General features: G+C 38.1%; 57 protein-coding genes (2 of these 57 cut by a window edge). 33 read left to right on the top strand and 24 right to left on the bottom strand.

Annotation, left to right across the window (positions count from 1 at the left end; genetic code table 11):
- Positions 1-910 carry the 5' portion of a hypothetical protein gene (locus V6C71_04825; protein ID HEY9767819.1) on the bottom strand. Its footprint begins 17 nt before the window's first position, so 910 of the gene's 927 nt are visible here — the first part of the coding sequence; the start codon lies at positions 908-910; the stop codon falls past the left edge of the window.
- 1,240 nt (positions 911-2,150) lie between these two features.
- Here V6C71_04825 and V6C71_04820 point away from each other — a divergent pair.
- From V6C71_04820 to V6C71_04810, 3 genes are all read left to right on the top strand, one after another.
- Positions 2,151-2,504, top strand: coding sequence for a hypothetical protein (locus V6C71_04820; protein ID HEY9767818.1), 354 nt, complete (start codon positions 2,151-2,153; stop codon positions 2,502-2,504).
- Between the two features lie 63 nt (positions 2,505-2,567).
- The gene (locus tag V6C71_04815) at positions 2,568-4,079 is read left to right on the top strand and encodes an AAA family ATPase (GenBank protein HEY9767817.1); all 1,512 of its coding nucleotides are present in this window, start codon (positions 2,568-2,570) and stop codon (positions 4,077-4,079) included.
- A 149-nt stretch (positions 4,080-4,228) separates the two neighbouring features.
- Positions 4,229-4,579, top strand: a complete 351-nt coding sequence (locus V6C71_04810) for a DUF1257 domain-containing protein (protein HEY9767816.1) — start codon at positions 4,229-4,231, stop codon at positions 4,577-4,579.
- A 92-nt stretch (positions 4,580-4,671) separates the two neighbouring features.
- On the opposite strand, the gene V6C71_04805 is transcribed toward V6C71_04810, so the two are convergent.
- On the bottom strand, positions 4,672-5,028 hold the full coding sequence (locus tag V6C71_04805; GenBank protein ID HEY9767815.1) for a phage holin family protein: 357 nt from the start codon (positions 5,026-5,028) through the stop codon (positions 4,672-4,674).
- 439 nt (positions 5,029-5,467) lie between these two features.
- On the opposite strand from V6C71_04805, the gene V6C71_04800 reads away from it, so the two are divergent.
- Complete coding sequence (locus V6C71_04800) at positions 5,468-6,910, top strand: cytochrome ubiquinol oxidase subunit I (GenBank protein HEY9767814.1); 1,443 nt, start codon at positions 5,468-5,470, stop codon at positions 6,908-6,910.
- Between the two features lie 96 nt (positions 6,911-7,006).
- Positions 7,007-8,014 carry a cytochrome d ubiquinol oxidase subunit II gene (gene cydB, locus V6C71_04795; GenBank protein ID HEY9767813.1) on the top strand — a complete coding sequence of 336 codons (1,008 nt, stop codon included), beginning with the start codon at positions 7,007-7,009 and terminating at the stop codon, positions 8,012-8,014.
- A 142-nt stretch (positions 8,015-8,156) separates the two neighbouring features.
- Here the strand turns inward: cydB and V6C71_04790 are convergent, their stop codons facing one another.
- The 4 genes from V6C71_04790 to V6C71_04775 all read right to left on the bottom strand — a co-directional run bounded on the left by V6C71_04790 (position 8,157) and on the right by V6C71_04775 (position 10,507).
- Positions 8,157-8,600 carry a hypothetical protein gene (locus V6C71_04790; GenBank protein HEY9767812.1) on the bottom strand — a complete coding sequence of 148 codons (444 nt, stop codon included), beginning with the start codon at positions 8,598-8,600 and terminating at the stop codon, positions 8,157-8,159.
- A gap of 184 nt (positions 8,601-8,784) precedes the next feature.
- Entirely contained in the window at positions 8,785-9,102 is a 318-nt protein-coding gene (locus V6C71_04785; GenBank protein HEY9767811.1) for a hypothetical protein, read from the bottom strand.
- Positions 9,103-9,492: 390 nt separating this feature from the next.
- Positions 9,493-10,050, bottom strand: coding sequence for a 5-formyltetrahydrofolate cyclo-ligase (locus V6C71_04780; protein HEY9767810.1), 558 nt, complete (start codon positions 10,048-10,050; stop codon positions 9,493-9,495).
- Between the two features lie 19 nt (positions 10,051-10,069).
- Positions 10,070-10,507: a GNAT family N-acetyltransferase gene (locus V6C71_04775; protein ID HEY9767809.1), complete on the bottom strand. Its 438-nt coding sequence runs from the start codon at positions 10,505-10,507 to the stop codon at positions 10,070-10,072.
- A 297-nt stretch (positions 10,508-10,804) separates the two neighbouring features.
- Here V6C71_04775 and V6C71_04770 point away from each other — a divergent pair, with 297 nt between their 5' ends.
- The 6 genes from V6C71_04770 to V6C71_04745 all read left to right on the top strand — a co-directional run bounded on the left by V6C71_04770 (position 10,805) and on the right by V6C71_04745 (position 17,316).
- Positions 10,805-12,280 (top strand): nicotinate phosphoribosyltransferase, encoded by a 1,476-nt coding sequence (locus V6C71_04770; protein ID HEY9767808.1) that lies wholly within the window; start codon positions 10,805-10,807, stop codon positions 12,278-12,280.
- A gap of 3 nt (positions 12,281-12,283) precedes the next feature.
- Positions 12,284-12,889 (top strand): nicotinate-nucleotide adenylyltransferase, encoded by a 606-nt coding sequence (locus V6C71_04765; protein ID HEY9767807.1) that lies wholly within the window; start codon positions 12,284-12,286, stop codon positions 12,887-12,889.
- Positions 12,886-13,632 carry an NUDIX domain-containing protein gene (locus tag V6C71_04760; GenBank protein ID HEY9767806.1) on the top strand — a complete coding sequence of 249 codons (747 nt, stop codon included), beginning with the start codon at positions 12,886-12,888 and terminating at the stop codon, positions 13,630-13,632. Before V6C71_04765 ends, V6C71_04760 begins: the two co-directional genes overlap by 4 nt.
- A gap of 274 nt (positions 13,633-13,906) precedes the next feature.
- Complete coding sequence (locus V6C71_04755; GenBank protein ID HEY9767805.1) at positions 13,907-15,646, top strand: NAD+ synthase; 1,740 nt, start codon at positions 13,907-13,909, stop codon at positions 15,644-15,646.
- Positions 15,621-16,508 carry a sugar ABC transporter permease gene (locus tag V6C71_04750; protein ID HEY9767804.1) on the top strand — a complete coding sequence of 296 codons (888 nt, stop codon included), beginning with the start codon at positions 15,621-15,623 and terminating at the stop codon, positions 16,506-16,508. The genes V6C71_04755 and V6C71_04750 overlap by 26 nt, the downstream gene beginning before the upstream one ends.
- Before the next feature lie 121 nt (positions 16,509-16,629).
- On the top strand, positions 16,630-17,316 hold the full coding sequence (locus tag V6C71_04745; protein ID HEY9767803.1) for a Bax inhibitor-1 family protein: 687 nt from the start codon (positions 16,630-16,632) through the stop codon (positions 17,314-17,316).
- A 341-nt stretch (positions 17,317-17,657) separates the two neighbouring features.
- On the opposite strand, the gene V6C71_04740 is transcribed toward V6C71_04745, so the two are convergent.
- A complete protein-coding gene (locus V6C71_04740; GenBank protein ID HEY9767802.1) occupies positions 17,658-17,945 on the bottom strand; it encodes a hypothetical protein in 288 nt (95 codons plus the stop codon).
- Positions 17,946-18,106: 161 nt separating this feature from the next.
- Here V6C71_04740 and V6C71_04735 point away from each other — a divergent pair, with 161 nt between their 5' ends.
- Positions 18,107-18,754 carry a hypothetical protein gene (locus tag V6C71_04735; GenBank protein HEY9767801.1) on the top strand — a complete coding sequence of 216 codons (648 nt, stop codon included), beginning with the start codon at positions 18,107-18,109 and terminating at the stop codon, positions 18,752-18,754.
- 72 nt (positions 18,755-18,826) lie between these two features.
- On the opposite strand, the gene V6C71_04730 is transcribed toward V6C71_04735, so the two are convergent.
- Both V6C71_04730 and panB read right to left on the bottom strand, forming a co-directional pair.
- Positions 18,827-19,738, bottom strand: a complete 912-nt coding sequence (locus V6C71_04730; GenBank protein ID HEY9767800.1) for a rhodanese-related sulfurtransferase — start codon at positions 19,736-19,738, stop codon at positions 18,827-18,829.
- A 29-nt stretch (positions 19,739-19,767) separates the two neighbouring features.
- A complete protein-coding gene (gene panB, locus V6C71_04725) occupies positions 19,768-20,541 on the bottom strand; it encodes a 3-methyl-2-oxobutanoate hydroxymethyltransferase (protein HEY9767799.1) in 774 nt (257 codons plus the stop codon).
- Between the two features lie 81 nt (positions 20,542-20,622).
- Here panB and V6C71_04720 point away from each other — a divergent pair, with 81 nt between their 5' ends.
- Complete coding sequence (locus V6C71_04720) at positions 20,623-21,687, top strand: ABC transporter ATP-binding protein (protein HEY9767798.1); 1,065 nt, start codon at positions 20,623-20,625, stop codon at positions 21,685-21,687.
- Between the two features lie 84 nt (positions 21,688-21,771).
- Here the strand turns inward: V6C71_04720 and V6C71_04715 are convergent, their stop codons facing one another.
- Positions 21,772-23,319 carry a B12-binding domain-containing radical SAM protein gene (locus tag V6C71_04715; GenBank protein HEY9767797.1) on the bottom strand — a complete coding sequence of 516 codons (1,548 nt, stop codon included), beginning with the start codon at positions 23,317-23,319 and terminating at the stop codon, positions 21,772-21,774.
- Positions 23,320-24,059: 740 nt separating this feature from the next.
- On the opposite strand from V6C71_04715, the gene V6C71_04710 reads away from it, so the two are divergent.
- A complete protein-coding gene (locus tag V6C71_04710) occupies positions 24,060-24,323 on the top strand; it encodes a DUF1830 domain-containing protein (protein ID HEY9767796.1) in 264 nt (87 codons plus the stop codon).
- Between the two features lie 572 nt (positions 24,324-24,895).
- On the opposite strand, the gene V6C71_04705 is transcribed toward V6C71_04710, so the two are convergent.
- Complete coding sequence (locus V6C71_04705) at positions 24,896-26,449, bottom strand: hydantoinase B/oxoprolinase family protein (GenBank protein HEY9767795.1); 1,554 nt, start codon at positions 26,447-26,449, stop codon at positions 24,896-24,898.
- Between the two features lie 346 nt (positions 26,450-26,795).
- Between V6C71_04705 and V6C71_04700 the strand changes: the two genes are divergently transcribed.
- Positions 26,796-27,887: a class I SAM-dependent methyltransferase gene (locus tag V6C71_04700; protein ID HEY9767794.1), complete on the top strand. Its 1,092-nt coding sequence runs from the start codon at positions 26,796-26,798 to the stop codon at positions 27,885-27,887.
- 178 nt (positions 27,888-28,065) lie between these two features.
- Positions 28,066-28,452 (top strand): hypothetical protein, encoded by a 387-nt coding sequence (locus V6C71_04695; protein ID HEY9767793.1) that lies wholly within the window; start codon positions 28,066-28,068, stop codon positions 28,450-28,452.
- 10 nt (positions 28,453-28,462) lie between these two features.
- Here V6C71_04695 and V6C71_04690 read toward each other — a convergent pair whose 3' ends face one another.
- Positions 28,463-28,909, bottom strand: coding sequence for a hypothetical protein (locus tag V6C71_04690; GenBank protein HEY9767792.1), 447 nt, complete (start codon positions 28,907-28,909; stop codon positions 28,463-28,465).
- A gap of 982 nt (positions 28,910-29,891) precedes the next feature.
- On the opposite strand from V6C71_04690, the gene V6C71_04685 reads away from it, so the two are divergent.
- The 6 genes from V6C71_04685 to V6C71_04660 all read left to right on the top strand — a co-directional run bounded on the left by V6C71_04685 (position 29,892) and on the right by V6C71_04660 (position 38,921).
- Positions 29,892-32,084: a polysaccharide biosynthesis tyrosine autokinase gene (locus V6C71_04685; protein ID HEY9767791.1), complete on the top strand. Its 2,193-nt coding sequence runs from the start codon at positions 29,892-29,894 to the stop codon at positions 32,082-32,084.
- A gap of 68 nt (positions 32,085-32,152) precedes the next feature.
- Positions 32,153-33,838 carry an alkaline phosphatase family protein gene (locus V6C71_04680; GenBank protein ID HEY9767790.1) on the top strand — a complete coding sequence of 562 codons (1,686 nt, stop codon included), beginning with the start codon at positions 32,153-32,155 and terminating at the stop codon, positions 33,836-33,838.
- A 224-nt stretch (positions 33,839-34,062) separates the two neighbouring features.
- A complete protein-coding gene (locus tag V6C71_04675; GenBank protein HEY9767789.1) occupies positions 34,063-34,587 on the top strand; it encodes a hypothetical protein in 525 nt (174 codons plus the stop codon).
- Positions 34,588-34,627: 40 nt separating this feature from the next.
- The gene (locus tag V6C71_04670; GenBank protein ID HEY9767788.1) at positions 34,628-35,920 is read left to right on the top strand and encodes an oligosaccharide flippase family protein; all 1,293 of its coding nucleotides are present in this window, start codon (positions 34,628-34,630) and stop codon (positions 35,918-35,920) included.
- A 235-nt stretch (positions 35,921-36,155) separates the two neighbouring features.
- Positions 36,156-37,739 carry an MBOAT family protein gene (locus V6C71_04665; protein HEY9767787.1) on the top strand — a complete coding sequence of 528 codons (1,584 nt, stop codon included), beginning with the start codon at positions 36,156-36,158 and terminating at the stop codon, positions 37,737-37,739.
- A gap of 39 nt (positions 37,740-37,778) precedes the next feature.
- Entirely contained in the window at positions 37,779-38,921 is a 1,143-nt protein-coding gene (locus V6C71_04660) for a hypothetical protein (GenBank protein ID HEY9767786.1), read from the top strand.
- A 70-nt stretch (positions 38,922-38,991) separates the two neighbouring features.
- On the opposite strand, the gene V6C71_04655 is transcribed toward V6C71_04660, so the two are convergent.
- The 3 genes from V6C71_04655 to V6C71_04645 are packed head-to-tail and all read right to left on the bottom strand — an operon-like array spanning position 38,992 to position 40,015.
- Positions 38,992-39,363, bottom strand: a complete 372-nt coding sequence (locus V6C71_04655; protein ID HEY9767785.1) for a ferredoxin — start codon at positions 39,361-39,363, stop codon at positions 38,992-38,994.
- A complete protein-coding gene (locus tag V6C71_04650; GenBank protein HEY9767784.1) occupies positions 39,363-39,749 on the bottom strand; it encodes a DUF1257 domain-containing protein in 387 nt (128 codons plus the stop codon). Before V6C71_04650 ends, V6C71_04655 begins: the two co-directional genes overlap by 1 nt.
- A gap of 56 nt (positions 39,750-39,805) precedes the next feature.
- Positions 39,806-40,015, bottom strand: a complete 210-nt coding sequence (locus V6C71_04645; GenBank protein HEY9767783.1) for a DUF2997 domain-containing protein — start codon at positions 40,013-40,015, stop codon at positions 39,806-39,808.
- A 344-nt stretch (positions 40,016-40,359) separates the two neighbouring features.
- Between V6C71_04645 and V6C71_04640 the strand changes: the two genes are divergently transcribed.
- Positions 40,360-41,361 carry a saccharopine dehydrogenase-like oxidoreductase gene (locus tag V6C71_04640; protein HEY9767782.1) on the top strand — a complete coding sequence of 334 codons (1,002 nt, stop codon included), beginning with the start codon at positions 40,360-40,362 and terminating at the stop codon, positions 41,359-41,361.
- Positions 41,362-41,505: 144 nt separating this feature from the next.
- On the opposite strand, the gene V6C71_04635 is transcribed toward V6C71_04640, so the two are convergent.
- The 5 genes from V6C71_04635 to V6C71_04615 form a co-directional block, all read right to left on the bottom strand.
- On the bottom strand, positions 41,506-41,763 hold the full coding sequence (locus tag V6C71_04635; GenBank protein ID HEY9767781.1) for a hypothetical protein: 258 nt from the start codon (positions 41,761-41,763) through the stop codon (positions 41,506-41,508).
- Positions 41,764-42,091: 328 nt separating this feature from the next.
- Complete coding sequence (locus V6C71_04630; protein ID HEY9767780.1) at positions 42,092-42,484, bottom strand: DUF4345 family protein; 393 nt, start codon at positions 42,482-42,484, stop codon at positions 42,092-42,094.
- A 202-nt stretch (positions 42,485-42,686) separates the two neighbouring features.
- Positions 42,687-42,998 (bottom strand): hypothetical protein, encoded by a 312-nt coding sequence (locus V6C71_04625; GenBank protein ID HEY9767779.1) that lies wholly within the window; start codon positions 42,996-42,998, stop codon positions 42,687-42,689.
- Between the two features lie 2 nt (positions 42,999-43,000).
- Entirely contained in the window at positions 43,001-43,894 is an 894-nt protein-coding gene (locus V6C71_04620) for a zinc metalloprotease HtpX (protein ID HEY9767778.1), read from the bottom strand.
- Between the two features lie 163 nt (positions 43,895-44,057).
- The gene (locus tag V6C71_04615) at positions 44,058-45,386 is read right to left on the bottom strand and encodes a phospholipase D-like domain-containing protein (protein ID HEY9767777.1); all 1,329 of its coding nucleotides are present in this window, start codon (positions 45,384-45,386) and stop codon (positions 44,058-44,060) included.
- A 331-nt stretch (positions 45,387-45,717) separates the two neighbouring features.
- Here V6C71_04615 and V6C71_04610 point away from each other — a divergent pair, with 331 nt between their 5' ends.
- Positions 45,718-46,914: an MFS transporter gene (locus tag V6C71_04610; GenBank protein ID HEY9767776.1), complete on the top strand. Its 1,197-nt coding sequence runs from the start codon at positions 45,718-45,720 to the stop codon at positions 46,912-46,914.
- An 86-nt stretch (positions 46,915-47,000) separates the two neighbouring features.
- Here the strand turns inward: V6C71_04610 and V6C71_04605 are convergent, their stop codons facing one another.
- On the bottom strand, positions 47,001-47,939 hold the full coding sequence (locus V6C71_04605; protein ID HEY9767775.1) for an ion channel: 939 nt from the start codon (positions 47,937-47,939) through the stop codon (positions 47,001-47,003).
- A 138-nt stretch (positions 47,940-48,077) separates the two neighbouring features.
- On the opposite strand from V6C71_04605, the gene V6C71_04600 reads away from it, so the two are divergent.
- Positions 48,078-48,467 carry a hypothetical protein gene (locus V6C71_04600; protein ID HEY9767774.1) on the top strand — a complete coding sequence of 130 codons (390 nt, stop codon included), beginning with the start codon at positions 48,078-48,080 and terminating at the stop codon, positions 48,465-48,467.
- A 167-nt stretch (positions 48,468-48,634) separates the two neighbouring features.
- Here V6C71_04600 and V6C71_04595 read toward each other — a convergent pair whose 3' ends face one another.
- Positions 48,635-49,216 (bottom strand): DUF3611 family protein, encoded by a 582-nt coding sequence (locus V6C71_04595; protein HEY9767773.1) that lies wholly within the window; start codon positions 49,214-49,216, stop codon positions 48,635-48,637.
- Positions 49,217-49,644: 428 nt separating this feature from the next.
- On the opposite strand from V6C71_04595, the gene V6C71_04590 reads away from it, so the two are divergent.
- From V6C71_04590 to arfB, 5 genes are all read left to right on the top strand, one after another.
- Positions 49,645-51,060 carry a CHASE3 domain-containing protein gene (locus V6C71_04590; protein ID HEY9767772.1) on the top strand — a complete coding sequence of 472 codons (1,416 nt, stop codon included), beginning with the start codon at positions 49,645-49,647 and terminating at the stop codon, positions 51,058-51,060.
- Positions 51,061-51,192: 132 nt separating this feature from the next.
- The gene (locus V6C71_04585; GenBank protein ID HEY9767771.1) at positions 51,193-51,381 is read left to right on the top strand and encodes a hypothetical protein; all 189 of its coding nucleotides are present in this window, start codon (positions 51,193-51,195) and stop codon (positions 51,379-51,381) included.
- Positions 51,382-51,474: 93 nt separating this feature from the next.
- Positions 51,475-52,278: a class I SAM-dependent methyltransferase gene (locus tag V6C71_04580; protein HEY9767770.1), complete on the top strand. Its 804-nt coding sequence runs from the start codon at positions 51,475-51,477 to the stop codon at positions 52,276-52,278.
- 17 nt (positions 52,279-52,295) lie between these two features.
- Complete coding sequence (locus tag V6C71_04575) at positions 52,296-52,979, top strand: HAD family phosphatase (protein ID HEY9767769.1); 684 nt, start codon at positions 52,296-52,298, stop codon at positions 52,977-52,979.
- Between the two features lie 5 nt (positions 52,980-52,984).
- On the top strand, positions 52,985-53,404 hold the full coding sequence (gene arfB, locus V6C71_04570; protein ID HEY9767768.1) for an alternative ribosome rescue aminoacyl-tRNA hydrolase ArfB: 420 nt from the start codon (positions 52,985-52,987) through the stop codon (positions 53,402-53,404).
- A gap of 30 nt (positions 53,405-53,434) precedes the next feature.
- Here arfB and rimM read toward each other — a convergent pair whose 3' ends face one another.
- Together rimM and V6C71_04560 are read right to left on the bottom strand one after the other, a co-directional pair.
- Positions 53,435-54,091, bottom strand: a complete 657-nt coding sequence (rimM, locus tag V6C71_04565; protein ID HEY9767767.1) for a ribosome maturation factor RimM — start codon at positions 54,089-54,091, stop codon at positions 53,435-53,437.
- 195 nt (positions 54,092-54,286) lie between these two features.
- The gene (locus tag V6C71_04560; protein HEY9767766.1) at positions 54,287-55,561 is read right to left on the bottom strand and encodes a valine--pyruvate transaminase; all 1,275 of its coding nucleotides are present in this window, start codon (positions 55,559-55,561) and stop codon (positions 54,287-54,289) included.
- Positions 55,562-55,984: 423 nt separating this feature from the next.
- Here V6C71_04560 and V6C71_04555 point away from each other — a divergent pair, with 423 nt between their 5' ends.
- The 3 genes from V6C71_04555 to V6C71_04545 form a co-directional block, all read left to right on the top strand.
- A complete protein-coding gene (locus tag V6C71_04555; GenBank protein HEY9767765.1) occupies positions 55,985-57,094 on the top strand; it encodes an RRXRR domain-containing protein in 1,110 nt (369 codons plus the stop codon).
- 110 nt (positions 57,095-57,204) lie between these two features.
- The gene (locus V6C71_04550) at positions 57,205-57,627 is read left to right on the top strand and encodes a DUF29 domain-containing protein (protein ID HEY9767764.1); all 423 of its coding nucleotides are present in this window, start codon (positions 57,205-57,207) and stop codon (positions 57,625-57,627) included.
- Between the two features lie 26 nt (positions 57,628-57,653).
- Positions 57,654-57,671 carry the beginning of a hypothetical protein gene (locus tag V6C71_04545; GenBank protein HEY9767763.1) on the top strand. It continues 498 nt past the right edge of the window, so 18 of the gene's 516 nt are visible here — the first part of the coding sequence; its start codon is at positions 57,654-57,656; its stop codon lies beyond the right edge, outside the window.

The raw sequence follows: 57,671 nt of genomic DNA, 5'->3' as shown, positions 1-57,671 counted from the left end.
TGTATAGACAGTTTTTTTGTCTTTGATTTAATTTATTGTTAAGGATTTCCCATTGCTGACGAGAAATTTTCGGGCTTCTCCAAATTACTATAGGATTAGTGGAAGTGTAGCAGAAAGTTATAGAAAAACGTTCTTTTAGCGTGGGTGGCTGAGCGCGATGAAAAACGCTGCTAGTATCAGTGATTATAATGCTTCCTGTTTCAGCTAGACAAGCAGCCCAATCTTTCTGTGGCACGACTTCTCGCATTTCATCATCAGATAAGTATCCTAGGTTGTAGTAGTTTAGAGTTTCAATTGCTTTAGAAGTAATTCTTCGGGGAATATATTCATACGGACCACCTCCAGCAGCAACGTCATTTAAATAAATGATGATTTTAATAATGCGCCGATCTTCCCAATCTATATGCCATCGTCTAACGCCAGAATATTGACCATCGGCAATGCTTTTTCTCATTGCGAATCCCTGATACAGCACTGGCAATCCAATGTAATTTTCAACGATATTAAGTAGTCTTGATTCTAAAGCCCACATTAGCATTTCAGGGAACTCTCTAAAATCGTCTTTGCAAGGACCGACTTCACAATTTTCTGATTTATTCGAGCTAGGAGAAATAGTATCGAGTTTGCCTGCTAAACTCGAGGCTGTGGTCATCATCGCGTTGGTTGAAATCAGATCGAGTTCTTTGATTGGAACCATGCAAGTTCCTTCTTGGCGAAGTGTATTTAAAATTGATGTATTTAGGTTATCTAGCGGAGGTAAAAACCTTGCATGATCATTAAGTGCTTTTTGATAAGCCTGCTCCTTCATCAGATGAAGTAGAGGTAATCTGTCAAAGTTTTTCCTTAATTTATAAGATAAATTTTCAACCTTATTAGTAATATAAGATAAATTATTAGCAGATATTTGCATGAGTGTAAATATAGGAACTTATAAAGTCAATAATATTTGCTGAAATTATATATTCAAAGCATTAATAGCAGATGTTTTAAGCCTATGGCATGAGTTTAGAAGATTATTTTAAGCACAGGCTGGTTAACAAATATATAACAATAACAGTTTCAAATACATATTGGTTTGACAATTTATCAATATCTTTATAAAAGCTTTATACGCTGTTGATAAAATCAATAATGTACTACCTCATGGTAACTGTATTTGTTTGTCTATAATAGACCTTATATTACACCATAATACTAAGTTTTGATCTTATTTTAAATAGCAACAATTAATAGTTTATTTTTAGTTATTTAGTAAAGATAACCTATTTTAGGTATGAACCTTTGAAATCTAAAGTATAGCTTTAATTGTCTTGACAAATTACTCAAAAACTCCACAATTTAGTCGGTAGTGTTCCAATTTTAAAAAATTGGAACATCCATCATCAATTTTTTAAAATTTGAGCTTTTTTAAGTAGTCGTGCAAAATAAATTTCCTAGTTGAAATCAGGGAAAAGGGAAAGGGGAAATCAAATGTGTAATTAATGAGGAGGCGATTTCTGAGGTTGCCTCAGAAATTAAAGCCGTCCGTTTCGCCTAGGTACTTAGCTGCTAGTTTGAAACGTTGTGTTGCCAAGCTCTAAATCAAATTCCGCATATTGACCAACGGTCAGAGCAGCGCGAAGTTGCGTTGCCCGTGCATGACTCGCTTCGCATCGCGGAGGTTCCTTCCGTTGAGCCCGTGCATGACTAGCCCGTGCATGATTAGCTCCTTACGTCGCGTCCTGCGCGTCGCAAACTTCGTAAGAAGGCTCCGTCGTTTTATATGCCCTAAAGGATATGCGGAGCGGTATGCTTTAGCACTAGCTTCGCGTCGCGGAGCGGTATGCCACGGCACTAGCCCTAAAGGATTAGCGCCTGGAGGCGCGTCCTTCGCGTCGTCCTTTAGGACGGCGGAGTAATCTCTGACTTGACGAACTAAGGAGCGATCAATTAATTAATTAATCAATCAAGTGAACCTGTAATTCAAGCCATTGATGAGATTGTGCTGTGTTTGAGTAAGCTTACCGATTGTCAATAACAAATCTTGGTACAGCTAGCGACTTGTTAAGTATTGTTACAATAATAGCGTCATGACAGCTTTCTGTCTTGACAGCAGCAAATTTAGTCGGTAAATTAACATATATACCCGGGTAATTATTAAACTTAGTGATATGCAAAGTAAGCAGAAAGTAACTTTATATATACCTCCAGAACTGCATAGGAAATTAAAAATTAAGGCAGCGGTAGATGTTGAGTCTATGTCGGCAGTAGTTGAAAAGGCGATCGCCTTTTATATGCAGTTTCCTGAGAGGGTAGAAGAAATTAAGTCTTCTGTTCACGGTAAAACGCATCAGGTGCATTTGTGTCCTGATTGTGATGCACCGATGGTCATGCGAGACGGAGAAATGGTGTCTCTTGGCAGCCAAAGTAGCGTCGTCGTGAAGGATGATATTTCTTTAAGTATGTCTAACCAAACGGGTAGCTCAGAAAACCCAAGCGAAGAAGAGCTAGTTTCTTGTTTGTAGATAGCTTCTATAGGATTAGCAGAAAAAACATTAGGATGCTGAAGGTTCAGTAGGGTCGACATCATGAAAGAAGAGCTAAATATTCTCGTACAGGCTCAATACCCGTTAATCTATCTGATAACGCCAGAAGAGGAGCGAGCAGAGCAAGCAGTTGCCAAAATTGCTAAAGATAATGCCGAATATAAGCGAGTGTTTGTCTGGACAGTTACCAGGGGGATGGTTGAGTATGGTCAGCCTCGCCAAGGAACTCAGCACAATACTGTATCTCCTGAAGCAGCTATTGAATGGACTATTAGACAAAAAGAAGGTGGAATCTATATATTTAAAGATCTTCATCCTTTTATAGACGGTCCAGTAATAACTAGATGGCTAAGAGATGCGATCGCTTCTTTCAAAGGATATGACAAACTAATCATTTTAATGTCTCCAGTACAAACTCTGCCGATAGAGCTTGAGAAGGAAGTAGTAGTATTGGATTACCCTTTACCAAACCTAGCTGAACTCAACCAAGTACTATCAGAGCGACTAGCTAAAACTAAAGCAAATCGTCTAGATACAGAAACGAGAGAGAAACTGCTTAAAGCAGCATTAGGCTTAACTAAAGATGAAGCCGAGAAAGTATATCGTAAGGCGCAGGTTAAGGCTGGTCAGTTAACTGAGAGCGAAGTAGAAATTGTTCTTTCAGAGAAGAAGCAGTTAATTCGCCGTAATGGAATCCTAGAATACATTGAAGAAGACGAAACCATAAATTCTGTAGGTGGATTAGAAGAACTCAAGCGCTGGTTAAAGCAACGTTCTAATGCTTTCACTGAAAGAGCCAGGGAATACGGACTTCCTCAGCCAAAAGGTATGTTAATTCTGGGAGTTCCAGGCTGTGGTAAATCCTTAATTGCTAAAACAACTTCCCGTTTGTGGAGTTTACCCCTACTCCGTCTAGATATGGGTAGAGTTTACGATGGTTCTACCGTAGGGCGTTCTGAAGCAAACCTACGTAGCGCTTTAAAAACAGCCGAGTCAATTTCGCCCGTAATTCTATTTATCGATGAGTTAGATAAAGCTTTTGCTGGGGGCGGAGGTTCTGGTGACTCCGATGGAGGTACTTCTGGTCGCATATTTGGTTCTTTCTTAACCTGGATGCAAGAAAAAAAATCACCGGTGTTTGTAATGGCAACAGCCAATCGCGTTGAAAGATTACCTGGAGAGTTTCTACGCAAAGGAAGGTTCGATGAGATATTTTTTGTGGACTTACCCAGTTCCGCAGAAAGAACAGATATTTTTAAAATTCACCTTGGGAAAAGACGTTCTGAGATCAATCGCTTCGATCTAGAGCAGCTCACTAAGGTATCAGATGGTTTTTCTGGGGCAGAGATCGAGCAAGCAATCATCGCTGCAATGTATGATGCTTTTGCTCAAGACAGGGAGTTTACGCAGCTAGATATTATTGCTGCGATTAAAGCTACCCTACCGCTGTCTCGGACAATGACTGAGCAGGTAACAGCCCTAAGGGATTGGGCTGGGCAAAGAGCTAGACCTGCATCAGCCTCCGTTGCTGAATATCAGCGACTGGAGTTTTAACAGGCTTTCTTCTGTGATTCCCCAAGATTTGCAGAAGCAGAGGCTAGCGATCGCTAGCAGTTCAGTAAAATAATTCGTCGCTCATTATGACGTAGGCGATTATTGATTTTAAAGTTGTTGTTTACTTCTCTTCTACTGGAGGAAATCTTATGTCTCACTTTAGCACTTTACGCACCAAAATCAGCGATTCTGCAATTCTAGTAAATTCTCTTCGCGATCTGGGCATTAATGTTCAAAATAATGCCGACGTTCGTGGTTACAACGGTCAAAGACTTCGTGCTGATATCGTTGCAACATTAGAAGGCGAATATGACTTGGGTTGGTCAGAAAATAGCGATGGCACTTTTGACCTGATTGCTGACCTTTGGGGTGTAGCTAAAAAGCACAATCAAACTGAGCTAATCAACTCAATCAACCAAAAGTATGCTGTTAACAAAACCTTGTCTGAGGTTAAACAGCGTGGTTTACAGAATGCCAACGTTAAATTAGTTCTTCAGTAACAAGAATTAGATTTTAAGTTAAAGCGCGTTCCCAAGCTTGGGGTTGACACAATCAAAGTTGTGTCAACCCTTTTTTGTTTACTTAATATTACTTAATAAGATGAATCAACGTTAGAAAAAAGCTGATTAATCAGTCCTGATACTAAAGTTAAGACAATCGAGCCGAACATAGCAGGGAAGAAACCAGCTATCGTCAAACCAGGTGTAAGATAACTTACAAGACCCAAGGCAATCGCATTTACTACCAGCAGAAATAGTCCTAAAGTTAATATTGTTAGTGGTAAGGTGAACAGGATCAGTATAGGTTTGACCACTGCGTTTACTAAACCCAAAACTGCTGCTCCTATAATGGCAGAGGAGAAGCTTACAATAGCAAACCCAGGCACGATAAATGCTGTAACGATCAAAGAAACAGCCGTCGCCAACCAAGTAAGCAAGAATTGCCACATTTTAGTTACCTGAAATATCGATATTTATTATTTGGTTCAATACTAGTAAATTTTAGCTGTTTATTTCCACCAACAGAAGTTCGGTATTCTAGGACAACTTTGGTGAAAAAGCTCTCATTGACGAAACGGGGCGTTCACACATCATGGTCCTGACGCTACTGTTCACCTTATCGTCATATGATTAATAATGATGGCTAGTTAACAATACATACATTTTAAAAAATTAAAAATTAGATTGAGCCTGAATTTGATCGTCGCTCCATTACATCAGTTTAGGTACAATAATCCTAGTTTTTCAATCAAATTATCAAGTTTTATTTAAACTTTTTCAATCAACATAATCGCTAAACTAATAACCAGGGAGGATAAAATTTCTCTCAAAACACACATCTACACATCAATAGAAGTAAATCACTAGACTATTTTCAACACATTATCGATGGAATTTTTATCCGATACAGTAATCCTTTCGCGCTTACAGTTCGCCGTTACCGCAATTTTTCATATGCTGTGGCCAATTTTAACTACCGGCATGGCTGTTTACCTAATTATCATAGAGGGATTATGGCTTAAAACTCGTAACCAAAACTATTATTATCACGCTCGTTTTTGGTCAAAACTCTATGTTCTAAATTTTGGTATTGGGGTAGCTTCGGGACTACCAATGGAATTTGAGTTTGGCACAAACTGGGGGCCTTTTTCTGAGGCGGTAGGAGACTTTTTCGGTAGTGTCTTAGGCTTTGAAGCATCCATGGCATTTGCCCTCGAAGCTGGGTTTTTAGGCATTATGCTATTTGGCTGGGAACGAGTGCCACCGATTATGCATTACTTTGCCACAATTATGGTAGCGGTAGGCGCAAACTTATCTATATTTTGGATCTTGAGTGCGAATTCTTGGCTGCAAACCCCTGCCGGGGGACAATTTGTCGACGGTCACTTTGTGGTTGGCGATTACTTTCAGGCAATTTTTAATCCTTTCATGCTAAATAGCGTCCTCCATATGTTCTTTGCAACTTTGGAAACTTCTTTATTTGTCATTGGAGGAATTAGTGCCTGGTATATTATCAACCAACGTAATGCCGAATTTTTTACTCTTTCCTTTAAAATTGTCTTAGCGATCGCAATCGCCGTTACTCCCCTACAGCTCTATATCGGACATTTAAGCGGGGAACAGGTATATCATTACCAACCAACGAAACTAGCTGCAATGGAGGCTCAATGGAAAACTATTCCTGCTGGAGAATCTCCCTCCTGGAGTGCGATCGCCATACCTAATGACAAAGCAGAGCAAAACGATTGGGAAATCTCTATTCCTGGCTTATTAAGCTACATCCTCGAAATTAAGCCACAACTATCAGAACCCGTTTTGGGCTTAAAAGAATATGCTCCAGAAGATCGCCCACATCAGATTGGCTTAATTTACTATGCTTTGAGAATCATGATTGCGATCGGATTTATGCTGGCAGGATTAATGGCAGTTACTACCCTACAGTGGTTGAGGGGGAAGCTTTCACCCGAAAATATTACTCAACAACGTTGGTTACTAAGACTTTGGCTACTGGCTGCACCCTTAGGCTACATTGCCGTTGAATGTGGCTGGATAGTACGCTGCGTCGGCAGGCAACCTTGGGTTGTTTATGGGGAAATTCGCACCGCTGATGGAGTTTCTCAAATACCTGCAAGCAATGTTTTGGCTTCTCTGACTGCTTTTACAGTCGTCTACAGCATCTTGTTTGTCTTTGCGCTTTATTTTGGTAGTCGTATTATCCGCCAGGGACCTAATTTAGATCTCCCCGTGCCAGGAGAAACTTTTGATCCCGAATTGGACACCAATCCAGCTAAACATCGTCCTGATAGTCGCCCCGTAGAGGCACAACAGTAATTTTAAGTACAAATTGCTAGTGATACTGTTTTAAGCTGATAGCTATTAGCTATTAGCCTCCTCATTCTTTATTCTTCACCCTTTATTCCTCACAATATGGAAGCTTTAGATTATTTTCTCCCTCAAGTTTGGTTTGCCATATTAGCATTGTTTTTATTTTTGTACGTAATGTTAGATGGATTTGATTTGGGAGTAGGCATACTTTCGATTACCGCCTCTAATGAAGAGCGTCGGGGCATACTCATGACTAGTTTGGGCAATATTTGGGATGCCAATGAAACTTGGCTGGTTTTGATGGGTGGAGCTTTATTTGGAGCTTTTCCGCTGGCTTATGGCACGATCCTTCAGGCTTTGTATATCCCGATTACGGTCATGGTTTTTGGCTTGATTTTTCGTGCCGTTGCCTTTGAGTTTCGCGAATATGCAAATACTAAACTTTTCTGGAATATAGCCTTTGGTGGCGGTAGTTTTCTGGCTGCATTAGGACAAGGATTCGCTTTAGGAGCAATTTTACAGGGGATTACCGTTGATAGTGCTGGTCATTTTACTGGGGGAACTTGGGATTGGTTAACTTTGCGATCGCTTTTGGTTGCTTTAACTTTAATCCAAGGTTACGTATTAATTGGTTCAACCTATCTTATTTTAAAGACAGAGGGAGACCTACAGACTACTCATAATTTGACTGCCAAAATTTCAGCAGTTACTACATTTATCGGTGCGGTTTATTTAACAATCACCACACCTATTTTTTCCGAGAGTGCTAGAACTAGACTATTTGAAGCACCTTTATTGTATATTTTTGTCTTGATTCCTTTATTAGGAGCTTTGCTAATCTTTTTATTACTCAAAAGTCTTTACTCAGAACAAGAAACACGACCATTTGTTTGGACTTTACTATTGTTTCTACTATCTTTTATCGGATTAGGGTTAGTTGTATTTCCCTATATTATTCCCATGCAAATTACAATTTATCAGGCTGCTGCCAGTCCTAGTTCTCTGGTATTTATGATTGTTTTTATTGGTTTTTTGATTCCGATTATGCTGGCATATAATATTTACAACTATATTGTTTTCAAAGGTAAAGTAATCATCGAAGAAACTTAATTCAAGGCGCTCGCTTTGATACCTTTACTTTTTGATCATTAAATAAATCTTGTTTTAACAATACTTACTTTCTAGTCTGGCTTTTTAGCTATGTTTTCTCAATTAAACAGCAAATTTACTAATGCTACTTAACGATTGTGGTTCACTTAATATATGTTGCTAAAGCTTTTTCTAAAGTATCTATTAATCGATCTACATCGCCATCTGTAGCAGCAAAACAATTAGCAGGAGTCGTTTCAGGCTGGAAATTAATTAACTTTATTTGCCCTTCTCCAATACCAACTATAACCACCTCTAGTGCTGAGTCGTGACCATCAACAATACCCAATATTTCCTGTATTCTGCCTTTGGTATTGTGGTTCAATTGTACCAAACTTTCTTGAGAACAAGCCACAAAATGTGGTGTAGGCTGAAGATCGATACCTAAAACATCGTTAGTTTCTCCCCACTCTTGCTTTAATCCCCAGACTAGAGCAGCGAGCTGTTGCTCATAATCGTTAACAAAAAAGTCTAATTGCGATCGCCACTTTTGTTCAGCTATTTCTGGTCGATTATTACCTAAATCAAACATAGTCAAACTATTCAATACTCTGATGTTTTATTGGCAGCCTACATCTAAACCTAGTGAATTTTAGGTCAAGGACAACTGCACCACTATTCATCGTCTTCCGATCGCCTACTAAAGTCAATACTTTGGCATTATTTCCGAATCAAAATATATTTAAACTGAGGCTGCCAAGACTAATTACTAAACGAAAAATCAGGTTTAACTATACTTCGCAATCCATACGAGCGACAGTAATAGCATCAAATCCAAAAGCAAACATTAGGGGCATAGGGGATAGTATAAAATAGCTAGCCAAAAGAGCAGTTACGCTAATTGCCACCGCGAAATATAACCACTTTTGCTCGTTGTGACTAAGACCTTTTTCGCTTTTAATCAGCCTCATTACTTTTTGAGGAATAGGCTCAGGCATAACGCAATTAGGAGGAAACGCCCAGTAATGGTTATAGCGTTCCATAAATAAGTCTGTCCAACCATTGCGATCGCACCATTCTTGAATCCATTCGTCCTGAAAGTGTTGCATAAGAAGATTGGGAAAATTTGGAAAATACTAATTTGCCTAAAAAACTACGATGAAATAAATATTTAAATATAAGTCGATCAATCACTGTTTATTTAGATTAGCAAAAGCACTATTTTTTTTAAATACTTATTCTTCACAACTTAACAAACCTTAAATGAAATTGATGGTTAAATAGAGCTGAGTAAGCACAATTACTCATTTATTCTTTTAGGGTTCTTAATATATCTTGATTATAATTTGTTTAGTCGATCTAGCATAGCGATTAATCACTGTTAATCAACAATGAACCATCTCAAAAAGAGGTAGAAATAACGTTTATCGTATAAAGCTTAATTCTTGAATAAATATTTCAAAACACCTAACTTTAAAGCAGAAATAGCTTGAGAGCGTTTAATAAATATTAAATTTAGATTCGGTACAAATAAAATTTAGCTTTATGTCCCAGATATCTATCGGCAGCTCAAGCATGTAAGCAAAATCAAATGTGATGCCAACAGTAGGTATATTTAAGCATTGAGGAGAACTTAATAAACGATCGTAAAAACCTCCGCCATAACCCAAACGATATCCTCGATTATCGCAGGCGACTGTGGGAACAAGAATTAAATCTGCTGTTGCCGGAGAAACAACGGTTGCAGTTTTTAATGGTTCTTTAATGCCGTATTTACCAGAGTCTAAATCTTCTCCAGGCTGCCACGAATGCCAAACCAAGGATTTGCCAACGCAGCGAGGGAAAGCCCAGTTTTTGTTTAAATCAAATAATAAGGCAAGATCTGCTTCCTGACGAAAGCTGAAGTATGCCAGAATAGTACGCGCCTTTTTAAATAAACTATCAGCTTTAAGGCGATCGCAAATTAAACTGCTTTTTGCTTGCCATTGAGCGGCGGATAGAGACTGTCTTTGTTGCAGAATGTTACGCCGTAATACGGATTTATCGAGCTGTGGCATAAATCAAGACCTAATTGGTTCAAGATAGCTGCGCGAGCATTTTCACATGAGCAATACCTGCTTCGGTAAATCTTGCTCCTATTACTTCAAACCCCAACTGCCGATATAACTGTGCAATATATTCTTGAGCATGAACTATTACCTGAGATTTATTCTGAGCGGAAATAGTTTCTAAGGCTGATGCCATCAATTTTTTGCCAATACCTCGCTTTCTGGCTTCAGGCAACACGGCTAATCTTTCTATTTTTGCTGTAATATCATCTATATTTCTAATTCTGGCTGTACCCACCGCGCGATCATCGAGGTATGCCAGCAAATGAACTGCGGCATCATCCAAACCATCAAACTCCAACTCTGCCGATACTCCTTGTTCTGACTGAAATACTTTGGTTCTAATGTGCTTAATTGCAGCTATTTCATCTCGGTATTCGACAGTCTTAATTAGTAATGATTTCATCGTAAGTAAGAACAAGAGCGAAGTTACAAATAATAAGCAGAATGTTACTGGCAAAAATTTAAAAACTAAGTTGATTATTCTTGTATTTAACAGACCAAAGTTCAACTTGGTTCAATTGCTTTGATTTAATAAGTGCGATCGCACTCCCTTGACTAATTTCTAAAACCTTTGCCTTTAATGATTTTTAGCTTTCGTCTGCTCTGTTTTAATCTTTAGATATTATTGAACTTGACAATATATAATTTCTTACGAGTATAATTATAGTAATAAATACCAAAAATATTTTAAATTATTATTGTGAAAACAAATATAGCACAAGATGGGCTTAATATAAACCCCCAAGACTATTCTTTATTAACAGATCTATATCAACTAACTATGACGGCGTGCTATACGGGAGAGGGTATTGCTAACAAAAGAGCCAGTTTTGAATTATTTGTGCGACGTTTACCTAATAATTTTGGCTATTTAATTGCTATGGGGTTGGCTCAGGCGTTGGAATATCTAGAGCAATTGAGCTTTAACTCAGAACAAATTCAAGCGTTGCAAGAGACAGGTATTTTCGATCATGCACCCCAGGAATTTTGGCAGCTATTAGAGTCACTTGGTTTTACAGGAGATGTTTGGGCAGTGCCTGAGGGGACAGCAATTTTTGCTAATGAGCCGATCTTAAGAATCGAAGCACCGCTATGGCAGGCACAGTTAGTAGAAACATACTTACTGAATACAATTAACTATCAAACGATGATTGCTACTAAAGCAGCGAGAATTAGAGACGTTGCCGGAGTAGATGCAGATCTTCTAGAATTTGGCACTAGAAGAGCCTTTAGCCCACAGGGAGCAGTTTGGGCAGCTAGAGCAGCTTTGGCAGCAGGGTTTGACGGCACATCAAATGTTTTGGCAGCACTGAAATTAAAAGAAAAACCTAGGGGGACAATGGCTCATGCTTTAGTTATGGCGATCGATGCCGTAGCTAGAAGCGAAGATGAAGCTTTTAAAGCTTTTCAGAATTACTTTCCTCACGCACCACTGTTAATTGATACCTATGACACCATAGCAGCGGCTAAGCGCTTACAAAAGCAGGTAGAAGCAGGAATGAGCGTATCAGGAGTGCGAATTGACTCAGGAGATTTAGTAAAATTATCGCAACAGGTGCATTCTTATTTACCTGACAGCAAAATTTTTGCCAGTGGAGATTTAGATGAATGGGAAATTAATCGACTAAGACAACAGGGTGCAGCTATAGACGGTTATGGGATCGGGACAAAGGTAGTTACAGGTGTGCCAGTAAACGGGGTGTATAAGTTAGTAGAAATCGATCGCATTCCCACCATGAAAGAATCCAGTAACAAGTTAACTTATCCTGGTTGCAAACAAATATTTCGTACTGTTATTGATGGAAAGATCCACTCAGATCGCTTGGGATTAAAACAAGAGTCAGCTCAAGAAAATGAACAAAGCTTATTACAGATCGTCATGCAGGCGGGTGAAAGATTACCATCATTTCTTACCGCGGAATGCGGTCACAGGCAAGCACCGCCGACTTGCTCCGTCCACATGGTCGGGGAACCCGACCGTGGGCGGTGCGCTTTTCAAGGCGGTGAACCTGTGACCTTAGAACAAATTCGACAACGCACCGCAACTTCCGTAGCCAGTCTTACTGCTAACATCCGCCAAATCAGTAATCCAGATGTCTTTAGCGTTGATATTTCTTTCGCTTTGGAATCTTTACGTCAGTCTGTAACGAAGCAAAATCCAGTAACTACTAATTAACCAATGAAAAAAATAGCCTTGTTTGGTACAAGTGCCGATCCGCCGACGGTAGGACATCAAACTATTTTACACTGGTTATCCCAGCATTACGATCTCGTAATAGTTTGGGCATCAGATAATCCATTTAAGCAGCATCAAACCCCATTGGGCGATCGCACAAAAATGTTGGATCTAGCGATTACTGACATTAACCTTCCCTGTAATAATATCAGTCTGCAACCAGAATTAAGCGATCGCCGTACTTTAATTACCGTTAACAAAGCTAAGAATCAATGGGGAGAAGCTGAATTTAGCCTAGTTATTGGCTCGGATATTTTACCGCAGATTACTAGCTGGTATCGTATTGAAAAGTTATTGACGCAGGTCAAGGTTTTAATTGTACCCCGTCTAGGATATGACATGAAAGAAACAGATTTAGCATCTTTAGCTCAAGTTGGGGGTAAATTTGCGATCGCAAATTTAAATGCGCCAAAAGTATCCTCTAGTACATATCGTTTACAAAAAGATCCAAGTTTAGTTACTCTTTCGGTTAGAGAATACATTTTCCAGAAAAATTTGTATAACGCAACGATAGAAGCTAACCAACCGAGACAAGAGGAAAAAGTATGAAAACTAATTCTAAAGTAAAGCACAAAGCTAATACCAAATTAGAGAGTTTAGCGGACTTTAAAGTAGGCGTAGATAACGTTATTTTTTCGGTAGATACTGCTTACAATCGCGTCTTAGTTTTATTGCGTAAAAGAAATGATGAACCTTTTAATAATTATTGGAGTTTACCAGGCACATTAGTACGCCAGGGAGAATCTTTAACCGATGCTGCTTATCGCACTTTAGCTGAGAAAATTCAAGTAGATAATTTATATTTAGAACAGCTATATTCTTTTGGCGATCCTGGTAGAGATCCCAGAGAAAATTTCGATAGCTTTGGAGTGCGATATTTATCGGTAAGTTATTTTGCCTTGGTTAGATATGAAGCAGCAAAAATTATTAATCAATCAAACTATGGTGTTTCCTGGTACAAAGTAACTGAAATTCCTAAATTAGCTTTCGATCACGATGAAATTTTTAAATATGGCTGGAATCGGCTAAAAAACAAACTGCAATATAGTCCAATTGCCTTTGATGTTTTGCCAACCGAATTTACCTTAAATGAAGTTTATCAACTTTATTGCACAATTTTAGGAGAAAATTTTTCCGACTATTCTAATTTTAGATCTCGTTTACTAAAGCTCGGTTTCTTATCAGATACAAGAGTTAAAGTATCTCGTGGTGCTGGTCGTCCTGCAAGTTTATACAAGTTTGATTCAGCCGCTTTTGCTCCGCTTAAAGATAAACCTTTGTTGTTTATTTAATTTTTCTATCTGGAAATCTAAATTAAATTAATCGGCTCGATCAATAAAACCAAAACTCTAAAATTATGAGAATTAACTAGCAGATTTCTTTCTACAAAAACCCAAGTTAAGCAACTGAAAAACTTCACAACAAGTATTGCAGATAACAAATAACCAACGCTACTATTCAATTCGCTCAGCACTAACTAATTACTTAACACAACTCTTAGCATCTTTGCCCTTATTCGAGGACTTTTATCCGCAACATCTGGGTATATAAACGCGAAATAAAACCATGAAAATAGCGATCGCACAACTCAACCCCACTATCGGCGATATTACTCATAACGCTCAACAAATAATCACTGCTGCTAAAAACGCAGCAAAACAAGATGTCCGCCTATTGCTGACACCTGAATTATCGCTTTGTGGCTATCCTCCCAGAGATTTGTTACTCTATCCTGACTTTGTCGAATCGATGAGTAAAGAGTTAAATGCGATCGCCACTCAGTTACCAGAAAACATTGCTGTCTTAGTAGGTACAGTAGAAAATAATCCTCACGCAACATCTAAAGGACAAAAACCACTTTATAACAGCATGGCGTTACTAGACGGGGGAGAAATCAAGCAAGTTTTTCATAAGCGTCTGTTGCCTACTTATGATGTCTTTGATGAGGATCGTTATTTTGAACCAGGATATGAGGCAAATTATTTTACGCTTGACTCGGTAACAGTTGGTGTAAGCATTTGTGAAGACTTGTGGAATGATGAACAGTTTTGGGGAAAACGCAACTATGAAGTTAACCCCATTGAAGAGTTGGCACAGTTGGGAGTAGATGTAATTGTCAACCTATCGGCTTCTCCCTATACATTGGGTAAACAGAAACTAAGAGAGGCGATGCTGCATCATGCAGCTACTTGTTATCACAAGCCAATGTTGTATACCAACCAGGTTGGGGGAAATGACGATCTAGTTTTTGATGGTAACAGCGTCATGTTTAATAGTGAGGGAAAAATAGTTAGTCATGCTAAAGGTTTTGAGTCAGATTTGGTAGTTATGGAGTTAGATAAGTTAGTGTCTTCTTCTGCAAAAGAGGAGAAGATAAGCAGAGTAGAGGAAAATATTTCTGTTCAAACAGTTTACTCTACACTTCATCAGGAAGATCAAGAGAGTAATCAAGAAATTTTTAGTGCTTTGGTGTTGGGCGTAAAAGACTACGTTAGAAAGTGTGGTTTTAATCAAGCTATTTTAGGCTTAAGCGGTGGAATAGATTCTGCCTTGGTAGCGACGATCGCCTCAAAAGCTCTAGGTGCAGAGAATGTCTTAGGAGTATTGATGCCTTCCCCCTATAGTTCGGATCATTCTATTAGTGATGCGGTAGATCTAGTCAATAACTTAGGAATAAAAAGCCAGAAGATCGAGATTAAAAAAGCGATGGCGGCTTACGATACAATACTCGAGCCGATGTTTTCTGGAACCAAGTTTGGTATTGCGGAGGAAAATATTCAGTCGCGGATCAGAGGTAATTTATTAATGGCGATCGCCAATAAGTTTGGTTATCTGCTGCTGTCTACGGGTAACAAGTCTGAGATGGCGGTAGGTTACTGTACCCTATATGGCGATATGAATGGTGGTTTAGCGATAATTGCCGACGTGCCAAAAACGAGAGTGTTTAAACTATGTCGCTGGTTGAATCGTAACCAGGAAATTATCCCCGAAAATATTATTACTAAACCCCCCAGTGCAGAATTAAAGCCCGAGCAAAAAGATTCTGATTCTTTGCCACCTTATGAGATACTAGATGATATCCTAGACCGCATTGTTTGCCAACATCAATCTACCGCAGAAATAGTTGAAGCTGGACACGACACCGAAACAGTGAGTAAGGTAATCAAATTAGTCACCCGTGCTGAATTTAAACGCCGTCAAGCACCTCCAGGGATCAAAATAACCGATCGCGCCTTTGGTACTGGCTGGCGGATGCCAATTGCTAAGAAATTATCCGTTTATGAACCTGCAAAAGTCACGCTTTAACCAACAAAAATTAACTCCTTATCTGTTTTTATTACCGGCGATCGCTTTATTAGGATTGACGGTCTTTTTTCCCGCGATTCAGGCGTTTGCCCTTAGCTTTACCAGATATGAATACGATATTACTCAGCCTCCTGAGTGGGTAGGGTGGGAAAATTTTCAACGGCTGTGGCAAGATGAAATATTTTGGCAAACAATTAAAAATACTCTGCTGTATTTAATTGGAGTCGTGCCGATTTTGGTAATTGCACCTTTATGGTTGGCTATTGTTGTCAATCAAAAATTGCGAGGCATAAATTGGTTTCGTACTGCTTTTTATACCCCTGTTGTAATTTCAATGGTAGTAGCAGGAATCGCCTGGAAAGCTCTTTATACTCAAAATGGTTTATTAAATCAATTTCTGCAACAAATTGGCTTTTCCGAAGGTATTCCCTGGTTAACTAGTCCCAATTTAGCTATTTGGAGTGTCATGTTAGTCACTATCTGGAAAGGCTTGGGTTATTACATGGTAATCTATCTAGCAGGATTGCAGTCAATCCCTCCAGAATTATACGAGGCAGCAGCGATCGATGGTTCAGATAGCTGGCAAAAACATCTGGATATTACTATTCCCCTGATGCGCCCTTATTTATTCTTAGTAGCAGTAATTTCAGCAATTTCAGCTACAAAAGTATTTGAAGAAATTTTTATTATGACTCAAGGAGGGCCGAGAAATAGTTCTAAAACTATAGTTTATTATCTTTACGAGCGAGCATTTCAAGATTTAGATATTAGCTATGCCTGTACTATTGGTTTAGTCCTATTTTTAGGTATTTTAGGATTATCAATTATCAATTTAAAGCTGACGCAAGAAAACAATAAATAACTTAATTGTTAATTGAGCTCACTAATCAAATAACTTGCTTTGGTTAATATACAGATAGTTATGACTAAGATTAAATCTTTAAACTTAGAAACTTATTAAGATTAAATGAGGTATACAAACTATGGTTAGCGTTGCTCAAGCGAGTCCTAATGATCGCGTTAAATTTATTAAAAACACTTATATTCATCTAGCAGGTGCGATTGTAGCTTTTATCCTAGTAGAGTTTATTTTATTCCAAACTGGCATTGCCCAAGAACTTACTGGTTTCATTGCTGGGAATAGATTCGGCTGGTTGATGATTTTGGGGGGTTTTTCTTTACTAGGATGGTTGTCTCAAAGTTTAGTAGCAAAAGCAGACCAAGTAGGCGTACAGTATACAGGATTAGGGGTTTATGTTGTAGGTGAAGCCTTGATTTTTGCCCCGATACTATATATTGCTACTGCATACACTGAAGATAGTAATCTGGTTACGACTGCTGCTATTCTCACCTTGATGATGTTTGCAGGTATTACTACCGTTGCATTTACTAGCGGTAAAGACTTTTCTTTTTTAGGTAACTTCCTCAGAATTGGCGGTTTTATTGCTTTGGGTTTAATTATCTGTAGCGTATTGTTCGGCTTCACCCTGGGTTTAATTTTCTCAGTGGCAATGATTGTCTTTGCCTCGGTGGCAATTTTGTACACTACGTCGAACATTATTCATCGATATGGTACTCACCAGCATGTTGCAGCATCTTTAGAGCTATTTGCTTCCGTAGCATTATTGTTCTACTACATTCTGATGACTCTATTAAGATCTCGTGATTAGAAAAACCCATTAGCTAATTGCCAGTAAATTTAAACATTTATAGTTGGGACGAGTAGTCGATACTCGTCTTTTTTATTTTATTTTGATGAACGGTAATGCGCCTTCGGCGGTTACAATTTTGTAGGATAAATATGTATAGCACTCGAAGCAAAGGTTAAGACACGTCGATCAAAAGCTAATAGCTATTAGCTATTAGCTAATAGCTATTAGCTCGTTTTATAACTAAATATATAGTTCACTTGCTATAGATATTGAGTCTTGGTTATTAAAACTGATTTTCTTACTTATTTGTTTTATTGTTATTTAAATACTCTTGACTTTTGCCCAGCAAGTTTAAACAATCAAACTTCAGGATGATTATGAGGAGCAATACAGCCATCGGGAAGAAGGGCAACAGAAAGAGCAATGGAATAATACTTAATCAAAACCCGTTCGGCTTTGGTTTGAGCAAGATCGATAACATGATGAATTTTAACAGGCATAACTCCCTGGGGTGGAAATGTCCACCAGCTACCATGTAGATAAAAAGAATCTGTATAACCCTGTTGTTGACACCATTTTCGGCATACAGCAGCAGCAGCGGTTTCTATATTGGGATAAATAATTAGGTTGTTGATGCTGTCATCCATAGTAATCCTAATAAAGATAAAGATGTAGATCTATAAATAAAGCGATCGAAATCATTTCTCATGATTACCATTTAGGTAATGATTTTAAAATACAGCCTTGAAAACACAAGAACCAACCTTTAATTTTTATTATCGAGCTATCTATAGAGATTAATTTTGATATGTTTCTATCCAAACTACTGCCAAATCTTTTATCTGAAACTACTCACAATCCTCAACTGTACAAAGCAAGGAAACGACATAATAGCTTACCAAAAACAAAACATGACAAGTTCTATAATTTAGCCAGTCAAAATTATCAGCAAGCTTGTAATATTGCTCAACATAGATATGGCGAGTTAGCACAAATGCTACGGGCAGTTGTCAAAGAACACTATACTTCAGCAGAGCAAAACAAGATTAACAGTATTATTATTTCTATCATCGATATTCTTGCTAGTAAAGCAAATATCTTTCCTGATATGAATTATGAAAATGTCTGGTACACCGATCACTACGATCTGATTGAACTCGCCAGAAACATGGGAGTAGGAGATGAAACTTTACCGCATTGGAAAAAGGAATCAAATCTACATAATCGATATTTAGAGCTTTGGGCTTCAGATTTGGTTGGGATCTTGTTAGAAGTTTCTGAAGAAGCTTTAATCGATGGTTATCAGTCTGGCGCTGATGTCAATCAGTGGTTTAGCTACATAGCTAGGGAAGCTTTGAAATCTCGTAAAAGACTGTCTCGTTACCGTCAGCGACAAAGCGAGTCTCTCTATATTTCCTATAGAAGTTCGGGGATAGAAGGCTGGGATAAAAATTAAACTTGTGGCTGAGACTAAATATCTCGATCCATAAATTCAAGAGGACGCAATTTCTGAAGCGTCTGCACAAATTCAAGTTTTTTGTTCAAAAGTATGATCGTGCCGTTGCCTTCGCTCTTTTCTAGCTCGACGACGATTTACTTGGCGAGCTTGCTTCTCTGGAGTTAGACGATCGCAACAGTGAGGACAAGAAATATTCGATTCATATTGAGGCGAGTTTCGATCCGCTTCTGATATGGGATGACCGCAAGCGTAACAAAGTTGATGACTACCAGGCTCTAGTCTTTCTTTAACTGCAACTCTTTCATCAAAGACAAAGCATTCTCCTGACCACATACTTTCTTGAGGAGATACGGTTTCCAAATATTTTAAAATGCCTCCTTGGAGATGATACACCTGTTTAAATCCCTGAGAAAGCAAATATGCAGAAGCTTTTTCACAACGAATTCCGCCAGTGCAAAACATAGCTACTTTAGGATGCACTTGTGGATCGAGATTTTGAGTAACGTATTCGGGAAAATCGCGAAAAGACTGAGTATTGGGGTTTTTGGCCCGTTTAAAACTGCCTATTTCTACTTCATAATCGTTCCTAGTATCGATAACGACTACTTCTGGGTTACTAATTACCTGATTCCAATGCTGAGGCTCAACGTAAGTACCTACCTGCTGAGTAGGATTGACCTCAGGTATACCCAAAGTGACAATTTCTGGTTTAATTTTGACCTTTAATTTGGCAAAAGGTAATTTTTCCGCAGTAGATTGTTTAGGTTCTAAATCTGCCAAACCAGGAAGACGACGCAACGTAATTAAAACATCGGCGAGCGCATCACTAGTGCCGGCGATCGTGCCATTAATCCCTTCTTTTGCCAAGATAATCGTACCTTTGACCTGTTTATCCCGGCATAAAGTGAGAATACTCGTTTTAACGGCTTCGAGTTCTGATATGGTTACAAATTTATAAAAAGTAGCAATTAAATAAGTCATCGAACAGCAAACAACTAAAATTAAAGAAATTAAGGAAATTGTTGATTTTGTACTTCTTGAGTAAAATCTGACACGGCATTGATAATGAGTTGCCGTAAATTGACATAAGACTTGGCAAACGGTGGTTGTCTTGCCGATAAGCCCAACAAATCGGCGGTGACTAAAACTTGACCATCACATTGATTTCCTGCACCAATACCAATAGTAGGAATTGCAATTTTATCAGTAATAACCGCAGCCAGATCGTGAGGAATATGCTCTAGAACAATAGCAAACGCTCCTGCTTGAGCTAGAGCGATCGCCTGATCGAGAATTAGATTAGCCTGTTCAGGCGTTTTTCCCTGCTGCTTATAGCCCAAAATTCGAAATGACTGGGGAGTTAAACCAACATGACCCATCACGGGAATTCCTACAGCAGTTAATTCAGCAACGGTTTCAATAATCCGAGGATGCCCCCCCTCTAGCTTAATTGCGGATACATTCGTTTCCTTAAGAACTCTTCCCGCTGCAAGCATAGCTTGAGTGACGCTAGTCTGATAACTCATAAAAGGCAAATCACAAACGACCAAAGCCTTTTTTACCCCGCGACATACAGCCTTGGCATGATGAATAATCTCATCTAAGGTAAGGGGCAAAGTACTGGAATAGCCAAGTCCGACCATGGCTAAAGAATCCCCTACCAAGATAATGTCTACTCCTGCCTGGTCTAAAACTTCCGCCAGACTATAATCCCAGGCTGTCAGAGAAATAATTGAGCGTCCTGCCTGTTTCCATTGAGTTAATTGCTGTAAAGTTACTGCCATTGCGATCTAAGCTGGAGCTAATATTTTGTAGGCTACTTTCTTATTGTAAAAGCTGAATATAAGAATTTATTTATTTAAAACATGGCAAAACTAAAATTACAAAATTTACAAAAGAAATATCGAGCTGATGTTATTCCTGTAAAAGATGTTTCCTTAGAAATTGATGATGGCGAATTTTTAACTTTATTAGGTCCTTCTGGCTGCGGAAAATCCACTCTACTACGCCTCATTGCTGGTTTAGAACCTCCAACCAGGGGGGAAGTAATTATCGGCGGCAAGAATGTCAATCGAGCTGCACCTGGCGATCGTAATATGGCAATGGTGTTTCAAAGCTATGCTCTTTATCCCCACATGACAGCAGCAGAAAATATTGCTACAGCACTGAAACTACGCAAAATGCCTGATGCTGAAATTAAACGTAGGGTAAACGAAGCAGCCCATCAATTAGAATTAACCAGTTTGCTTAACCGCAAGCCTGGTCAAATGTCTGGGGGACAAAGACAGAGAGTAGCCTTAGCCAGAGCTTTAGTCAGAGATCCCGAAGTATTTTTATTGGATGAACCTTTGAGTAATTTAGATGCTCTATTACGAGAGCAAGTTAGAGCGCAGATGAAACAACTATTTAAAGAGCAAAACAAGCCAGTAGTTTATGTTACCCATGACCAAACTGAGGCAATGACTCTTTCAACTAAGGTTGCAGTCTTAAATCAGGGCATAATCCAACAGCTCGATCCTCCCAGTCGCATTTATTCCCATCCCGCTAATGAATTTGTCGCTAGCTTTGTCGGCAGCCCTCAAATGAACCTTTTGACTCTAAGATGTGAGAACGATAAAGCACTTTTAGGTAAACATCAGCTTAAGCTACCTGCTATGAGCGAAAAACTTACTCAAATTGTCTTTGGTATTAGACCCGAAGATGTCTTCGTTGCTACTGGTGAATCAGAAACAACTATTGTGGGTCAAGTTTATCTAGTCGAACAATTGGGTAAAGATAATCTAATCAGCGTAAGAATAAACGGCTCGGAAACTACTATTAGAGCTTTATTACCAAGTGATACCGAATGGCAAGATCGAACCCTTTCCTTAGTCATTCAACCCAGTAAAATTCACTGGTTTGATATCCAAACAGGCGATCGCCTTAATTGAGAACAGAGGAGCAAGGGAGTAGAGAAAATACCAGAACAGCTGCTCAATTCTTACCTCATTCTCGATCCCTCATTCCTATTTTTTTTACCTAGCCATGCTTTCAGCTTTGGGTTTAGAAGCTATGTAGTTAGCTAGTTGAGTATTAATTTGTTCTCTGACAATAAAACGATACTCGGTAAAATGCTCGAGATACGCGCATAAAGTTAAATAAATCTCTAACTGGCGGGGTTTTTTCAACAATACCTGAATCAAATTACGCCAAAATAACAGGCGAGTTTGAGCCAATACACCCTGTTTCCACAAGATTAAACCTAAAGCACGAATTGTTTTCCAACTCGGTCTTTTAGATTGAACGTTTTTAGCCTCACCTAATTTCATGTAATAGCGGAAGATACGATCTAAATAAGCTGCTGGATCGTAAAGCTGCCAAAAAGCATTAACATATTCAGTGGCAATTTCTTCAATATCTCTGGTGGGAACAAAGTTCATCAGGGTTGTCTGATTGATATTCGCCGATGAGTTGAGCAGCCTACCCTCCTTGGCTAACCTATCCCACAAAGCTGTACTAGGCAAAGCTTGGAGCATACTAAACATGGCCAAAGGAATATTGGTTTGTTCGACAAACTGGACAATGCGATCGCCAGCCTGGGGTTTCTCACCATCAAAGCCAATAATGAACCCTGCCATTACCTGCATTCCTGCTGTTGTGATCTTATCGATCGATTCAGTCAGAGGATCGCGAGTATTCTGAAATTTACTGGTTAAAGCTAGGCTATCTTGATCGGGAGTTTCAATACCTAAAAAGACTTTTTTGAAGTTACATTCGACCATTAATTTCATTAACTCATCATCTTGAGCCAAATCTACCGAAGCTTCGGTGGTTAAGCCAAACGGATAGCTTTTTTCTGCCATCCAAATTTTTAATTCTTTAAGCAACAGTTTAACGTTACGTTTGTTGCCAATGAAATTATCATCCACCATGAAAACTGCGCCACGCCAACCTAGATCGTAAATACGCTCTAATTCTGCTAGTAGCTGCTGGGGAGTCTTGGTACGGGGTTTGCGCCCATAAAGCACGATAATGTCACAGAATTCGCACTGGAAAGGACAACCACGCGAAAACTGTACCGACATATTGTCGTAGGCAGTCAAATCTAGTAAGTCATAACGGGGAATTGGAGTTTCAGTTACCGCAGGCTTTTCTGTTGAACGAAAAACGCCTTCGCGATCGCCACGTTCAATTGCAGCGATAAACATAGGCAAAGTAATTTCTCCCTCGTCTAAGATTAAAAAGTCAGCCGCCTCTACTTCTTGAGGAGAAGTTGTGGCGTAAGGGCCTCCAACAGCAACTAATTTGTTTCGGCGTTTAGCCTCGGCTATTTGAGCTAACATATCGTTTTTCTGCACGATCATGCCCGAGATAACTACTAATTCTGCCCAATCCCAATCTGACTCAGTAATTTCTTGGACATTGTGGTCTACTAGCTTAAACTGCCATTCTTGTGGCAATATAGCTGCCACAGTAATTAAACCCAAAGGTGGCATCAGAGCTTTGCAGTCTACTAAGGCTAGTGTTTTCTCAAACGACCAGAAACTTTGGGGAAATAAAGGGTATAGTAATAAAACCCGCATAATTGATTCCTCAGATTAACAATTCTAAAGTTATACAAGCTTATCTTGTTCGAAAGAAGAACGTCGTTAAAGGTTTATGTAATTGTTCAGCAAAAATATCGCCCTGAATTCAATCCTGGGGAATAGATCCTGCTGTTAAAGGTTCTTATTAGTTGTCATAAAGCTATTTTAATTAAATGGCTATTTTGCTCGTGCTGTGTTTTTAGGCAAGAACAAGATTTCGGATATCGGAAATCTTAAAAAAATCTAAAGCTCCTCAAACTGTTAAACTTATTTTTGTTTTGATTGCCAACCGTTTTTAACCCAATAATTAAGCGGGCAAAAAATTCACTCTATCTATTTGGTTGTTTGGTATTTCTACTGAAGCCATATTAATCATAAAGCGTCAAACGCAGTGTTTTCTAGGATTTAATTTTCAGTAATTTTACTGAGAAAATTTTAATCAACCTATTTGTTAAAATGAAAACTAAATTTTTGGGTGGATTCTCAAGTCCGAAAATAGTCCGAGAAATCATTAAAAAATAATATCTAAAGATAGATATTCAGGAAAAATACTTTAGGATAGACTAGGGATCAAGCCTAAAGCTTGTAGTCATCGGAAAAAAATAAATATCTTTAGCTTGCTATTTATTTTTTATAGCCATCTTTAAGTCAAAGCGTTTAATCAGTGTTTAGTTGAAGCAAGCTTAAAAGAAAAAACATCACTGACCGAGCATACAGCCTAAAAAAAAATTAAAACAATGTTATCTTCTCTTACCCCACCTACTTCTCAACTTGCTCTTTGTTGCTATGTAAATGCTACTGCTCATGTAGAAGTAGCTCGAATTACCAACATTCCTAACTGGTGTTTTGAACGAGTAGTTTTCCCTGGACAACGGTTAATATTTAAAGCTCCGCTGGCAGCTAAGTTAGAAATTCATACTGGCATGAGTATTAGCTCGATTATCTCCGAAACAATTGACTGTCAAAAGTTACGTTTGAGTACTTCTATTGACGACAATTGAGGCTCATAGATAGCTCACAGATATAAATAATCAATATTTATTCTGAGTAAACTTGCCAACAGAACAACAGCGATCGCTTTCTAGTAAATTACGGCGATCGCTATTTATTTTTTATTGATGCGTTAGTTTGCTCAATTAGATTTTATTCAAATACAGTAGCTCTAGTTAATAGATCCAGCCACATATCATCTGCTAATACAATATTTCTTTCAATGTTCTGTACCAACATGTTGTTGTACTTTCGGACTGTAATTACAGCCGTTTTCAGTTGAATAGACTACGTTTTCTTGAAGCAGTCCTAAAGGATATATCGAAGTGTATCCCTTTAGGGACACCTTCGGATATCGTCGCAAGACTCGTCGGCTTTTGGGTAAGAATATTCTTACCCAAAACACGACGGGACGATCTGCCCTAAAGGATTAGTGCCTGGAGGCACGTCCGCGTACGCGCTGCGCTATTAGCCCTTCGGGTAAGCTTCGCGTCGTCCGTTCAGGGACGCAACTGTCTCACTTTTAGCTTGTTTAAATTTTAGTATTGTGGTCTACTGGTTTGAAAAGCGCAGTAAGTTAAAATTAGAAATGCTCTTGTGATCGGCCATACCCACCACCGCCTGGAGTTTCAATCACCAATGTATCTCCAGGCTGCATTTCTACTGTAGCTTTACTACCTAATTCTTCGATAATGCCAGTTTTTTCAATGTAGTTTCGACCAGCTTTTCCTGCTGCGCCTCCCGCCAAACCAAAAGGCAAAATACGTCTACGATTAGATAAAATTCCCGCTGTCATCTTGGCTAGAAACCGTACTTTCCTCACCACACCATTCCCACCACAGTTACGTCCTTTTCCACCACTATTTTGACGAATACTAAAGTTTTCTAAAAGTACGGGAAAACGTTGCTCTAAAATCTCTGGATCGGTGAGACGAGAATTAGTCATCTGAGTTTGTACCGCATCAGTACCCGCAAAATTTTTACCTGCACCCGAACCACCACAAATAGTTTCATAATACTGATACTGTGTGTTACCAAAAGTAAAATTATTCATCGTTCCTTGGGATGCGGCCATAATTCCCAAAGCACCATATAGGCAATCGGTAATATTTTGCGATGTTTCTACATTTCCTGCGACCACAGCAGCGGGATATTGTGGATTAAGCATACAGCCTTCAGGAATGATGATTTTTAGCGGTTTAAGACAACCTGCATTAAGGGGAATACGATCCTGAACCAAAGTTCGAAAAACATATAAGATAGCAGCCTGGCATACCGCAGCAGGAGCATTAAAGTTGTTATCTAATTGAGTAGAAGTACCTGTAAAATCAACGGTTGCCTCAAGGCTGTGTCGATCTATAGTTACTTTTACCTGTATTTTGGCACCGTTGTCCATCTCACAAACGAACTCACCATCTTGCAGCACGGCGATCGCCTTTTTTACTGCTGCTTCAGCATTATCTTGAACAAACTGCATATAAGTCTGTACAGTTTCTATCCCATATTGATCGACCATTTTAAGCAATTCTTTTACTCCACGATTATTCGCAGCAATCTGTGCTTTAAAATCAGCAATATTTTGGTCAGGATTTCTGGCAGGATAAGTATGATTAGCTAAAACTTCTCTAACAGCAGTTTCCCTGAATTTTCCTCCTTCTACCAACAAAAAGTTATCGAATAAAATTCCTTCTTCCTCAATATTTCGACTGTAGGGCGGCATTGAACCTGGAGTTATACCACCGAGATCTCCCTGATGGCCACGAGAAGCAACATAGAAGATGGGTCGAATCTGCTCATTAAAAACGGGAGTAACTACCGTCACGTCAGGAAGATGTGTTCCGCCATTGTAGGGATTATTCGATAAATAAATATTGCCTGATTGAATTTCATCTCTCATTGCCTCAATTAAGCTAATAACGCTAGCACTCATTGAGCCAAGATGTACAGGAATATGAGGCGCATTGGCTACTAAAGAGCCATAGCTATCAAAAATTGCACAGGAAAAATCTAATCGCTCTTTGATATTTACTGAAGTAGCAGTATTCTGCAAGACAATACCCATTTGTTCAGCAATAAACTGATAAAGATTATTAAAAATTTCTAAGCGAACAGGATCGGGTCGATCTAGAGGAATCATACCTAATAATGAGGATCGGTTAGTTTGGATTTTACCTAGTTACACAGAGTCGTCATCTGTGCTTTGTGCGGTGGGATATCGTGCCGATGATGATAATAAATGCTCTTATGCCTAAAGTCTGTTTGCATAGCAACGAAGTAGTACGATATATAGACTAAATTTTTTAATCGTATATGCCAAATATTTTTTAAGGCTGCTAATAATTTGGCTGCCTTTTTCTATTTATAGTTATCTTCTTTAGGTTAGTTGTTTATACTTTAAATATATCGATAAAACACAATAAAACTTAAATCAAGCTGCCAGCAATCTTTAATCTGGCACATCGCAATTATCTTAATCTACATTCATGCAGTCAACTCCAAATCTAGATCAATTCATTCCTGAACCTTTAACCAGAGTAGCCTATCAAGGGTTTCAAGAAAGTAAAAAAGTATTCGGTTTCGTACATAAATTAGTAAGCGATCGCCTTACTAAAACAATTATTCCCGAACAAGCCAGCAAAAGCCAGCCTCTCGATCCTGAAGTTTTTCAAATACTTCAGGTAAAACTAAAGGCATTAGAAGAAAAAGATTGGCAGGATGCTCAACAGGGAATATACCCCAATAGCTTGCTGTTTGACAATCCATGGTCTGATTTCTTCCGTTATTATCCCGAAGTTTGGTTAGATATGTTCAAAATTTGGGGACGCTTAGAAAAGAAAGATTTCCAAAGCTTTGATGCTGCAATCGATCGAGTCGGCTATCCTGACTATTATTTGCAAAACTTTCACTATCAAACAGATGGCTATCTCAGTGATATGTCAGCCAACCTCTACGATTTACAGGTAGAGATTTTGTTTAATGGTGCAGCAGATGCAATGCGTCGGCGAATCCTCGCCCCTCTTAAACAAGGACTACAGACTTTTTCCCATGTACCAGTTCAACAGCTCAAAGTCTTGGACGTGGCTTGTGGTACTGGTCGTACCTTACGTATGCTTCGTGCTACTTTACCTAAAGTATCTTTGTTTGGTACAGATTTATCTCCTGCCTATCTCCGCAAAGCCAATCAGCTACTTTGTGAGATATCAGGTGAATTACCCCAACTGCTTCAGGCTAATGCCGAGCAATTACCATATTTAGATAACTATTTCCACGGACTCAGTTCGGTATTCTTATTTCATGAATTACCCGCGGCTGCGAGACAAAATGTAATCAACGAAGCGTTTCGTGTCCTACAACCAGGAGGTGTGTTCGTAATCTGTGATTCAATGCAGGCGATTGACTCCCCTGATTTTCAAACTATGATGAATAATTTTCCTGCTATCTTTCATGAACCCTACTATAGACATTACACTACCGACAATCTAGAAGAGCGTTTAACAACAGCAGGATTTAGCAATATTAAAGTTGAAAATCACTTTGTTAGTAAATATTGGACGGCTTATAAGCCAGCAGCATAATTCCCCAGTTAGATGACAGTTTTGATGTTTAAGTAAATATTCACAATTAATCACGGTTACCCATTGTTTCTAGCTAGATTGCTACAGTGTGTGACCGTGATTGCCGATCCGAAATCGAGTTAGACTAAAATTAAAGGGTGAGATATCATAATTCCTCAAGGGCAAGTGGCTAATAACAGTGAATGATCGCTTTAACAAACTACTTCAACTTAATACATCTGGTCTTGGCTGCTGGGCAAGCATAATTCTTATTGTATTTATCTTGACCAGTGTAGGTTTAGGCTGGATAATCAATGGCTTTATCATTTTGATTGCGCTACTTTTTATAGTTCCGGTAGTTGCCTTTTGGGGGTTTCAATGGTGGTTGAGGCGCAAACTAATTCAAGATCGATGTCCCGTATGCAGCTACGAATTTACGGGATTTAAAAACACGGTATTTAATTGTCCTAGCTGCGGTGAAGCTTTACAAGTTGAAGCAGAAAGCTTTAGTCGCATGACTCCGCCTGGCACAATAGACGTAGATGCGGTGGAAGTATCGGCTCAAAGTATCGAAGAAAGCAACTAACAATTAAGAATTAGTTATCGGTAGAAATATCTAAAGTAAATTGATGTCGGCTACCAGTGCGATCGCCAACATAAATTTGATAGTAGCCTGCTTCCCATACTCCAGAAATTTCAGGTTTTAACCCTGACACCTTATCTCCTAAAACACAAAAACTATCTCCTTGATTTGGTCCTATTACCAACAAAGTTGGTTGACCTCCATTCGTTTGAACTGTAAAACGCATATAATCAATTCTTTGCTCGACGTTCATTTGATAACTAGGGGTACTAGGAACAAAACCGCAACCCTGACTATCTGTAGAACCACCAGATTCACCTCTAATTGTTTTGTCTGTTTGATTTGCCGTGGCGTTATCAGTATTAGTAAATAGTATAGCTATGGCTAAAATCAAAACATTAATAGCGTTGAGTTTTAATATCCTTACGATACACGGAGTTGAAAAATCAAATACTTTCATGGCAATTGCAAACCAATTAAGTTTGCGATTTAAAAATAAAAGCGAAACTAGCTAAAAATTTCAAATATAAATATACTATTGATCTTATTAGACGAGGCAGCAGTTTGAAGAATTATTGTTCCACTTTGATAATAGTCATATTTAATTAGTCAATGCCAGTTAAGGATTAATAACCAAAAGTCAACCTTTATGTTATCGGTAAAGATCACAAAATTATGATTTGAATGATTTTTATAATTAGTTTTACCAAGTTATTGTTAATTGAAATAAATTTTAATTATTTTGATTATTTATTATGGTTAATAATCAAAATAACTTAAATAGTAAATAAGGAAATTTTATCAATTATTCACTCGAAAGTTTCCATAAACTAACCAAAAATGGTAAAATCTAAAGCATTTATAAAATAGGATAGTAAACTTTCAGAAGAATTATTACAGTATTTTAGATAAATTCACCTATTTGATTTATTTTATAATAGTGATATCAATTAATTAATATTTTAATTACTACATTGGTTAATATTAGTCGGTTTAGCAAAATATTCATCAAGATGGCGATTTAATACTACAAAATTAATCAGTTACACTACTGAGCTTGTATAATTTGGCTTTTTATTTAAAGCCGAAATTAAAACTCTAATTTTTTCCAATTAAATAAACTGACTATTTAGATCTAAATTTGCGAATCTATTTCACTAATATTTATTGAGTTATAATCATGTTGTCTTTCCATATTAAACTAATATTATCTAGTTAAATTTAACTAGATAATTAATATGCTGTTGTTTTAAACAAAAGTCTTGTTAAACTAATTAATATCAAATTACTTTTTGGCTGCTTTTTAATATTTTTATATTATTTGACCTCAACTTTACTAAAACTTTAATATATTCACCTGTCTAATCGCTTATAAATTCTTTATAACAGTAAATATTAAGACATTTTTTTAGAGGAAAACACGACGTTTAAAGAATAACACTATGACCAACCTACAGCAAAACCACAGTTCTTATCCAAATCAGCGGTCAGAACTTGATATTAATATAGGAGAATATTTTGTCAAACTGAAACGTCGCTGGTTTCCAGCACTAGCTGTGTTTGCTTTCACTGTTGGGACTACTTTTTTTCTAACTGGGTTCTTAGAAAAAACCTATAAATCCGAAGGAAAAATTTTATTTAGAAAAAATAATCCTAATTCTCTTCTCGATTTACAAGAAAATGCTAATGAGTTCGATTCTATATTAAATACTCAAACTCCTTTAAGCACAGAGCGGTTACGAATGACTTCAGAGCCTGTTCTGCAAGAAACTATAGATAAATTAAAATTAGAAAATGCTGATGGTGAGCCACTCAAAACCAAAGAATTAAAGGAAAGACTATTTGTCGAGATAGTAGGGGGAACTGATGTTATTTCGATTGAATATAAAGATCCCGATCCGATAATTTCTTCTAAGGTAGTAAACACTTTAATGGATGTGTACATTGAGGAACAAGTCCGCAGCAATAAATCTGCAACTGCCAGTGCAGATAGTTTTATTACTAATTCAATACCTAAAGTAGAAGACAAACTTCAAGGATTAGAATCTCGTTTACAGAGCTTCTACGAAAAAAATCAGGTTGTAGATTTAACAGAAGAGAAAAGAGTTCTGGTATCAGAAATTGGCACTCTTAATCGCCAAATATCTTCAGTAGGAGCTGAACTACAGGGAAAAAAAGCTCAAACAGGCAGTTTGCAAAATCAACTTGGCTTAAATCTGAAACAGGCGATCGCAGCCAATCAATTAGGGAATACGCCTCAAGTCCAAAGCATTCTCGAACAGTTAGGTGCTACAGAAACAGAATTATCTCAAGAACGCCAAAGATTTAAAGACAATCACCCAACAATAGCTAGTCTCGAAGCAAAAAAGCAGGATTTAAATTCTCAACTAAAAAATTTGGTTAGTCAATATGTCGGAGCAAAAGTTTTTGAGGGGTTATTAGTCAGTGGCAACTTAAAAGAAAATCAGTTAGAAAAATTTATTAATTTGAAAATAGAAGAACTAAGTTTGCAGACTGAACTGTCTTCTTTATATCAATATCAGCAAGCATATTTAGACCGGGCTAAAGAGATCCCCAGGTTAGAAAAACAAGAGCAGTCCCTACTAAGAGAAGTCGAAAGCGCCCGTTCTACATACAACACATTATTAGATAATAAATCCGATCTAGATGTACTAATTAATCAACAGACTGGCAATGCTGAGATCATTGAATCAGGACCAGTTCCAGAGGAGGGTAGCACTGGTAGAATACCACTAATACTTTTAGGTGTTTTAATGGGTTTATTTTTGTCTAATTTGACGGTAATTTTGTTAGAAATGCAGGATCGTACCCTTAAAACCATTCCTGAAATTAAACAAAGGTTTGCCTACCAGGTAGTAGGAATTGTTCCTTTAGATACTCTACAAAGCGATCGAGGAGGAATTATCGTTCAAAGAGAACCTGATTCTTTCGCCAGCGAAATCTATCGCATGATTCAGACTAATCTCAAATTCCTTGCAGTTAAACGTCAGCCTAAGGTTATTTTAATGACTAGCTCTGTTCCAGGAGAAGGTAAGTCTACTGTGGCTGCCAATTTAGCCGCTGCTATGGCTCAGTTAGGTCGGAAAGTTCTACTCATTGATGGTGATTTAAGAAAGGCTTCTCAGCATAATTTATGGCAGCTAAATAATCAGACTGGGATCAAAGATATCGTGACCCAGAAGATACCGCTTCAGCAAGCAGTGACTCAGCCCATGAAACATCTTGACGTGCTAACTTCAGGAACAATTGCCCCAAATCCTCTTGCCCTGTTAGATTCTGCGGAAATGAGCGAGTTGGTTGCAGCAGCCAGAAAAGAATATGAGCTAGTTATTATTGATGCTCCACCATTGGCGGTTACGGCAGATGTTCTAACTTTGAGCAAACTAGCTGATGGGATTGTCTTGGTAAGTCGCCCAGGAATTGTCGAAAATGAGAGTGCTCAATTATCTCAGGAAACTATAGCTAACGCTAATTTATCTCAAAAGGTTTTAGGAATGATAATTAATGGTGTTAAGTTGAAAGAATTTGACCGTTATTCGTACCATGCCAAATACAGCAAAAACTACTTTTCTAGTTCGCCTGAAAATAGTCATTCCCAAACAGCAGCTGCTTAAATTTACCTAATTTTTACGTTGTACTCGTAAATAAATAGTAACCTGGAGTAATTCTTTTTTATGCAAACATGAAAAAATCAACTATTGTCATCGGCTTAGACGCAGCCGAACCTAGATTAATTGAAGAATGGATGACAGCAGGACATCTACCTAACTTAAGCAAAATTTGTCATGATGGAACTTACAGCCGTTTGAATAATACGGTAAACTACTGCGGTGTATCCACAGAGTATTCCACGACTGAACCCTTATGGGCAACTTTTTCTACTGGATGTCGTGCTGATACATTAGGCTATTGGGATACAGTCAGCTACAACCCAAAGAACTATGAAATTGTTTGTGATGTAGTGACTAGTGGTTACGACTACCAAGAATATCCTCCCTTTTATGCTTTAGGAGAAGACTACAAAGTAGCTGTTTTAGATGTTCCTGTCACTACTCTTTCAGATCAGGTTAATGGGTTACAAATCTTAGGCTGGGGTGGACATTATCCCTACACTGTTAGTGCTTCCAATCCTCCAGAGATTTTTGCTGACGTAGTTGAAAAATATGGCAAGAATTTAGTATTACATAACGACAACGGACTATGGTGGAATCCTGAATACGTTAGCTGGATTCAACAAGCATTAAAAGAGAGTGTTGATGGGCATTCAGCGATCGCCCGTGACTTACTTCAGCGCGACAACTGGGATTTGTTTCTGATGGTATTTGGCGAAACTCATACCGTAGGACACGACTTATACAACCATAGTCAGGCTGACCATCCTGTATACAATCACCTCAGTAAAAATGGTACTAAACCAGACCCAGTATTAAGTACCTACAAACAGGTCGATACTGCCATAGGTGAAATTTTAGCGGTTGCCCCTCAAGATGCTAACGTGCTGTGTTTTTCAGTTCACGGTATGGCAGCCAACTTTACCGATTTATTAAGTATGGCGGTACTGCCAGAATTACTTTATCGTTTCCATTATGGTCAAGCGGCGATCGCTCCAGGAAAAGTTGGTTCTAAACCAGGCTCGATCGTAACCAACCCAATTAGGAATTCTTGGCCTGGAGAAATTTGGAGTCAAGTACATGAGCCTAATCCCCTTAAAAAACTATTTCGCACCTGGACTCATAAAAAATTCTTGAGAGATAAAAAACACGGTTTGCTCTCTCCTTATAGCCTGCTAGATGAACCAATTGAACAAGAATTAGCTATGGGCTGGATGCCAAGTATGTGGTATTCTCCTCTTTGGTCTCAAATGAAGGCATTCGCTCTACCTGCATTTACTAATGGTCATATTCGGATCAATCTCAAAGGTAGAGACAAGGATGGAATTGTTGAGCCGAATGATTATCATGCTTTGTGTACCGAATTAAGCGAGATTCTTTATGACCTCAAGGACGCTAGGACTGGAAGCAAAATTGTTAAGCAAGTTGTTGTAACTCGCACCAATCCTTTAGATAGCAACCCAAAGCTACCCGATGCAGACATTGTAATTCTCTGGCAAGAGCCAATTACTGATGTCGTTGACAGCTCAAGACTGGGACGGATTGGCCCGTTAACTCACTGTCGCGCAGGAGGACATAAAAGCCAAGGATTTTTGATGGGAAAAGGACCCAACATACCCCAGGGATTTGATTTATCTGGTAGTGAAGCGGTAGACTTAGCACCGACAATTTTACACTTAATGAATGCCAAAATTCCTGAATATTTAGATGGCAAAAACTTGCTTCAAAATACCCCTAGTTCTACATACTCTGCTTAAGATAAACAAGAGTTAAAATCTAGGTTTTTCTCTGGGTAAACCTAAACCTTAACTCTTGTCAGAATAATTAAAACATCATTAAACATATTTATTTAGCTTCTAATTGCTACAGTCATAACGCGAAACAATGAAAACCGCCATAGCAGCAATTTCTCCAAGCAAATACATAATCCTGGCAACAAACAAATCACTAACAATTTCTTATTACATGGCTTTCATATTTTATGTTCAAAAGCAAGAGTGATATTTTTAAACATTTTGAATTTATTTTTGCCATTGTTTCGCTGCTGCAACTTTCTCAAGCTATCATCCCTTTGTTTTTGACTGGAGGAGCCAATGAAGGGAATGGTATTGATGTAATTGGTCTCGATCTTTCAGTTCACGCTAAAATATCAATTCTCGTTTATCTGGTGGTGTTTGTGCTGCTAGCAATGAGGTGGAAAAGATCTTTGGCAGCATTTTCTAGTAATATATTGGTCTTGATTTTGCTAGGAATTGTTTGTTTTTCTTCCTTTTGGACAATTAATCCTGACCAAACCATCAGATTTAGTATTTATGCGATCGCAACCACTGGAATTGGCTTGTATCTAGCGACTCGCTACACTCTTGTCGAACAAATGCAGCTACTTACCTGGACTTATGGGTTGCTGTTAGTTTTAAGTATTCTATTTGGCGTTGTAATTCCTGAATATGGCATTATTATCTTACTCTTTAGTTATAGCCAAAAACCGAAAATATGCCATTGCTGAAGAATTGGTACTTTAGTCTTCAGAAGATGAAATAAAAGCTATGAATCTAACAGAAATTAAAGTTAAAACAGCAAAATTGTTTCAAAGCAGTCTGGCGCAAGATACGCTATGGATGTTATTTTCCAAACTATTTAACGTAGTAATGCAAGCAGCATATTTCATTATTGTTGCTCGTTGGTTGGGTAAAGAAAACTATGGCTCATTTGTGGTAATTACCGCTACAGCGTCCATTATTTTTCCTTTTATTCCTTTGGGAAGCGAACACTTATTGGTCAAAAATGTTTCGATCGATAGGTCGACTTTCGGTACTTACTGGGGTAACGGTTTGATCTTAATAACTGCTAACAGCACTCTGATTACTATTATTCTTTTGCTACTCTCGCCATTGTTATTTCCCAAAAATGTTCAGTGGGGAGCAATATTACTGATTCTACTAGCTGATTTAATTTGCTTGTCACTTTTAGATTTGGGTTCCAAGTGTTTGATGGCAACAAATATGATTAATAAGACAGCGCAGTTAGGAATTTTAAGTACCTGTAGTAAGTTATTGGCTGCATTGTCTTTAGCAGTATTTTTTACCAATCCTAGCGTTGCTACTTGGGGTTATTTATATTTTGTTAGTTCGGCAATCATGGCTACATTTACTATTATTTTAGTTAATAAAATGCTAGGTGTTCCGCGTCCTATACTATCTGAATTAAAATCTAATATTAGTGAAGGATTATATTTTTCAATTAGTGCTTCAGCAAATAACATTAACGCTAATTTAGATAAGTCAATGCTGGGGAAGCTAGCTAGTGTAGGTGCTGCGGGTATTTATGGTTCTGCTTATCGTTTTATTGATGTTGGTAATGTTCCTTTGCTAGCGTTATCTGGTGCTACCTATACTAGATTTTTTCAGCATGGAGCATCAGGAATCAAAGGAAGTTTAGGTTTCGGCAAACGCTTACTGCCCATCTTGACGCTATATGCGATCGTCTCTGTAGTTGGCTATTGGATTTTAGCTCCTTTTATACCCGTAATTTTGGGCGAAGAATATCGCGAGGCAATTGGCGCTTTACTCTGGTTATCTCCCCTTCCTGCGATCGCTACCTTTCAATATTTGGCAGCTGATACCCTAACTGGTTCTGGACACCAGAAAACTCGTAGCATAGTGCAGGTAGTAGCTGCAATTGTTAATGTTTTATTGAATATATGGCTTATACCCAAGTTTTCTTGGCAGGGTGCAGCTTGGGCTACTTTAATTTCCGATTCTCTGCGCCTGGTTTGCTTATGGATCCTAGTTTTTTTACTGTATCGCCAAGAAACTAAGCAAGGCTATTTACCTAAATAAATAATCTTGGCTTTTGTTCGAGTCCTGAACAATTATTTACCAACAATACATTATGAACTAATTATTAACAAAAAATATTTTCAAAACTAACAATAGCCCAATCTATATTTTACTTTAGTACAAATACGTACCATCTTAAGATAATTTATTTTAAATCAACGACAATTTTTCTGGTTTTTAAACGTGAAATAAAAAAGCTAACGGTAAACAATTCTTAATATTTTAAATTAAAATTATGCTTTTTAATTCTTTTGAATTTATTTTCTTATTTCTACCTGTTACTTTATTAGTATTTTTCTGGCTTGGAAGACGTGCTGAAAATGTCAAACAACAATTGCCGATTCTTTGGTTGGTTTTTGCCTCTTTAGTTTTTTATGGCAGATGGAGACCTTTAAATCTACCATTAATACTCTTATCGATTGCTATTAATTATCGTTTAGGTTATTTACTAAGTAACATAATCAAAAAACCAACAGTTAAAAAAATAGCAATTGGTCTAGGAATCGCTTTTAACTTAGGATTAATTAGCTATTTCAAATATTCCAACTTTTTTATTAGTAATGTAAATCATTTGGTCGGAACAAATTTTGATCTGCCTTCTGTTGTACTTCCACTCGCCATTTCTTTTTTTACTTTCCAACAGATTGCTTATTTAGTGGATGCCTACAGAGGAGAAACCAAAGAATATAACCTAGGCAAATATATGTTATTTGTTTGTTTTTTCCCTCAGTTAATTGCTGGCCCAATTATACATCACAAAGAAGTACTGCCACAATTTGAAACAGCATCTATCTATAAATTTAGTCAAAGAGCTCTATCTATTGGGTTAACAGTTTTTGTAGCTGGTTTGTTTAAAAAAGTTATATTTGCCGATCGCATTGCTGAATATTCTAATTTAGCTTTTGCTGCTGCATCTCAGGGGATTAACCTCACCTTCTCTGAATCTTGGGTTGGCGCTTTGGGCTATACTCTACAGCTTTATTTTGATTTCTCTGGCTATTCTGATATGGCAATTGGTGCAGCATATATGTTCGGTATTAGACTGCCATTAAATTTTAATTCACCTTATAAAGCTATTAGTATTGTAGATTTTTGGCGCAGATGGCACATTACCCTTTCTCACTTTCTGCGCGATTACTTATACATACCTTTGGGAGGCAGCCGTAAAGGTGAATTAAGGCGTTACTCTAATTTAGGTATCACTATGCTGTTAGGAGGATTATGGCATGGTGCTGGTTGGACTTTTATCTTTTGGGGTGGTTTGCATGGCTTCTATCTAGTAATTAATCATCTATATCGTTCAGTTCGCCAAGGTTTGGGACACAACTTAAAGAATGATAATTGGCTAATGCGTGGTACTGGGTGGATCGTAACCTTTATTGCTGTCGTAATTTCCTGGGTCTTTTTCAAAGCTAATAGTTTTGCAACTGCAATCTCTATGTTAATGTCAATGTTTGGCTTTAATGGTATAAATCTACCAGAATTCTTAGCTCCTTACCTCGGCTTTCTCCGGAATTTTGGGGTAGAGTTTTTGGGATTTACCGTCAATGTGGGCATAAGCCAGAAATACTCAACCTTCGGTATCGTTATCCTACTCCTAATTGCTTGGTTTACCCCTAATACTCAACAGTGGATGGGCAAATATAATCCAGCGTTAACCGAATCGATTGAATACAACCAACCACAATGGCAACGAAAATTTTGGCAGTCTTTATCTTGGAGACCCAACCAAATCTGGACAGTAATTATCGCCGGATTAACTTCACTTTCTTTGCTTTGTTTTACTAGAGTCAGCGAATTTTTATATTTCCAATTTTAGTTTGTAAAACCTATATCTTTATACTATAACTATATACAAATGAATCTTAGAAGTACTGCCATCGGATTTTTTAAATTAGGTAAACGTAAATCTCCAGTAATGTCCGTTCCTCAAATCTCGCAAAAAGACAGGGATACAAAGTTTAATTTCGGACTTTATGGACTAGTAACTTCCTTGTTGTTAGGTTCTGTAGCTGTCATAAATTGGTCGATCGATCCCTTGTGGTACAATCACGGAAACATTTTGACTGGTAAAAATTTCGCTTTTAATGAAAGAATTAGTAAAACTAATCTTTTTCTCAGAACCAAAGAACAGGCAAACTACGATTGTGTAATTTTGGGTAGTTCTAGAGTTACAGCATTGAGAGTATCAAAATTAACCCAGAATAAGTGTTTCAATTATGCTCTTAAGGGTGGAGAAATACCAGATTTCGTTAGTTACGCCAATTTTCTCAAAGAAGAAGGCATTAAACCCAAAGTAGTTTATATTGGCGTAGATGGCTTAAATTTCGTCGAGAAAGATAGGAAAGAAAAGCAGCCAGTTCCAATAGATAGTCTTCAGACGAAATCTCCTTTAGAAGCCTATCTATCGGCTGATGTTTTGCTATTTTCCACTATGACTTTACTAGGAATTAGTCCCGATCCTGGTAATTATTATGACCGTAATTTGGAACCAGTGGATTTTGCCAACCCTCCGACTTATACGCCAGAATTTTATAAGCCTGCATCATTACAAAAGTGCGATCTATCCTCGGTAAAAACCTTTGTAAGCCTTAAAGAGCTTTTTCCCAGCGCTAAGTTTATTGCTTATGTGCCACCTATATCTGCTTGGAGCATGATTAATGATACTTATAACAGAGGGTTGATGGATTGTCATCTATCGGCTTTTTACGAGCTATCGCAAAATTTTGACGCGATGTACGATTTCTCTATCCCTTCGGAGGTTACCAAGAACCCCGAGCTTACTTTTGATGGCAGTCATTACTCAGTTAAAACCAATAATCGGATTGCAGAAATTTTACAGGGTAAATCCGAGCGTGATTTTGGCATTAGGATAGATAACTACAGTTTTAATGATTATCGAACTATATATCGCCAAAAATTACGCGAATTTTTGGTTGAAAATGACGAATTAGAGCGTTGGAATGATAACTCCGAAATATCAATTGATATGGTTAAGTAAAAAACCCTGAATGCTAACAAGCAAGCAGGGTAATTGTTGGTTTTGTTAAAGTTTTAACTATTTACAAGATTTACAAGTTGCCAAACCTTTTCTTTTTCACTATTTGCGATCGCCTCATATTGGGCGGAATCGCCAAACTTTGAATTACCTGATGACTCCGTTCGCTCTCCATTTGCTTGAGTTCGGTATAATCTAGCCAATGAATGCAGTTAACCGGGCAGGTATCCATTGCTTCTTCAACTAACTCTTGTGCATCTCCATCCTGATTAAAGACTCTAGCTCTTCCATAGTGTGGTTCAATATAGAAAGTATTTGTAGCTACATGAGTGCAATTTTTACAGCCAATACAAATGTTTTCCTCTACAAAAACCCCTTTTTGTCGCCAAACTCCGCCTAATTCTGGCTCAAAACCACTTGGCTCGATCTCAGAAAAACCAGGCATTATGAGCTCCAGCGTTGAACAACTAAGCGAATTGAACCATCTTGGTTTTTGGCTTGCTCGGTGATGGTAAATCCTTGAGCCGCAGTTTCATCAACCACAGTATGATAGGCATAACGTTGAGTAACCTGACGCAGAAAACCATCAACCGTTAATGGCTGCTGCCAATATTGCAAGTCTGCTACAAGTTCATATTCGCTACCATTCCAACAAAAGCCAAAATCATAGTCGTTGCTCTGTTCTACTACTACATCCGCTTGATGAGTTTTGCCCTGATAACCTCTGACAATTCCTGGTTCTTTTTTCCAGTCTACGTTTAGATCTTCAAGTGCTGATTTGAGAGAATTCAAATTGCGAATCTTAGTTTTGATGTTGCTGAAATGTGACATAAATTTCCTCGATAGAATTGAATTGAAATGGATATTAACAAAGCTGTTTTATAAAATTACCAGTCGCTAAAGTTACTTTGAGCAACTGTCGTGACCGACTGAGTTTGGTTTTGAGCATAGTAGTCAGAAGTTTGCTTTTGATCGATTACGACTCCTAACTGCTGCTCTATTGCTGTGGTCACCTCTTGACAAGATGAACCAACAATACCTGTAACCGTCTCTTTTACCCGACCATCGGGATAAATAATAAATTCCAAGGTTTCCATTTATTTGCGATCGCCTAGCATTAATCCTACTGTCAGACTACTAAATTACTAGTTTTGGTTATATCGTTCTTATTATAGATATTTTGAGAGATAGGATTAATTCTATGAAAATCTTATTAAAGATTAATAATAAATGAATTAACCACTATTGTATAGTCTAAGTTTTCCGCAAACTAACTTTAGAGTCAAGTGGTGAGAGTAGCTAAAAAAAAATGTTAACAAAAAAATACAATTCTTAAAACATTATCAATAACCCAACTAGGAAGTAAAGATAACTTTTAATTTATTCAACAGGATGAGCTGGAGATCATACAATCTGTTATGTATTCAAGTTAAAGCCAGAGATGATTATAAATAAAACAGTTAATCCGATTAAAGTTGGCGTTTTGGGTTTTGGTGGTTTAGGGCAAGCAGCTGCAAAGATCTTGGCTGCTAAACAAGAAATGAACTTAGTTGCAGCAGCAGATCACAAAGGCTATATTTACAATCCTGCTGGATTAAACTTAGATGAGGCAGTTTCCACTTATCGCGATCGCCATTCTGTAGGGTATTCGGCTAACTATGGTGTTCTGAGTAATAACAGTATTCAAGATGTGATTGAAAATGCGGTAGTTGATGGTTACTTCTTGGCTTTGCCTAACTTACCTAATACCTTTATGGCAAATGTAGCCCAGCAATTTATCAAATCTGGCTGGCAAGGAGTGCTAGTAGATGCTCTCAAACGTACCAGTGCAGTAGAACAGTTGTTAGAACTACAGTCCAACTTAGAACAGGCTGGCATCACTTACTTGACAGGTTGTGGTGCAACCCCTGGTTTATTAACTGCTGCGGCTGCGGTGGCTGCTCAAAGTTATGCCGAAATCCATAGCGTCAAGATTACCTTTGGAGTAGGAATTGCCAATTGGTCAGCATACCGCGCCACTATTAGAGAAGATATTGCTCATATGCCCGAATATGATGTAGAACAAGCTAGAGCAATGAGCGACACGGAAGTTGCTACGCTACTAGATCGAACCAACGGCATTATCTCCTTAGAAAACATGGAACACGCTGATGATATTATGCTGGAGTTGGCTGGTATTTGCGATCGCGATCGCGTTACCGTTGGCGGGGTTGTAGATACTCGTAACCCGAAAAAGCCCCTTAGCACCAATGTTAAAGTTACAGGACGTACTTTTGAAGGTAAAATTTCAACCCACACCTTTACATTGGGTGATGAAACCAGTATGGCTGCTAATGTTTGTGGACCAGCTTTCGGTTATCTCAAAGCGGGTATAGCTTTAAATCGTCGTGGTATTACAGGCTTATTTACCGCAGCAGAAATTATGCCTCAGTTTGTTAGGTAGTTTAGACAAAAAAGCGATCGCATGACAAAAAAGCGATCGCTTTTTTGTCAATATTCTAATATCGTGTGTTAATCTGCGAATACACTTAAATTGCCAACTATACCATTGCCACACCATGAGCCGTTAGAGCTTTGACCGTGTAATTCAACATTCATTCTTCATTTGTTGAAGTTGTGCTTGTGCATTGAGAAAATCAACACTGCTTAAACTAGAGTTAGCTGCTGTAATTGTTCTATCTATATCATCTCGGTTACCAAGATTAGTAGGATCGAATTTAGTTATAATAATTTTTGTTCCTGACGACAAAGTTAGAAAAATATCTGCATTGTTGCCATGACTATTATTACTGTTACAAGATTGATTATTGCTATTTTCATTTTCAGCTATTGTAAGGATGTGCAATTAAACTTCCTGATGCCAAAATAGCTATAAAAGTACAAGCAGTAAGTTTATTTAAATTAATTAATTCAAGCATTTAAGTTGGTTACTATGTTTTTAAACAATGATTTTGTGATAATTTGTTTGAATATTTTTTATTACTCCTCAAAATTTCTTATTTGCTAAATTAACAATAACAGTAGTAAATATTAAATGTATATCACTAAGAATACCTATTTTTATTATTAAGAAACTATGTGTAATTCAAATATTTGATAAATTTAAGATGAAGCTAGTTATCTAAAATCTCGTGATTAAAAATCTCGTTAATTTCAGCAGTATATAAATTAAACTATATACAACAAAAGCAATCGCCTTTGATGGCATTATGCTTAGTTGAAAGTTGTTTTAAGGCAATAATATTTCCGCCTAATAATAGCATTGCACCTAAAATCGCTTCGGTAAAGACACCACCAACGTTTTTAAGAGAAAAACTGCGATCGATAAATAAAGATAACAAACGTGCGATCGCAGCTATCACGGAAGCAATACCCACGGTAGTAAAGGCAACGGGCGATTGCAACCATAGACAAGCGATACCCAAACCTAAAAAGAATGAGCCTAAAGTTGCTCTCATCTCAGAAATTCCTTCGGCAGATATTGGCTTTAGTCCAACAAAAGCAGCAGCTAGCTGAGGGAAGGCAAAACCAAAAACACCGAGTAACACGAAGAACCCAGCACTAATATTGGGTGCAATTCAATAGACTTCTTGCATAAATCGTTATTAACTACTTTACTAAGAGGTAAAAGGGAAAAAGTATTCATCTATTATTCATGCAAGAAGTCTAATATAGATCTGACATGGGTTAATACTCTAATAAAATCAAACAAAACAAAAAGCGCGAGGTTTATTGTGTAAAGGCACTTTCGCGCTATTAACTAAGGTCTTATTTGCCTTGTAAGTTTTTTAGAAATAGCCGCTCACTGTCTGGTAAATCTTCTGCTGATTTGGCTTTTTCTGCTAAATTATCAAGCTTTTTGCCTGCGTGTTCTTTAGCGTCATCTATAAGCTGTTCGCCGTTTTCAGATTCACCGAATTGTTCTTTAGAACCATTCTCTTTGACTACTTCTGAAGCGGCTTGTTGAGCAGAATCAGGAGAATTGGTTTTGACCGTATCAGCTAGGGCAAAATTGGACGTAAAAATGATCGCCACATAAAAAAAAGCGATCGCCATTAATTGAACTAAGTTGAATTTCATAATTAATTAGATTGATTAGAGGCATTGGTATAAGTTTGTTGTTGTCGAGCTATTTCCTGTAGCTGTCTGACGCGTTCTTCTGTAGGGGGATGTGTCCGAAACAGAGATTGTAAACCACTGCCCGAAAAAGGATTAATAATTAATACAGGTTCAAAAGCAGGATTGCCGTTCATGGGTATTTTTTTACCGATTGATTCGAGTTTTTGTAAAGCGCTAGCTAAAGCCAAAGGATTACCTGTAATCTCGGCTGAACCTCGATCGGCGGCGAACTCACGAGTACGAGAAATTGCCATCTGAATTAAAGATGCCGAAATAGGTGCCAAGACAACTAAAATCAAAACGCCAAGTGGATTACTACCCTGACGGCTATCTCGATTAACTGGACCATACAACGCACCGAAGGAAAGTATTCTACCTAAAAAGGTTACTGCACCACCAAGAGTACCAGCCACTGCTTGGGTTAGAGTATCTCGGTTTCTAATGTGAGTTAGTTCGTGCGCAATCACCCCCGCCAGCTCATCTTTATCTAGGATTTGCATAATTCCTTCAGTCACTGCTAGCGCAGCATGATCGGGATTTCTACCTGTGGCAAAAGCGTTAGGTGTTTGGGTAGGGACAACGCACAGTTGAGGCATCGGTAAATCTGCCTTTTTTACTAAGTTGGCAACCATGTCGTATAGTTCTGGTGCTTGTTCTCGAGTAACGAGTTGCGCTTTATAGGCAGCTAAAGCAGCTTTGTCGGAATAAAACCAAGAGCCAAAGCTGGTTATTGCAGCAAAGATTAAACCCATCAAAGCTCCTTGACCATTTCCTGTTGCCCAGTAGCCACCCAAAACTAATAGTCCGCTCATTAAACCCAAAAGGACAGCGGTTTTAATTTGACCACCTTTAAACATAAGATTTGATAAACTTAGATTCAATAATTTTCTTGATAAATGTATTAAAGATTAACCGCCAGCTTCTATGTATCTGGCTTTAGCTATATATATTGCCTAAATTGACAAAAAAACAAAACTCTATTCCACTTCTTTAAAAGCTAAAAATTGTTCTAGAGAAAATTTATAGTTGCCGCTCGAAGAAATCAACCACATTACCTACAATACGGTGTTTAAATAGGGATCGCTTTTTCCACTCTGCATAAGTTACACGTTTACTTTGAGCAAAGCCTTTTTCAAAAGTATTTTTAATGCCTTCGATTAACTTTGGTTGGGCAGTGCATATATCTAGTTCCTCATTGTGGATAAAGCTGCGAGGGTCAAAGTTGGCACTACCTGTAGTTGCCCAAATATCATCAATCAACAGCAACTTGGCATGGGTCATACTGGGCTGATATTCATAAATTTCGACATTACCTTGAAGCAACTTGTCATAGTGTTCATAAGAAGCATAGTAAACAAGTTTCTTATCACTACGATCGCTGGTAGTAAGTATGCGAACATCTACACCATCTTGTTTTGCTGCCACCAAAATATCGATTGAATTTTGGTCGGGTAAAAAATAAGGGCTAGCTAGCCAAATACGCTTTCTAGCGCAGATAATACTGTTGTATTTAAAAGCTTGAATTGGAGAGAAGCTGATTCTCGGGTTAGCACCAGGTATTACTAGCATCAAATGTTGTCGATCTTGCTCTTGCTGCAATTTATCCCCAGCACTCTTAAAAGTTTGAAACTTTAGCTGACTTAAATCTGCTGTACCATTGCCAAAAGTCCAGTGTTGTGAAAATACTCCTGCCAAAATAGCGATGATTTTACCTTCTAAACGCATTTCGACATCTAACCAAGGCTGGGTATCGTCGTCTTTTTCGACTCCATCCCAGAGATCGGAAATACCCGCACCGCCTACCAAGCCAAATTTGCCATCAATTAGCAAGAGTTTACGGTGAGTACGCCCAGCATAATCTAAAGGGGCGCGCCACTTAAAGGAATTGAACAACGAGACTTTTATTCCTGCACCCCGTAAACGTCGCCAGTATTGATCTGACATATCTTTGCTACCATAATGGTCTATAATCAAGCGTATTTCCACACCGGCCGAAGCTCTTTCAGCTAGAGCAACAGCAAAATCATCGGCTCTTTTGCCAGGAGTCATAAAAAAGGTTTCAAAATCGATTGTCCGTTTTGCCTGACTGATTGCATCTAAGCGAGCCTGTTGAATTGCACTGGCTTCATTCCAAAAATCAGTGACTATACCATCGGTGATAAATGAGTTGGTAATACTAGCTAGGATCAAGGGAAACTGGGGATCGTCTGGTTTGGGTGCGTGCTTAACTTTATAGGCAATGCGATCGCGAAATACACCCCGCAGATAAAAACCGACAAAAATGATCAGGCTAAGGATTAAGAAGGCAATAAACAGCCACCATAAGGCAGATTCAACAAAAGTCGACATAAGATAATAAAATACGCTCTTTAAGTTGGCTATGAATAAGAGATAACTGAAAGATCATCAGTTTGGTTGAGGATGGGAATCTGGCTTTTATGGCTTAAGCGGGTTTTAAATTTTTTTAAATTGATGTTGTTGATTAAATATTAAACATTGTTGTTTCTGAATATCTTGAAACAGCAAATATAGTTTATTAAATGATTGTTAGGGAAAATGGCACATCTAACTGAAGTTATACATTTTTAAATTGATCTTTTTGGCAAGATAAAGGTTGAGCAATACAGTTTAGCTTTTTTGAAGCAAATTATCGCCCATTCGCCCAAATTAAAATTAACTGATGCCTAAAAATATTAATTCTGCTTCTGTGATTATTAAGGCTACTCTACTATTAACTAGCACTCTCACAGTAATGTCGGGAGCTACTATTGCTCCATCTCTGCCTGCGATGCAGGAGTATTTTGCTGTTGTAGAAAATTCTGAACTTTTAGTTCGTTTAGTGCTAACTCTTCCAGCTTTGTTTATTGCCTTTGGCGGGTTGTTTGCAGGTCAATTGGTCGATCGCATCGGACGCAAACCATTACTAATTGCTTCAACTTTAATATATGGAATAGCTGGTGCTTCGGGATTTGTCTTAAATTCTCTCTGGACTATCTTAATTGGTCGTGCCTTGCTGGGTTTAGCCGTAGCAGGAATCATGACAGGAGTTACGACTTTAATTGCCGATTATTATCTGGGACAAAAAAGAGCTGACTTTATGGGGTTGCAGGCAGCCTTTATGGGTTTAGGAGGAGTGGTGTTTCTTTCTGTCGGTGGCTTTATTGCCGATCTTAACTGGCGTTTTCCTTTTTTGATTTATTGGTCAGCTTGGCCGATTATGCTGGCGATCGCAACTACGCTTTTTGAACCAAATCGCCAGGTAAATAATCAAAATAAAGATTCGTTGAAAGTCAATCAATCTAATATGCCTATCGGCGTATTGGCAATGATCTATGGTGTGGCTTTATTTTATATGGTGGCATTTTATCTTATTCCCGTACAGCTGCCGTTTTATCTCAAAAATTTGAGTAATGCTAGTGCTTCTGCTTCGGGTTTGGCGATCGCAGCTTTTACCCTAGCTAGTTCGATTGCATCTTTGAGATATGGCTCGATTAAACAGCGTTTGGGCTTTGTCAGTATTGTAGTTGCTGCTTTTGCGATCGCAGCTATGGGTTATGTAATTATTGGTTTTGCTGGTAGCTATAACCTGGTTTTGCTTGGCTTAATTGTTGCAGGTTTGGGCTTTGGCTTATTGATGCCCAATCTTAACGTCTGGCTTGCTAGTATTATTCCTGACTCGCTTCGGGGTAGGGCTTTGGGCGGCTTGACTACTTTCTTTTTCTTGGGGCAATTTTTATCTCCCGTTGTTTCCCAACCTGTAACTAACTCGGTAGGATTGGATAACACTTATATTTTTACAGGAGTTGCTTTACTAGTGGTTGCTTTAATCTTTTTTGGCTTTAAAAAGTCGATTAAATCCTGGTGTCAAAGCTGTTAAAGGCGCGTTTGACAGAAATAAGAACGTACTGGTTTATGCGGTTATTAGTTACAGCGATCGCGCTTTTTTCTAATTGATGACAAGCCCTAGCTGCCAATTGCCTCTTCACGATCGGCGATGGGAATTGCATCATGAAAATTGCTGTAGTCCACGTAAAAATGACCTTCAGGAGTCGGATGAATCACATCGGCAAAGCGATGATGCCATAAAATATCATTCGCACCATAATAGTAAGGTGCATGAAGAGGCTGAGATACGGTTTCGTCTATTCCGCTTAAAGATACTATCAACATCGCTTTAGTTTGAGCTAAAGATTCTGGAGTTGCACCCCACAGGGGACTATTTTGATTAATTGGGTGCATTACTGTCCAACTGAGAGTAAATCTTGGTGTTTGATTGCGTAATAATTTGAGCAAGTGAAACCGACGCATATGTTTGCCTTCGGCACTAATTTCATCCCGCATTAAATAAACTCGTATTTGCGCCTCAATAATTTGATTGCGACGTTTGTTGGCTGTCCTCAACATTAGCGTGGGAATACCGTTATATTGAGAAATAGTTGCTACTTGGCTAAACATTACCTTGGCTGTAGGCTGGGAAAACTTGGTAAATGCTAGTCCTGTAATCATGGCAATTCCTACTACTCCCACAAATGCCTCAATTGTGACGAGGATATTGGCATAGGTAGTAGTGGGATACATCGCGCCATAACCAATTGAAGCTAAAGTCTGGACGCTAAAGAAGAAAGCATCGCTAAATGAACCAGATGCAGCATTCTCGATACAGTTTCCTCCTAGTAAATAGCCAACGGCAAAAAGAGCATTTACCGCGATATACGATAAGACACTAAGCACAAAAAATCCCCACCAGGGAATAGTTAGCAGTAAATAGTAAGGTTCTTGCCAGTAAGTATACCAAGCATCTCGATGAGGAAATTCATAACGTCCCTGACGAAAATCAATCCGAAATTTACCAGCACGACGATCTTTGTAAGGTATAGAAGCGCGATCGCCTTTATTTTTCATTGTTCCAGAATTATAATGGCTCGTGGCAAGATCTTCCAAAAAACGCTAGATTAAGGTTGTCTCCTGGCGTTCTATAGCTTATAGGCTAACAGTATTCAGTCGATCAATCTGTAAATTTAATGACCCCATAGTTGAGCCATGAATAATAAAGTAAATCAAAGATTATTGGCTTTTAGTAGCTTGATTATAGTTTTCTTTATCTCTGGATTTTTAAGAGACGCTGCTACTAAAGTTGTCACAAATCGGTTCAATGAGCGGCACTTTGATCGAACTCCTCAAGACGATTGGGATTGGGAGTGTAACCGTAGTGTTGCTGATTCATATGAGCGACAAAAAATTTACCCTAGAGAAAGGGAATACTCTCAGCATCAAGAATTTCATAGATATGAAAGACATTTTCAACACCAATTTTATCATCAGCACCTAAGACATTCTCATGGTTTAGTTGAGGTTCAAGCTGGTAGCAAAGATGGACATTCCTTTTTCCACGAAAAACGCCTCTACAAATACGACTATATTAATGATTGAACAAAGAGATTCTTCTTGCCTAAATGGGCTTTGCTGATTTTTAGCCACTGGAAAAATTTGAATTTATGCTTAGTTTATTAGATAGAATGACTTTTGTACGGGCAAGAAACTACCTGCCTTGACCCTTGTTTGCCAACCGATAAAGCAACACAAATCAAGAGAATTATTTAAACCTCTTCTTTGGAAATCCAGCTAAGCAATCCTAACGAGTTGGCACTACCAAAGAAATGCGCGCCCAAAATATTAAACTGCGCCAGATTCAACAGCAAGTCAGCGATTCTAACCACCTGTTCTCGTTCATAGACAGCAACTCCTTGGGGTTTGGCGATCGCTTTTGCTATTAGAGAGATCAAGCTAATTTCTGAGGCGATAAGCGCTAAAAGTAGTCCAATAGAACTTACTAGTAAACCAATTCGCAGTACTTTAATAATTTCGATTCTAGTTGGTTGCGCATCAGTCTCGACTCGTTGCAACTTTTTAGCTAGCTGATTATAACGCCAGTCCCAATAAACTCTAAATCCTAAAGCAATCAGGCTAAACATGGCAATAAAGATGCCTACTCCACCTCCTAAACTAGCACTTTGAGTAGTATTACGACTAAAAGTTACCAGCAACAGTGTAAGTCCTGATATAGCACCTAAAATTAGGTGAATCCAATAGCTAATACGGCTTAATATGCGAAAAGTTTGAGCAAACTTACGTTTACTAGGCAAATGATTTGATTGATCTGATTCTGCTGGTTCATACATGAGGTTTTGTTGTTTAAAAGTTTTAGTTAAGCTACATTAAGAACATTTTATTTTTTATTTTCTCTTACATAAACATTACCTGTTTTGTAACGCCATGAAAGTAATTAAGCAAAAATATTGATTTCAACTCGGGTTTTGTTATTATTCAGCTCATCTTTTCTGTCGGCGATCGCCTGTAATTTTAGACTAAAATTAATAAAATCAAAAAGAGTCAATTCTATTATTATGAATTGCCAAGCTGATGTGCATATTAATTGTATTTAATTGCATATTTCTTGGTTATAAATACTGATTAGAAATAAAGATCTTGTCCCTGCTTCCGCTGTTTTGAACCTAAAAACTTGCACTAAAAATGATGGAAAGCTATAATTAAAGCATAATAAAAACATTAGTTATACTTATCGCCTTTCTTCTTTGACAATTAAAACATGTCCATATTTGCCAAAGAGTTTAAATGGAATCGATTTTGGTCTAGAGTCCCTACAAAATATCGTAGAGCAATTATTATCGCGATTCCTATAGTCTCAATTATACCAGCGATGGTTGGTTGGACTTGGTCGCGACAGGCAAAAGGTAACGCTTATTGGTGGATTAACCATACTCAACAAGTGATTAACGACAGTAATGTTTTGCTGCAATTTGCCATCAATGCAGAAACGGGTTTACGTGGCTATGCTCTTACCCGACAAACTGAGTTTTTAGAGCCATATAATCAAGCTACTCAAGAAATACCTGTTTATCTTGAACAGTTAGAAATATTAATCTCAGACAATAAGCGACAGCAGCAGAATTTACAAAAGCTCGAACAAAATATACAAACCACTTTAAATTCACTGGCACAAAGCTTAAACATTTTAAAATCAGATCCACAGTTAGAAAACAATTCGCAGTTAATTAAAATATACAGCCAAGGTAAAGCCGAAATGGATCGCTTGAGAAACTCAATAGATGTTTTTAAAGACGAAGAATGGAGGTTACTAAATCTTCGGCAACAAAAAATCGCTCAAATTGAACAAGTCAATAATATTTTTCTCGGTATAACTATTGTTAGTGGAGTATTGAGTTATTGGCTAGCAATGAGGCTTTATTATCAATCCGAAACCGAATTAGAAAAGAAAGCGCAAGAAATTAGCCAAACTAATCAAAATTTATCTTTAGCTAATAAGTTATTAGAAGAACGTAATCAAGAATTAAATCAATTTGCTTATGTAGTTTCTCACGACCTCAAAGCACCCTTAAGAGCGATCGCTAATTTATCAGAATGGTTAGAAGAAGATTTACAAGATAAATTAGATGAAAACACGAGTAAACATTTGATTCTTATACGTAGTCGCGTTCAACGCATGACTAGTTTTATTGACGGATTATTAGAATATTCTCGTGCCGGGAGAGTCAATAGTCAAAAAACGATAGTTGATGTCCAAAAACTATTAGACGAAATTATTGATTCTCTTGCCCCTCGACCTGACTTGGTGGTTAAAATTAATGGCAAAATGCCAACTATAGAAACCAAAGCTCTACCCTTACAGCAGGTGTTTAGTAATCTGATTAGCAATGCTATTAAGCATCATCATCGCCAAGATGGTTTAATAACTATTTCTGTCCTAGAAAACCCAGAATATTATCAGTTTTCTGTAGCAGATGATGGAGTTGGTATTGCTCCAGAACATCAAGAAAAAATCTTTATAATTTTTCAAACTTTAACTACTAAAGATAAAACAGAGAACACTGGTATTGGTTTATCTATAGTCAAAAGAATTATTGACAATCAAGGTGAAAAAATTTGGCTAGAATCGCAACCAAATCAAGGAACTACATTTCATTTTACTTGGGCTAAAAATTAGCCTGAGAAATATCAAATTAAGCCAATGATTAAGCCAATAATTGCTGCTATAGCTTTACCAAGTTAAGTTAGGACATAGATTATCGGCTTCATTAGTAGCAAGTAGCATTTTTCAAAATGTCCTGACGTTAATGTGTATTGCTATGAAACTAATAGTGGTTCGGGTAACTTTTCTTACAGCAGTTTTGTACCATTAACTACTGCCAGATTTTCTAATTGCGATCGCGTCGCCGATTTACCAGAATATTGGCAGGATTGTTCAGGAGAACACTTTGGTAAACGAGATAAGACTAACTTTAGGTTATCAATCTTTAATGATTGACATCTAAAATACTTAATGCGACAAGCAAAACTAAGAATAATTGCTTAGACTAGTAAGTATAAAGTTTTATAAGTTTTATTTATTATTAAATTTATGGCTACTGGTCAAGATACTCTGTGGGAAAAGTTTCTCCAGCCCATCTTTGGGTTTTTAGTCGATCGCGAGGCGTTAAAAGAACTTTTGGAGAAGATCGACTGGGATACCCAGAGCGATCGCCTAAGCAACCCTAGTTTAATTTATCCTGAGTATTATAGCTCCCAAAATTTTCATGGCATCAAGGGTGGTTATTTGACTACTGGCGCAGCAGTAACTTACGATCCTGTGACTAAATACGCCTTACCTCCCAACGAAGATTGGAACAGAGAAGCGGTAATCAAAGCGATTACCTGTAATCCCCAGAAAATACTCGATCTTGGCTGTGGCACTGGTTCAACTACCATGATGCTTAAGCAAGCTTTCCCTAAAGCAGATGTCATTGGCTTAGATTTATCGCCGCAAATGTTGGTGATGTCTCAATACAAAGCACAGCAAGCAGGATTAGATATTCAATGGGTTCACGGGATAGCTGAGGCAACTGAGTTTGCCGATGGTGAATTTGATGTTGTAACAGCTTCACTACTGTTTCATGAGGCTCCTCCTTCTATATCCCAAGCGGTATTAAAAGAAGCATATCGTTTACTGAAGCCAGGAGGACAGGTAATCATTCTGGATGGACATCAAAAAACTCTGCGCAATACTATTTGGCTAACAGATATATTTGAAGAACCCTATATTAAAGAGTACGCTGCCGGTAGCGTTGATGCTTGGTTGGGTCAAGCAGGTTTCAATCAAGTCTTAACCGAAGACGTTTGCTGGACAAATCAGCTAAGTACAGGAGTAAAATCGAGCAGTAATTAGTTTGAGATATTTTATATATGAGTCTGAAAGCAGTTTTCTTGGATTTTACTGGTGTAATTATTGATGATGAGGCGATTAAGCAAGAGTTAGTAGCAGATATACTACTCAGTGAAAATTTGCGAGCAGACGAAGACGAATATACTCAATATTGCCGAGGTAGAAGCGATCGCGCCTGCTTAAAAGATATTTTAGCTAAACGCGGTCGTATTTTACCCGACGAATATATTGATAAATTGCTTCAAACCAAAGATCGAGGATATCGACAAAAGATTGACTCCTTAGCCCAATTACCTCTAGCCCCCCATGTAGCTGAATTTTTGACTCAGTTAAAAGAGCAAAACATCGCCGTTGGGTTGGTAACAGGTACAAATCGTTCTCAAGTTGAATATATTTTGGAGAAAGCCGAACTTACTCAATATTTCGATTTAATTATTGCAGGAGACGATTTAGCCGCCAGTAAACCCGAACCCGAACCCTATTTATTAGCAGCTAAAAATCTTAATTTAAAGCCTTCAGAGTGTTTGGCAATTGAAGATAACCCTGTCGGAATCGAAGCAGCCAAACGAGCTAAGATACAGGTGGTGGGAATATCTAATATTTATCCGCTGCATATGTTGCAGCGTCAGGCTAATTGGACAGTAGATGACTTTATGGAAATCGAGCTTGACCGAGTAGATCGAGTTTTGTCTCAAGCTAAATAACCAGAATGTTGAAAATTTCCGAACAAATTATTATTCCTAGTCAGGAGATAGACATAAAAGCCGTTCGTTCTCAAGGGGCTGGTGGTCAAAATGTTAATAAAGTATCTACCGCTATACATTTGCGCTTTGATGTTAGAGCATCATCCTTGCCTGAATTTTACCAAGAAAAGCTGTTAAAAAAACTCAATCAGTCTCAAATTACCAAAGATGGAATAATTATAATTAAAGCGCAGCAGTTTCGTACTCAGCATCAAAATAAAGAAGATGCCTTAAGACGACTGAAAGACTTCATTAGCAGCGCACTAGTCAGAAAGAAGAAAAGACTTCCAACTAAGCCATCTAAAGGTGCAAAAACAAGACGATTAGACAGCAAAACGAAACGAAGTCAGTTAAAAACTTCCAGAAAAAATGTTGATTACGATTGAGTTTTGATTGTTGAGAAACCCTTGAGCTGATTATTCAGTTTCGTGAATATTAATCAACCCGTCGGGAGGAGATATTTCCAGGCGTTGGTTAGCAATATCTACTACTGGAACTATCTCTTTGACGAAAGGAATAAATATGGTTAGGGGTTTGTTCGGTTTTGGTCTGTATTTTTTACGTTTACTACGTCGGCTAATCTGTGAAAGATCCCGTTGAGATTTGACCTTTGTTCCAGACTGCTTGTATAACTCAATTTCTAATAAATCATTTCCCGCTGAGTAAAGATCTATGACTACACCAATGATTTCCTGTGTTTGTCGATCGAAGACTTCCAAGCCTACCAAATCCGAAACATGATATTCACCGGCTTTTAGTTTAGGGCGATCGCGCTTGTCAACTAATAATTTATAATTGCGTAATTCTTCTGCTTGCCTACGATCTTCAATTCCTTCTATTTTAATCACATAGAGGTTTTTTCCTGCTATATATCTACCACCCTGCAACTGCACTTCTTTAAGATCGGATGTATCGGGATGCTGTAGCCAACGAGTACCAGCCTGAGTAAATCGTTCGGGAAAATCAGAATCGGGATATACTCGCAGTTCTCCTTTCAAACCCTGGGGTGAGGTAATTATCCCTACCTCCAACAATTCTTCTGGCTGGTTAACGGTTAATGGTTCATCGTTCATATTTTACGTCTGGTGTGATTAATTATTTTGTTACTTGTCACTTAGCGATCGTCAAAGTCGATTAATCAACGCTAATTTACAATTCATCTTGTTTAACTATCTGCGTTCATCCGTTCTTGATGCAGTCCTTTAGGGCTGCATCGCTGTTCATCTGTGGATAATCTTAAACCGACATACTTTCTGTTTTTGGCAAGGTTATGCTTCTACCAATTGATATACTTTTTCAGTCACTTTCGCTAAACGCTGCATTGCTTCTGCTATTTCCGATTCTGTAGCAGTTAAACTGATCCTTAAACATTGTTGTTTATGTTGCCAGTCTTCTTGTAATCCTGGGAAGAAAGTACTTCCAGGTACAGCAATTACCCCTACCTGCTTGAGTTGCTGATAAAATTCCCAATCTGTCATTGGCAGATCCTTGAGCCATAACCAAGCAAAGATCGCGCCTTCTCCTTGATGCAGAAACCACGGAACATTTGGCATAGCAGCATCGAGGGTATTTTCTAATATTTTTATTTTACGTTGATAGTGAGGACGAATAATATTGGTGGCGATATCGGCTAGTTTACCAGATGAAATTGCTCTGGCTGCGATCGCCTGACCGTATCGAGACGAATGAATACAAGCATTGGTTTGAAAAGATTCTAAGATCTCGATTAATTGAGGATCGCCGATAGCAATACCAATTCTCTCTCCTGGTAATCCTGCTTTCGATAAGCTCATGCAGTGAATAATATTATCGCCAAACTGAGGAGTCATTTCAGTAAAGTTCAAGGCAGGATAAGGTGGTGCATAAGCCGAATCAATCAATACGGGAACATCCTGCTTGGCAGCTAACGCAGCTATTTTCTTTACTTCCTCATCACTAATTACGTTTCCTGTCGGGTTGCAAGGGCGAGAAAAAATGACGCAGCCAGTTTGCTCATTTATTTGCAGTTGACTAAAATCAGGGCGATATTTAAACCGATGTTTATCCTCGTCAATTTCTAATGTAGGTTTGTATGCTAACAAAGCCTCTGGAGTTAGACTGACTCCGCCGTAACCTGTATAGTCGGGACTAAGAGGCAAGACTACCTGTCTTAAATCTCCTGATGCCGTATAGCCACCAAAAGCATTGGCAGCATAAAGATATAGTGCTTGTGAACCGCCTGTGATTAAGATATGGCGATCGCTTAAATTTAAACCATAACGAGCATTAAAATCTTGAACTACCGCCTCAATCAAAGGTGTATAGCCCTGAGATGAGCCATAACGGCAGACTACTTCACCATATTCATCGCTAGCTAATAATTCTTGAGTACAGTCGCGCCATAGCTGCTCAACTTCGGGCAAAATAACTGGATTACCTGCGCTAAGATTGATAAATTCTCTTCCTGCACTATTTCTCAGGGTTTCAATAATGTCTTTCATAATTGCTCTAACTCCCGTTAACTGAGACATCTGCGAACCAAATTGAGATAGAACAAGATTCATTGATAGTTACCTAAAATTAATTAATAAAAAGAACTGTATCGCTTATTTTAACTTGAGTTGATTATTAATCGAGCCTAAAAAGGCGATCGCCATAAATAAACAATGTTTGTTCGCGCCGATAAACTAATAGGTAGATTGTCGATCAAGAAAAGAAATAATTAGTTAAATGCTATCCAAAAAATGACTATTGATACCATTAGATGTCAATAACTACGACCAATCCTTTGGGATATGGTCGCGTGCTGTGACAAAATCCAATTTGTCTGAGAATTGACTAGACCATGAGACTTAATCTGGAACGGACGTACGAGCGTTTTCCTAACTCGTACCTCTCTAAGACTGTTGGATTCAGTCGGGCGTAACGGCAAGACATCCTGATTAAGTTGGTCGAAGGAACAAAAACTCTACGGAGAATTATCTTAAATGAAACAAGAACGAGTACCAGTAGTAGATAAAAACAATGTCCCGCTTATGCCTACCCGTCCTTCTAAAGCTCGGAGATTAGTGCGTGACGGCAAAGCAGTAGGGTTATTTAACCAGCTTGGAGTTTATTATATTCAATTAACTTTTGAGCCTGAGAACAGAAAGACTCAACTAATAGCAGCAGGATTAGATCCTGGAAAAAAGTATGCGGCAGTAGGTGTACAAAGCAGTAGGTTTACTCTGTTTACTGCTCATTTATTTTTACCTTTTGAAACTGTCAAAAAACGAATGGAACAACGTCGAATGATGCGCCGTAGTAGGAGAGGCAGGAGAATCGATCGCTCTATACCTTTTAAATTTCGCGCTCATCGTCAATGCCGATTTAATAACCGCAGACAAAAGAAAGTCGTCCCATCTGTAAAGAGCAATCGTCTTTGGGAAATTCGAGTTATTTCTGAGCTAGCTAAAATTTATCCAATAACTAAAATAGTTTTTGAGTATGTTAAAGCCAAGACAAAGAAAAGGTGTTCTTTCTCGCCAGTCCAAGTGGGGCAAAAGTGGGCAATTAAGCAGCTATCTAAAATTGCGCCTGTTACAACTAAATTTGGTTGGCAAACAGCAAAGCTAAGAGAACATTTCGGCTTACCCAAACAAAAACACTCTAAGGGCGATGCAGTTCCAGAAACCCACAGTCTTGACAGCCTGGTGTTAGCATCTTCGGTATTTAAAGATTACTTACCTTTTGAGAATTCTCAAGGTAGAGGTCATTGCTGGCAGGGACGAGTAAGAATTACACCTTGTCCCTTCTTCGTTATTCGTCGTCCACCAATATCTAGAAGACAGCTTCATCTATTAGTGCCAGCAAAGGGTGGACAAAGACGTAAATATGGTGGCAGTACTACTCCTTTTGATATCCGCAAAGGTGATTTAGTCAGATATAAAGACAAATTAGGCTATTGCTCTGGATATACAGGTAAAAGTATTTCGGTATCAGATGTTAACTGGAAGAGATTAGGTAAATATGTGGCTAACAAAGTCAAGCTAGTAAAACGTTCTACTAATTTAATTTGTAAAAACATAATTGGAGGCGCACGATTCCTCTACGGCTAAAACATAGTTTTATAGCCGCAGTACTAAGAGTGCAAATATTTGATGGTTCTAGTTATTCGTGATTATCAATCGGGAGTTGTCGAACAAATAAATAATTTGAAAGTCATAAAATGATTGAAAAAACTACAAAACAAGAAGAATGGGATGTTTGGCTTGACAAACAAGTTAAATATTTGCGATTACATAAGTTTGATCAGCTAGATCTAGACAATATTGTAGAAGAGTTAGAAGATTTGGGTAGAGAGCAAAGAAACGCTTGTAAAAGTTTTTGCCGTCAAATTATTGTTCATCGCTTACTAATTGATTATTGGCATGAACAAGCACAAACTCGCAACCATTGGCGAGCTGAAGTAGTAAGTTTTCAAAGTGAATTACAAGACAGACTCACAACAAACTATAGAAAATATTTAACAGAAAATCTTCAGCTTATCTACAAACAAAGCAGGAAAATTGTTGAGTACAAAACAGAATTGAGCGATCGCTTTCCTGAAAACTGCCCCTATACAATTGAGCAGATAATTGAAGAAGATTAAAATTTATTTAGTGCAAGAGGCTACTTATGACATTATATTCTGAT

Origin of the sequence: Coleofasciculaceae cyanobacterium (assembly GCA_036703275.1) — a bacterium.
Taxonomy (GTDB): domain Bacteria; phylum Cyanobacteriota; class Cyanobacteriia; order Cyanobacteriales; family Xenococcaceae; genus Waterburya.
This window is presented reverse-complemented; position numbering and strand designations above follow the sequence as displayed.

Bases quoted from the DNA above. Each gene is read 5' to 3' on its own strand.
- V6C71_04820 (HEY9767818.1), top strand. From the start codon at position 2,151: ATGCAAAGTAAGCAGAAAGTAACTTTATATATACCTCCAGAACTGCAT.
- V6C71_04815 (HEY9767817.1), top strand. From the start codon at position 2,568: ATGAAAGAAGAGCTAAATATTCTCGTACAGGCTCAATACCCGTTAATC.
- V6C71_04810 (HEY9767816.1), top strand. From the start codon at position 4,229: ATGTCTCACTTTAGCACTTTACGCACCAAAATCAGCGATTCTGCAATT.
- V6C71_04805 (HEY9767815.1), bottom strand. From the start codon at position 5,028: ATGTGGCAATTCTTGCTTACTTGGTTGGCGACGGCTGTTTCTTTGATC.
- V6C71_04800 (HEY9767814.1), top strand. From the start codon at position 5,468: ATGGAATTTTTATCCGATACAGTAATCCTTTCGCGCTTACAGTTCGCC.
- cydB (HEY9767813.1), top strand. From the start codon at position 7,007: ATGGAAGCTTTAGATTATTTTCTCCCTCAAGTTTGGTTTGCCATATTA.
- V6C71_04785 (HEY9767811.1), bottom strand. From the start codon at position 9,102: ATGCAACACTTTCAGGACGAATGGATTCAAGAATGGTGCGATCGCAAT.
- V6C71_04780 (HEY9767810.1), bottom strand. From the start codon at position 10,050: ATGCCACAGCTCGATAAATCCGTATTACGGCGTAACATTCTGCAACAA.
- V6C71_04775 (HEY9767809.1), bottom strand. From the start codon at position 10,507: ATGAAATCATTACTAATTAAGACTGTCGAATACCGAGATGAAATAGCT.
- V6C71_04765 (HEY9767807.1), top strand. From the start codon at position 12,284: ATGAAAAAAATAGCCTTGTTTGGTACAAGTGCCGATCCGCCGACGGTA.
- V6C71_04760 (HEY9767806.1), top strand. From the start codon at position 12,886: ATGAAAACTAATTCTAAAGTAAAGCACAAAGCTAATACCAAATTAGAG.
- V6C71_04755 (HEY9767805.1), top strand. From the start codon at position 13,907: ATGAAAATAGCGATCGCACAACTCAACCCCACTATCGGCGATATTACT.
- V6C71_04750 (HEY9767804.1), top strand. From the start codon at position 15,621: ATGAACCTGCAAAAGTCACGCTTTAACCAACAAAAATTAACTCCTTAT.
- V6C71_04745 (HEY9767803.1), top strand. From the start codon at position 16,630: ATGGTTAGCGTTGCTCAAGCGAGTCCTAATGATCGCGTTAAATTTATT.
- V6C71_04740 (HEY9767802.1), bottom strand. From the start codon at position 17,945: ATGGATGACAGCATCAACAACCTAATTATTTATCCCAATATAGAAACC.
- V6C71_04735 (HEY9767801.1), top strand. From the start codon at position 18,107: ATGTTTCTATCCAAACTACTGCCAAATCTTTTATCTGAAACTACTCAC.
- V6C71_04730 (HEY9767800.1), bottom strand. From the start codon at position 19,738: ATGACTTATTTAATTGCTACTTTTTATAAATTTGTAACCATATCAGAA.
- panB (HEY9767799.1), bottom strand. From the start codon at position 20,541: ATGGCAGTAACTTTACAGCAATTAACTCAATGGAAACAGGCAGGACGC.
- V6C71_04720 (HEY9767798.1), top strand. From the start codon at position 20,623: ATGGCAAAACTAAAATTACAAAATTTACAAAAGAAATATCGAGCTGAT.
- V6C71_04715 (HEY9767797.1), bottom strand. From the start codon at position 23,319: ATGCGGGTTTTATTACTATACCCTTTATTTCCCCAAAGTTTCTGGTCG.
- V6C71_04710 (HEY9767796.1), top strand. From the start codon at position 24,060: ATGTTATCTTCTCTTACCCCACCTACTTCTCAACTTGCTCTTTGTTGC.
- V6C71_04705 (HEY9767795.1), bottom strand. From the start codon at position 26,449: ATGATTCCTCTAGATCGACCCGATCCTGTTCGCTTAGAAATTTTTAAT.
- V6C71_04700 (HEY9767794.1), top strand. From the start codon at position 26,796: ATGCAGTCAACTCCAAATCTAGATCAATTCATTCCTGAACCTTTAACC.
- V6C71_04690 (HEY9767792.1), bottom strand. From the start codon at position 28,909: ATGAAAGTATTTGATTTTTCAACTCCGTGTATCGTAAGGATATTAAAA.
- V6C71_04685 (HEY9767791.1), top strand. From the start codon at position 29,892: ATGACCAACCTACAGCAAAACCACAGTTCTTATCCAAATCAGCGGTCA.
- V6C71_04680 (HEY9767790.1), top strand. From the start codon at position 32,153: ATGAAAAAATCAACTATTGTCATCGGCTTAGACGCAGCCGAACCTAGA.
- V6C71_04675 (HEY9767789.1), top strand. From the start codon at position 34,063: ATGTTCAAAAGCAAGAGTGATATTTTTAAACATTTTGAATTTATTTTT.
- V6C71_04670 (HEY9767788.1), top strand. From the start codon at position 34,628: ATGAATCTAACAGAAATTAAAGTTAAAACAGCAAAATTGTTTCAAAGC.
- V6C71_04665 (HEY9767787.1), top strand. From the start codon at position 36,156: ATGCTTTTTAATTCTTTTGAATTTATTTTCTTATTTCTACCTGTTACT.
- V6C71_04660 (HEY9767786.1), top strand. From the start codon at position 37,779: ATGAATCTTAGAAGTACTGCCATCGGATTTTTTAAATTAGGTAAACGT.
- V6C71_04655 (HEY9767785.1), bottom strand. From the start codon at position 39,363: ATGCCTGGTTTTTCTGAGATCGAGCCAAGTGGTTTTGAGCCAGAATTA.
- V6C71_04650 (HEY9767784.1), bottom strand. From the start codon at position 39,749: ATGTCACATTTCAGCAACATCAAAACTAAGATTCGCAATTTGAATTCT.
- V6C71_04645 (HEY9767783.1), bottom strand. From the start codon at position 40,015: ATGGAAACCTTGGAATTTATTATTTATCCCGATGGTCGGGTAAAAGAG.
- V6C71_04640 (HEY9767782.1), top strand. From the start codon at position 40,360: ATGATTATAAATAAAACAGTTAATCCGATTAAAGTTGGCGTTTTGGGT.
- V6C71_04625 (HEY9767779.1), bottom strand. From the start codon at position 42,998: ATGAAATTCAACTTAGTTCAATTAATGGCGATCGCTTTTTTTTATGTG.
- V6C71_04620 (HEY9767778.1), bottom strand. From the start codon at position 43,894: ATGTTTAAAGGTGGTCAAATTAAAACCGCTGTCCTTTTGGGTTTAATG.
- V6C71_04615 (HEY9767777.1), bottom strand. From the start codon at position 45,386: ATGTCGACTTTTGTTGAATCTGCCTTATGGTGGCTGTTTATTGCCTTC.
- V6C71_04610 (HEY9767776.1), top strand. From the start codon at position 45,718: ATGCCTAAAAATATTAATTCTGCTTCTGTGATTATTAAGGCTACTCTA.
- V6C71_04605 (HEY9767775.1), bottom strand. From the start codon at position 47,939: ATGAAAAATAAAGGCGATCGCGCTTCTATACCTTACAAAGATCGTCGT.
- V6C71_04600 (HEY9767774.1), top strand. From the start codon at position 48,078: ATGAATAATAAAGTAAATCAAAGATTATTGGCTTTTAGTAGCTTGATT.
- V6C71_04595 (HEY9767773.1), bottom strand. From the start codon at position 49,216: ATGTATGAACCAGCAGAATCAGATCAATCAAATCATTTGCCTAGTAAA.
- V6C71_04590 (HEY9767772.1), top strand. From the start codon at position 49,645: ATGTCCATATTTGCCAAAGAGTTTAAATGGAATCGATTTTGGTCTAGA.
- V6C71_04580 (HEY9767770.1), top strand. From the start codon at position 51,475: ATGGCTACTGGTCAAGATACTCTGTGGGAAAAGTTTCTCCAGCCCATC.
- V6C71_04575 (HEY9767769.1), top strand. From the start codon at position 52,296: ATGAGTCTGAAAGCAGTTTTCTTGGATTTTACTGGTGTAATTATTGAT.
- arfB (HEY9767768.1), top strand. From the start codon at position 52,985: ATGTTGAAAATTTCCGAACAAATTATTATTCCTAGTCAGGAGATAGAC.
- rimM (HEY9767767.1), bottom strand. From the start codon at position 54,091: ATGAACGATGAACCATTAACCGTTAACCAGCCAGAAGAATTGTTGGAG.
- V6C71_04560 (HEY9767766.1), bottom strand. From the start codon at position 55,561: ATGAATCTTGTTCTATCTCAATTTGGTTCGCAGATGTCTCAGTTAACG.
- V6C71_04555 (HEY9767765.1), top strand. From the start codon at position 55,985: ATGAAACAAGAACGAGTACCAGTAGTAGATAAAAACAATGTCCCGCTT.
- V6C71_04550 (HEY9767764.1), top strand. From the start codon at position 57,205: ATGATTGAAAAAACTACAAAACAAGAAGAATGGGATGTTTGGCTTGAC.